We start from the raw sequence: 57176 nt of genomic DNA on the forward strand, positions 1-57176 counted from the left end.
GCATGGCCAGCGAAGCACCCGAGCTGCGCTTCGAGCGGCGCCTGGAAAACCCGGCGGAGTTCCCCGATGCGCAGGCCGAAGGCGGCTTGAAGGCGATGCTGTTCAGCCGCTCTTGAACCAGTCCCACACGCCCAGCGAAAACCCGGAAAACAGGTTGATACCCAGGGCCGACTTGAGCAGATAGAGAAACAGCAACCCCAGCGCCAGCGACACCAGCAGAAACACGCTGACGCCTATCGCCTTGGCGGTCAGCGACAGCTCCTGCTGGGCTCGACTGAGGTCGCGCTTGTTGCGCCCGGCCAGCAGCACGAAGTAATAGCGCCAGCGCCACAGCTTGACCGTACCGCGCAGATCCAGACTATGCCGGCCCCACTGACGCGCCCCGAAAGCGACCTGAAGCGCATCGAGCTGCTCGGCGCTGAAGGAGTCCCTGAGGTCGTCGGGCAGACGCTCCTTGAGGCCCTTGATGAAAGGATCCTGCTCACCCATGGTCGTTTCTCCAGATAGCCGAACCCTTCAGGGCAGACACCTTAACAGCCCTTGCAGAGAGTTTAAAAAGGTAAACGAGGCCGCCAGCGCAAAGCCGTGGCGCCGCCACGAAAACAGGTGAGCCGTAGCGCAGCGGGGTAACGGCCGAAAGCTGGTCCGCAGGGCGAAGGAGGCGAGCCGAAAGCGGCGTTTACGCGTCGTGAACGAGCATGTCGACAGGGGACAGCACACGGCTCTGTCTACCAGAAAGCGCAGATCGTTTTTCGATACCTGCCAAACGAAAACGGGCCCCGTCATCAGCGATGACGGGGCCCGTTCGATTCGCGCGTCGAGGTTTAGCGGGCGGCGAACGCCGCGCAGAAACCACTGACGTTGTCTGCACCACAGATGTTGTTGACCGAGGTCATCAGCATCTGGCTCGGCGTAGCCTGGAAGTCTACCGACATCATCACGCTCAGCGCGGTGATGGTGACGATCGAGAACACGAACAGCTTGCGTGCCCAGACCTTGTCATCGACTGCCTTGTAGCCCGACACCCCCATCCACAACCAGTAGGCACCGCTGACCACCGCTACCACGAAGTAGCTGTAACCGGCGTAACCACTGATGGTCAGCATCAGGGTGGCGACCAGGAACGCGGCGATGTACAGGACGATGCTGCGCTTGGCAGCAGGAATGCCCTTGATCACCGGCAACACCGGAATGTTGGCGGCCTGGTAGTCATTGAAACGAAAGATCGCGATCGCGTAGGAGTGAGGCATCTGCCAGAGGCTGAAGATCAGCAGCAGAATCGCCGCACCTACATCGAACTCGTTGCTTACAGCGCAATAGCCCACAACAGGGGGAGCGGCGCCCGACAGACTGCCAACCAGGGTTCCATAAACCGAATTCCGCTTGAGGTACAGGCTGTACAGCCCGACGTAGACGACGAAGCCCATCAGGACCAAGGCGACAGCAAGCAGGTTCGTGGCTTTATAGAGCAAGGCAACGCCTGCAATCCCGAGGATGCAGGCGTAAACGATGGCATGAGTCGGCGGAACCAGGCCTTTTACCAGCACCCTGTTCTTGGTCCGCTCCATCTTTTCATCGATGTCCCTATCGATGTAGTTGTTGAACACGCAACCGGAAGCAATGACCAGAGCGACGCCGAGCGCTGTTGCCAGGAACAGCATCAGGTCGATATCCCCCTTCGAAGCCAGGAAGAAGCCACCGGCAACGGAAATCATGTTTCCGAAGACGATGCCCGGCTTGGTCAGGAGCAGGTATTGCTTGAACATCAGGCTGCTCTCTTTTTAGTTGGCCATCATGTAGTAGTGCATGCTCCAGATGATCCAGATCGAGAGCGCTACGACGATGATGGTGATCAGGATGGTGAACGCGAACGCCACCGTATTCCAACGCTGCTCGGACGAGGTGTTCATGTGCAGGAAGTACACGAGGTGTACGTAGATCTGCACGACCGCGAAAGCGACGATGGTGAACAGCGTGGCCGCTTTCGACATGACGGGGTTCATCACGATCGCGAACGGGATCACGGTGAGGATTACCGACAGTACGAAACCGACTACGTAATCCTTGGTGCTGCCATGGCTCGCGCCGGCGGCAGAGTGGTGATCATGAGCCATTACAGAGCCCCCATCAGATAGACAACGGTAAACACGCAGATCCACACCACGTCGAGGAAGTGCCAGAACAGGCTCAGGCAGCTCAGGCGGGTCTGGGTAACCGGCGTCAGGCCGCGGCTGGCGACCTGATGCATCATCACCGCCATCCACACCAGACCGGCACTGACGTGCAGACCGTGGGTGCCGACCAGGGTGAAGAACGCGGACCAGTAAGCACTGACCTGCGGAGCGGCACCTTCGTGGATCAGGTGATGGAACTCGTACAGCTCGATCGAGATGAACACCACACCGAACAGGAAGGTGGCTGCCAGCCAGGACAGCACCTTGCCTTTATCGCCACGGTACATGGCCAGCATGGCCATGCCGTAGGTGATGCTCGAGAACAACAGGGCGAATGTTTCGACCAGAACGAGTTTCAGGTCGATCAGATCCTTCGGAGTAGGACCGCCGGCGTACGCGGTGCTGAGCACCGCGAAGCCTGCGAAGATACTCGCGAACAGGATGCAGTCGGTCATCAGGTAAATCCAGAACCCGAAGACCTTCATCTCACCCGCGTCGTGGTGATGTTCGTGCTCATGCTCATCGGCATGAGCAGCGTGGTTGCTGATCACTTCACTAGACATGGTTTAAGCCTGCTTAGCCTTTGCTTGAATGTGTGCCTTCTCGATGCGTTCGATTTCATCGGGCTGCACGTAGTAGTCGACGTCCGTGTTGTAGCTGTTGCGAATCAGGACGGCGAAGGTACCCACGAAGCTCAATGCAGCCAGCCACCAGATGTGCCAGATCAGCGCGAAACCGAAGGCCAGAGCACCTACGGACATGATCAGGCCAACGCCGGTGTTCTTCGGCATGTGGATCGGCGAGTACTTGGTGGGCGCAGCCGGCAGACCGTCACGCTTCATTTCGTGGAACTCGTCGATACGATCACCACGCGGGGTTACCGCGAAGTTGTAGAACGGCGGTGGCGACGAAGTCGACCATTCCAGGGTACGAGCGTCCCATGGGTCGCCAGTCACGTCGGCCAGTTCCTTGCGCTTGATGATCGACACAGCGAACTGGATCAGGGTGCAGAGGATACCGATACCGATCAGCACGGCGCCGACCACGGCGATGTGCAGCCACGGCTCCCATTCCGGGTTGGTGGTGCTGTTCAGACGACGGGTCATGCCCATGAAGCCGAGGATGTACAGCGGCATGAACGCCAGGTAGAAACCGACGATCCAGAACCAGAACGATGCCTTGCCCCAACCTTCGTGCAGCTTGAAGCCGAACGCTTTCGGGAACCAGAAGGTGATACCGGCCATGTAGCCGAATACCGCACCGCCGATGATCACGTTGTGGAAGTGGGCGATCAGGAACAGGCTGTTGTGCAGCAGGAAGTCAGCACCTGGAACGGCCAGCAGTACGCCGGTCATACCACCGATGGAGAAGGTGATGATGAAGCCCAGGGTCCACAGGATCGGCGAAGTGAACTCCAGACGACCGCGGTACATGGTGAACAGCCAGGTGAAGATCTTCACACCGGTCGGGATGGCGATGATCATCGTCGCGATACCGAAGAAGGCGTTGACGCTGGCGCCGGAGCCCATGGTGAAGAAGTGGTGCAGCCATACCACGAACGACAGTACGGTGATCGCCACGGTAGCCCAGACCATCGAGGCATAGCCGAACAGACGCTTGCGAGCGAACACCGAGGTTACTTCGGAGAACACGCCGAAGGCCGGCAGGATCAGGATGTACACCTCAGGGTGGCCCCAGGCCCACAGGAGGTTGACGTACATCATCGGGTTGCCACCAGCTTCGTTAGTGAAGAAGTGGAAATCCAGGTAGCGATCCAGAGTCAGCATGCCGAGTACGGCGGTCAGAATCGGGAACGCGCCGCAGATGATCACGCTGGTGCACAGGATGGTCCAGGTGAAGATCGGCATTTTCATCAGGGTCATGCCAGGGGCACGCATCTTGATGATGGTCACGAAGAAGTTGACACCGGTCAGCAGCGTACCGATACCGGATATCTGCAGCGCCCATATGTAGTAGTCGACCCCGACTCCCGGACTGTACTCGATGCCTGACAGCGGTGGATACGCGACCCAGCCGGTCATGGCGAACTCGCCCACGAACAGCGAAACGTTGGTCAGCAGTACACCCACCACGAAGAGCCAGAAGCTCAGCGAGTTGAGGAACGGGAAGGCAACGTCGCGCGCACCGATCTGCAGCGGCGTGACGATGTTCATCAGACCGACCACCAGTGGCATGGCCACGAAGAAGATCATGATCGTACCGTGAGCGGTGAAGATCTGATCGTAGTGGTGCGGTGGCAGATACCCTTCGGAGCCGCCAGTGGCGATCGCCAGCTGGGTACGCATCATGATCGCGTCGGCGAAGCCGCGCAGCAGCATGACCAGGGCGACGATGATGTACATCACGCCGATTTTCTTGTGGTCGACCGAAGTCAGCCATTCGTGCCACAGGTAGCCCCACTTCTTGAAGTAGGTCAGGGCGGCGAACAGCCCGAGACCACCCAGCACCACGGCAATCATCGTGACGACAAGGATGGGCTCGTGCAGGGGTATTGCATCTAGTGTCAGCTTTCCGAACATCGTTTATTCCTCCGCACCTGAATCGTGCGCGGCTTCGCTCACAGGGTTGCTCTTGTAATCGATGTACTGGCCAAGGATCTGACGGAACAGACCAGGCTGAGCGTTGAAGTACTCGACGGGGTTGTTCTCGCTTGCCTTGCTCAGCAGCTGGTAGCTACCGTTGAAGTCCAGCGTGTTCGGCGACTGTTTGACCTTGGCCACCCACTGCTCGAACTCTTCGTTGCTGGTCGCATGAGTCTTGAACTTCATGCCCGAGAAACCGTGACCGCTGTAGTTGCCCGATACGCCGAAGAACTCGCCCGGCTCGTTAGCAATCAGATGCAGCTGAGTGCGCATGCCGCCCATGGCATAGACCATGCCGCCCAGCTGCGGGATGAAGAAGGTATTCATCACGGTCTGAGAGGTGATCTGGAAGCTCAGCGGGGTGTTCGCAGGAACGTACAGTTCATTGACGGTAGCGATGCCCTGCTCCGGGTAGATGAACAGCCATTTCCAATCCAGCGAAACCACTTCGACGACCAGTGGTTTGACATCGGATTCGATCGGCTTGTACGGGTCCAGCTCGTGCGTGGTCTTCCAGGTGATGACCGCCAGTACGGCGATGATCACGCAAGGAACGCCCCAGACGATGGCCTCGATCTTGTGCGAATGAGCCCACTCGGGCGCGTAGGTCGCGTCCTTGTTCGAGGAGCGATAGCGCCAGGCGAACAGAATGGTCATGAAAATGACGGGTACCACCACGATCAGCATCAGCAGAGTGGCGGTAATGATGAGGTTGCGCTGCTCAATGCCGATCTGGCCTTTCGAATCGAAAAGAATCCAATCGCAGCCACTCAGGGAGACGGCCACGACAATCGTCAGAAGCGTGCGGAACAAGCGGTGGTACTTCTCTTCTCTCATTTCACGACCTTCAGCAAAGTGATATCCCACATAGCGTTCTGTTCAGCCTGATGCCCAATACGGCAGGGCATGCCAGGAAAACGGTGCACAGGCGCACCGAAATCGTTTCAGCATCGAAACTACTAAACGGAGGGGGCGACATTTTCGGTTACGCAGCCAAAAAAACCAACCGCATAACGACGATGGGCCTACAAATAGTCAGGGTGTATAGCTCGCCCCGCACTGCCCCAGCCCTACACCGCCGGCCGCAACCCTGCGCCCGGTGATATCTCGCTCAGCTCGCAAAGCCCCATGTGGCCGCACCTGTAGCGCGAGCCGAAACCGCGGCCCGCTGGCGGGCCGCGAATGGATGGATGAGTTGCGACTTATAATAGTGGCTCATATCGGCGCGATTGCGCGGCAATATGTCGCACAGCAATAACCCTGAAAAAAGCAGGGCATTGCCTCAAATCACGATCCTTCTACAGGCTTCCAATCACAGTAGCAGCCAACCGACATGGTATTGGCCGCGGAAACACTGCGGTTCGCCGAAAGCGCGTCGAGAATCGGTTCCACGAAACTGTTCGAGGAGTTGCACACCAACCCCTCGCTGTAGGGGCCAGCATAAGCCAGACGCCCCTGCTGATCCCAGATGGCGATGGCCGGGCTGGCCGGAATCGACTCCATGCCCTCCAGCGACTCAAGAGGCGTGAGCTTGCCGCGCAGGAACGGCAGCATTTCGCCCTCGCTTCCCGGCTTCTGCACACTGTAGAACTCGACGCCGGAAAAGCGGTAGAGGCTGATCAGATAATTGAGGTGGGCATCGGTTTCCTTGTGGCACGGGCACTGGGGGTCCCAGAAATGCACCACGCGGATCTTGCCCGGCCCGGCGAGCTCGGCGGGCAGTTTCAGCCCGCCGCCCTGAAAGAATACCGCCTGCTGTTCCTGATCGCCGAAGGGGCGCAGGTAGGCGACACCAAAACGGCCCCACACCCACGCCCCGATCGCCAGCACGATGGCCAGCAGCAGCAGGCACAGAATCAGCAGGAAGCGCTTGGACGGAGCGGTCTGATCCTTGCTCATCTACTCGGGCTCACGGCCGTACTTGATACGGAACTGCTTTTCCATTTCCTTGCAGCTATCGGTAGCGAACGAGCGCGAGGTCGGCTTGGCCGTCGGGTCATTCGCCTTGACCCAGCAGGCCTGAATGGCACCCAGCTCGTTGGCTTGAATGTCGGCGGTCTGCTCGCGGGTGATGGCGTAGATGATGATGCCGAACACCAGCACGATGAACCCCAGACCCAGCAGGGTCAGCCACAGACAGCCACCGCGCTTGCCAGTGTCTGGCTGCTCAGTGGATGGATTGCGTGCCTTGTCGTCGCTCATGATCTACCCCTGCCGAAGAGGGTGCGGAACATAGCATTTTTACTCTGGGCGGGGCAGGGGCCAAAAAGCACACATGAAAATCAGGGTTATCGCCCTCCCCTGCCCCGCCGGGGCGCAGAAGCGCGCCATCAGGGGGCTCTGCGGCAGGCGCCCGAGCCTCTCCGGCCGACAGCCGACATACGCCGTTACGACCCGTGTGCCGGCCCGGGGAACCCGCCGATCGTCCCGCCAACCGTAGCCTCTGGCGCCCTGCCTGGCTGGCCAAGCATGCCTCATCAGGGCGGCGGGCAAATTTCTGGTCAAACCTATTGCGGTGAACTTCACTCATACCTTGTGAGGGCTGAATTGTATTGCGGGTGCCGCACGATCCAGGCTGATCAGCTCTCGGATATCCCATGCCGGCAGGAATGCCGGAGCCAGAGGAGAAGAGTCATGATCAATCACATTTGGGGGCTACTGGCCAATCCGGGCCGCGAGTGGCGCAACATCGACCGGGAAAAGGAAAGCATCACGCGCCTTTACGCCCATCACGTACTACTGATGGCACTCATTCCCGTCGTCAGTGCCTTCATCGGCACCACCCAAATCGGTTGGCATCTGGGTGGCGAGGCCTACAAGGTGGCGATCCCCACGGCAGCAGCGCTGGGTATCGTGTTCTATATCCTGATGCTGGTCGGCGTCGCCATCATGGGTAACGTCATCCACTGGATGTCGGATTCGTTCGCCAGCCGCCCGAGCCGTCGCCGCTGCATCGTCTTCGCCGGCTACGTGGCCACGCCGCTGTTCATCGCCGGTATCGCGCTGCTGTACCCGAAAGCCTGGTTGCTGCTGATGGTCGGCATCATCGCCCTCGCCTACAGCGCTCGCCTTCTTTATGTAGGCATGCCGGCGTTTCTGCGCATTCCGGTCAACGAGGGCCTGACCATCTCGGGAGGTACCCTGGCGATCGGCGTGCTGGTACTGGAGCTGATTCTGGCACTGACCGTAGCGCTCTGGGGCCTGGGCTTCAACGACTACGCGGTAAGCTGGTCGCTGTTCCGCTAACCGCCAGCCCCACCCGCCAAGCCTGGAGCCGCAGGTTGCGAGCCTGCGAAGGCTCGTCACTTGCGGCTCCTGGTTTACAGGTCGGTCATAGAAACCAGCGGTACTCGCGGGCACTGATGCTGTCCATGAACGCCAGGTGATCCTGGCGTTTGTTCTCGCAATAGACCATCACGAACTCCTCGCCCAGCCCGGCATTCACCGCCGGGTGATGGCGCATGGCTGCGACCGCGGAAAGCATGTCCATGGGGAAATCGATACCGCTCTGGCGGTTCTCGTTCAACGGAGCGATGGGCTCGATGCGCTGCTCCAGACCATGCTCCATGGCCGCCAGAATCGCCGCCAGCACCAGATAGGGGTTGGCGTCGGCACCCGCCAGGCGGTGTTCGATGCGCAGGTTGCGGGCATCCGAATCGGGGATACGCACGCAGGCGTCACGATCTTCATGCCCCCAACTGGCGCGACTCGCCGCATTCACCCGCGAGCCGTAGCGTCGGTAGGCATTGTGATGGGCGGCGAAGATCGGCATGCAATGCGGCAGCCATGCCAGGCAGCCGGCCACGGCGTGACGTAACGGCCGCTGTTCATCGATGGCCAGCAAGTTGTTGCCCTGCGCGTCATAGAGGCTGACGTGCACGTGCATGCCGCTGCCGGGAGCATCGAGATAGGGTTTGCTCATGAAGCTGGCCCGATGGCCATTCTTGAGCGCCACGCCGCGGGTAAGCCGAGTGAAGAGCGCTGCCCAGTCCGCCGCCTGCAGGCCGTCGTCACAGTGACCGAAATTGATCTCGAACTGCCCCGGGCCAATTTCCGCAGTGATCACGTTGGCATCGATGCCCTGCTCCTCGGCCGCCTCGACGATCTCGTGCAGCACCGTGGAAAAACGCGACAGCCGGTCGATATGCAGGGTGGGCTGATCGTCCTCGTCGCCACACAGGCTGTCGCGCGGGTACTGGGGCAGCCCGTCCTTGAGGGCACGGTCGAACAGATAGAACTCCAGCTCGAAAGCCACTACCGGACGAATGCCCTTGGCCGCCAACCGCTGCAGAACCCGCGACAGCACCTCCCGTGGCTCGAACTCGATGGGCGATTCGGTGCCATCGGAGCTGATCAGCATCTGCCCCAGGGGCTGGCTTTCCCAGCGTACCGGCTTGAGCGTGCCGGGAATCAGCCGGCGCGTGGCATCCGGGTCGCCATCGTTGAAGCAGTAGTCGCCGATCACGTGCAGGCCGCCCTGTGCGCCGAGCAGCACGCAGTTCTGCGGCAGCTTGAGCTGGCTGCCGGCGGCGACCTTCTCCAGCATGTCGATGGGATAGCGTTTGCCATAGAAGTGCCCGGGAATGTCCAGACAGATCAGGTCCACGTAGCGGACGTCAGGGTGAGCGGCGCGAAAGGCGCGGACTTCGTCGAGCAGGTTGTCGGTGGTCATGGCGAGGATCCCGTGTCCGCTCAGCGGAACACCCAGAGTACCCGTGCGGGCTGATCGGTAAGGTTGGCGTAACGAAAGTGGCGATGGGGCGGCAACTGGAAGCTGTCGTCGGGGCCCAGAGTGATGGGATCGGGCTGATCGTCCAGCCAGATGCTCAACTGCCCTTCGAGCACGAAGCCGCCCTGCTCCGAACTGTCGTTCAGGTGCCCGTCACCACTGGTGGCGCCAGGCGCCAGGTGACTCTCCAGCATGGCAAAGCCAGCCGACATGCTCGGCGACACCAGCACATCGGTGATCCCTCCGGCGTAGTAAAGCGTGCGACGCTCCCCGGGCCGGGTGACCCAGGGCAACGCCCGGGGCTTGGCAAGGCTGTAGAAATAGGTGGTCGGCACCCCGAGGGTCTCGCTGATGGCGGTCAGATCCGCCACGGTCGGCCGTGACAGGCCACGTTCGACCTGGGACAGAAAACCCACCGAGCGACCGATACGGGCGGCCAGCTCACCCAACGTCAGGTTCTTGTGCTTGCGCAGGTCGCGAATCAGGATCGCGAGCCCCTCGATTTCTTCTTGCATGTCCATGCTGCTGTCCTTCATATGCTGTCGCGCAGCCGGTACCAGGCCTTGCCCGCCGCTTCGAGCGGCGCAGCCAGCCACGAGCCGCCGGGAAACCGCGGGTTGCCGATGCGTTGATAGAGTGCCAGCAACTGTTCATCGCCGAGAATCGAATCGCTCACCGCCCGCGCCGCGGCCAGGGTCGGCAGCACGCCGTGGCCGGAAAAACCCTGCAGCCAGTAACGCTGGTCCTGGCGGCCAACATCGGGTGTGCGCTTCAGGGTGACATCGATATGCCCGCCCCAGCCAAACTCGATATCCACACCGGCGAGCTGCGGAAACACACGTTCCAGATAGGGCCGAGTAGCCGCGGGCACGTCGCTGGGCAATCCACCCAGATAGGTACAACCACCGCCGAACAGCAGGCGGTTGTCCGGCGTGAGGCGGAAATAGTCGGGGACGAATTGGTTGTCGATCACGCAACTGTCATGGGGCAACAGCGATCGCGCCAGCTGTGGCTCGAGCACCGCCGTCGCCACCTGATAGGAACCCACCGGCAGAATGCGCCGGGACAGGGATCTGTCCAGATCGTCGAGGTAGGCATTACAGGCCAACACCAGCACATCGGCCCGTACTTCACCTTGGTCGGTACGCGCACGGTAGCCGCCAGCCGACGCTTCGTACGCGAGCACCTGGCTCTGTTCGAAGATCAGCCCCCCAGCCTGCTCGATGGCCGTCGCCAGGCCCTGGGCCAATTTCAGCGGATTGAGATGGGCGCCCCGGGCGTCATGCAGCGCAGCGATGTAGCGCGGGCTATCGACCCACTCACGCAGTTCCTCGCCCTCGATCAGGCGCAGATCCCCGTAGCCCCATTTGTGCAGCGCTTCGCTCTGCGCCTCGCGCAACTGACCGACACGCCGCTGCTGGACCGCAGTCCACAAGCTGCCGAGCCGGTAATCGACCTCGAAACCATGGCGCCCAGGCAACTCGCGCATTTCTTCGGCAGCCCAGCACATGCTGTCCCAGAGGCGCCGCGCGCCGTCGGGGCCAAGCGCCCTTTCCAGCGGCGGCATATCGCAGGACCAGCCCAGCAAGGCCTGCCCGCCGTTACGCCCGGACGCCGCCCAGGCGACCCGGCTGGCTTCCAGCAGCACCACGCGCTTGCCAGCCAGGGCCAGGCGCAGGCCGGTATGCAGCCCGCTGAAACCAGCGCCGATGATCAGCACGTCACAATCGAGACTGGCGTCCAGGCTGGGGCGAAGCGGAATCGAGCCGGGATAGCTGCCAGCGTAATAAGTGCCGATATGCTGGGAGGACTGCTTGAACATGAAATGAAATTATCGAAAGATATTTCATGAAAAAATACTACATTAATTTCATATCGCCAAGCAGGTTCCAACCGAAGGCACCTTTTCCCGGGATGAACGAACCGTTGGGCCGCGACCGGGTCGAAGCCCCCACAACAATCGAAGCACTGGCGACTGCATGACCGAAAGCGGCCATCGAGTACAGTTCGCCCTTGCCCAGGAGCCTAGAAATGATCCGACGTTCACACCTGACCACTCCCCTCTTGCTGGCCTGCGGCATTCTGCTGATCGCCGGTTGCGCCAGCCGGGAAGAAGACGCTGCCACGGCGCCCCCCCATCAGGATCCGGCCACGGTGGTGACGCCTGAACAACAGGCAGGTGACGACGACTTCCAACGCCTGAACAGCCTCGCGCAGCGCGGCGACCTGGACAGCCAGTTCAAGCTCGGCAGCTTCTACTTCGTCGGCAAACCGCAAAAGGATCTCAAGCAGGCCGAGTACTGGTGGAAACAGGCAGCCGATCGCGGCCATGCCGAAGCGGCCGTGAGCCTCGCCTACCTGTATACAGGACGCGACAACCCGGAATTCGGCAACCCGCAGGCCATGCTCAAGTACCTGAATCAGTCCGCCAGTAGCGGCAACCCCATGGCTCAGCACATTCTCGGCAACCTCTACATGCGCGGTATCCAGGGTGTCGAACGCGACCCCAACCAGGCCCGCCGCCTGTTCCAGAGCGCCTGCCGACAGAACTACGCAGCCAGCTGCAAGGCGCTGGACAGCAAGCCGGGCGCCTGATCAACACCTGCCCGCCGAGCGCGTGCCGTGTGGATTTTGCGTACCGATAGCCGTGGCGCGTCGTGCTTATCGCTTATCATCGCCGACCTGCCACCATCGGCGACAGCGGCGGCATCAGGGCATACAGAATGGAAACTCAAGACAGGCAGGGATGACATGAGCAACAGACAACTGGACGACATCAGTAAATTTCTCAGCTTCGTGCTCAGGCACGAGCCTCAGGCAATCGGGCTGCAGCTGGACAGCGAAGGCTGGGCCTCCATCGACAGGTTGATAGAAGGTGCAGCCCGAGAAGGCCGCGACCTGGATCTGCAACTGATCCGGGCCGTGGTCAGCGGCAGCGACAAGAAACGCTTCGGTATTTCCGAAGACGGATTGCGGATTCGCGCGGTACAAGGGCACTCCACTGCCGACGTGCAGCTTCAGCACACCGAGAAGCAGCCCCCCGAGTGGCTCTACCACGGTACTGCCACGCGTTTCCTGCCCGCCATCGAACGCGAGGGGCTGATCCCCGGGGCTCGCCACCACGTGCATCTATCTGCGGACAGATCGACGGCCATGGACGTGGGCAAACGCTACGGCACCCCGGTGCTCCTGAAAGTCGAAGCCCTGCGCATGCACCAGCAGGGCTTCAAGTTCTTCCAGGCGGATAACGGCGTGTGGCTGACGGACAAGGTGCCCGTCGAGTTCTTCGATTAGCCCAACGCCTGCAACGCCTCGTCCAGCGCCGAGACCAACAGGTCGGCATGCGGCTTCTCGAAGGCCAGCAGCGGGCGAATCTTCAGGATATTTTCCAGCGGCCCGGCCGCGCTGATTAGCACACCACGCTCTCGCATGCCGTTGACCACACGCCGCGTCTGCTCCGCTGCCGCGGCCTTGCTTGCCCGGTTGCTCACCAGCTCGACACCAATGAACATCCCGGCGCCGCGCACATCGCCGATCCACTCGTGACGCTCACCCAGCTTGCCGAGCTCGTCGAGCAGGTAACCGCCGACCTGCGCCGAACGTTGCAGCAGGCCTTCGTCGCGAATCACATCCAGCACGGCCTGGCCGGCGGCGCAGGACACCGGGTTGCCGCCGAAGGTATTGAAGTAGCGCATGCTGCGCCCGAACGGTTCGAGCACCTCGGGACGCACCACCACCCCGGCAATCGGCTGTCCATTGCCCATCGGCTTGCCCAGGCTGACCAGATCCGGTTGCACCGCGTGCCGCTGGAACCCCCACATGCAATCGCCGGTACGGGCAAAACCGCACTGCACTTCGTCGGCGATATACAGCAGCCCCTCGGCCTGAGCGATGGCAACCGCTTCGCTGATGCAGCCCTGGGGGCCGGGGAAGATACCGTCACTGGCGAAGATGCCGTCGATCAGCAGCGCTGCCGGCTTGATGCCATTGGCGCGCAGATCGGCGATGGCGGCACGCACGTCTTCGGCGAAGCGCTTGCCCGCCTGCTCGGCGCCCAGGCGATAGGCGTCCGGCGCACGCACGGTGCGTGCATGGGCGGGCAGCTGGATGCTGGCCCCCAGCGACGGTGACAGAGCGGAAATGTCGCCGGTAACGCCGTGGTAGGCGAACCGGGTGATGATCACCCCGGTGCCGCCGGTGTAGTGGCGGGCGATGCGCAGGGCCAGGTCGTTGGCTTCGCTGCCGGTGCAGGTGAACATCACCTGCTGCAGGGCAGCGGGAAAGGTCGCCAGCAGGTTCTCGGCGTAATCGAGAATGCCTTCCTGCAGATAGCGGGTGTGGGTATTCAGGCGTGCCGCCTGCTCGGCGATGGCCTGCACCACCCGCGGGTGGCAGTGGCCGATGGAGGCGACGTTATTGTAGGCATCCAGATAGGCACGCCCAGCTTCGTCGTACAGCCATACGCCCTCCCCGCGCACCGTGTGCAGCGGGCGCTCGTAGAACAGCCGATAGGCAGGGCCAAGCAGCCGCTCCCGGCGTTCGATCAGGCTTCGTTCTTTTTCGCTCAACCGCGCCGCATCGGCGGCGTTGAATCCGTTGATCATGCTCATGGCTGCAGCGCTCCCCGACAGGCCTGATGAATTCGCTCCCGCGCCGTATCGCTGGGGATGGCCGCCAAACCACGCAGACTGGCACTCGCCTGGCGCACGTTGCGCAGGATGTAGTCACGATTTTCCGGGTGCAGGCTGGCCCGCCAGGCGGTGATGCTGATGGTCATCACCAGCCGCGTGGCGATCAGTTCGGCAAGAATGTCCAGCTCGGCATCGCGCAACGGATTGAGGCGGTGGTAGGCCGCGATGAAGGTCAGCGCCGGCGCCAGCACGTCACCTTCGCGGCCCAGCTGATAGGCGGCTGCCACGCCCACTTCATTGATCAGCGGCGCGTGCACCATATCGCCGAAGTCGAGGATGTTGAGCAGTCGCTCCGGATGCCGGGGGTCGACGATGACGTTGTGCGGGTTCAGATCGTTATGGATGACCTGCGCACGCAGTTGCGGATAACGCGGCTGTGCATGGCGCTCGAAGGCATCCAGCGCCTGCGTCACCCGATCACGCAGTTCACCGTCATCTATATGCTGCAGCAATGGTCGCAACCGCGCCGCCTGCTGCATGTCCCACAGCAGCTCGTGGCTGGAGGCGGGGTGGTGAAAGTCGCCTAGCGCGCGGTCGAGCCGCGCCATCGCCTCGCCCAGGTTATGGCGAAGCGCGGAGCTGCGCTGCTCGACCTGATGCAGCGGCAAGCCATCGACGAAGGAGAACAGACGCACCAGCATCTGCTGCCCCTCTACCTCGACCCTGGCCAGATAACGCCCGTCGCGCGCGGCGTACACGCGCTGCACGGGGAGTTCTGGATCGGCCCGCTGGATATGCAGCAAGGCCTGATTCTGGAAGTCCACCACCTGAGGGTTCTCCAGGGGATGGGAAATTTTCAGCAGGTAGGATGAGCCGTCCGCACAGGACAGCTGGAAATTCAGGTCGCGCTCGCCGGCCAACGGCCGAACGGCGCCCGATACGCCAAAGCACTCGCTGGCGATGGCGCCGGCCCGTACCGGGCCGACCCGGGCCGGTTGCGCCTGCAACAAGGGGTCATGCACAACCAGGGTATTCAGCGACACATCCATACACTCCGCAATTGACTGGTTACTGGCGCTGCCCGGCTGCGTCTAGGCGGCCGGGCGGCGCGCGTTTACTTGCTGGCCCAGGCGTTGAAGCGCTGCTCCAGATCCTCGCCATGGTCGATCCAGAACTCGATATCCATGGCCCGTGCATTCTTCAGGTTCTGCGGTGCCGTCGGCAGGCTGCCCTGGATCGCCGGATCGATCAGCTCGATGGTATGGGTATTGGTCGGGCCGTAGGGAATCCCCTCGGCGTAGACCTTCTGCAGTTCCGGGGTGCTGGCCATGGCGATGAATGTCTCGGCCAGCGCCTTGTTCTTGCTGCCCTTGACGATCGCCCAGTGGTCCAGATCATAGAGGCTGCCGTTCCATTGCATGACGAAATCACGGCCTTCCCTCTGCGCCGTGGTGACCCGACCGTTGTACGCCGAGGTCATCACCACGTCCCCCGCGGCCAGCCATTGCAGCGGCTGTGCACCGGCTTCCCACCACTGGATGTTCGACTTGATCTGATCGAGCTTGCGGAACGCCCGCTCGACGCCTTCGTCGGTCCCCAGCACCTTGTAGAGATCCGCCTGCGCCACGCCGTCGGCGAGCAAGGCGAATTCGAGGGTGAACTTGGCGCCACGACGCAGGCCACGCTTGCCAGGGAATGTCTTCACGTCCCAGAAATCCGCCCAGCCGGCCGGCGTGCCCTTGAGCTTGCTGCTGTCGTAGGTCAGCACCGTCGACCAGATGAAGATACCGGCGCCGCATTCGCTTACCGCTTCCGGGATGAAGTCTTCACGCTTGCCGATGCTCGCCCAGTCCAGCGGCTCGAACAGCCCTTCACTGCAACCACGGATCAATTCCGGGGTCTCCACTTCTACGACATCCCAGGTGACCTGACCGGTATCGGCCATGACCTTGATCTTGGCCATCTCACCGTTGTACTCGGACGCCTCGATGCGCACGTTCTCGCGCGCTTCGAAAGGTTTGTAGAAGGCTTTTTCCTGTACCACCTTGTTGTCACCGCCGAAGGAAACCACGGCAAGCTTTTCAGCCGCTTGCACGGTCGCGGCGCTGCAGGTGATGGCGATCAGTAATGCGGTTTTCTTGAACATTGAGGGGTGCTCCTGGCAGGGCCTCACTTGGCACTGGTTAGGTAAGGGCAGCTTCAAGGAAGAAACACCGATGCTTTACCGACAAGAACCACTAGGGTCTGTTGCCGTTTCAGCACAAGCCGCGTTACCGCAATACTGCGTTTCTCGCCGGCTCATTTGGCCAGCCAAACTTCGCGGCTCGTGCCTTGCCTCGCGGCAAAACGGGCTCCGGCGCGGCAGTGCTGAAATGACAACAGACCCTAAGCACCCGGGATGGAGCGGGAGCCTAGCGCTGTAGGGCTGACAGGATTCATCAGGCCATCTGATTATTGTTGTTGGCTGGCACGGCAGAGCCATTAAAGCACCACAAAAAATATGATGCATCATATTTTTAATTGAGCCATGATCCATCCAGGCAGTAGTGCCTGAACACGCCTTCTATTCCGGGAGATACGCCATGAGCGATCAGAAAACGCTGCTGCTGACCGGCGCCAGCCGTGGCATCGGCCATGCCACGGTGAAGCATTTCAACGCGGCCGGTTGGCGAGTATTCACCGCCTCGCGGCATGACTGGGTGGCTGAATGCCCGTGGGCGGAAGGCAAGCTCAACCATATCCATCTGGATCTGGAAGACATCGAGCACCTTGAAGAAAGCCTGCCGCTGATCCGCGAAAAGCTCGGCGGGCGCCTGGATGCGCTGGTCAACAATGCCGGCGTATCGCCCAAGGGCGAAGAAGGCCAGCGCCTCGGTGTGCTGGCCAGCGACTACGCGACCTGGATCCAGGTGTTCAACGTCAACCTGTTCTCCACCGCCCTGCTCGCCCGCGGCCTGTTCGAAGAGCTGAAGGCAGCCAAGGGCAGCATCATCAACGTCACCTCCATCGCCGGTTCACGGGTGCACCCTTTCGCCGGGTCGGCCTACGCGGCCTCCAAAGCCGCCCTTTCCGCCCTGACCCGCGAGATGGCTCATGAATTCGGCTGCCACGGCGTGCGGGTCAATGCCATCGCGCCGGGGGAGATCGACACCTCGATTCTTTCCTCGGGTACCGAACTGATCGTCGAGCGCGACATTCCCATGCACCGCCTGGGCAAACCCGAAGAAGTGGCGTCGCTGGTACATTTTCTGTGCACCTCGGGCGCAGGTTACGTGAACGGTGCGGAGATTCACGTCAATGGCGGGCAGCACGTGTGAGGCGGCCGGAGTAGAATCCGCCTGCGACCCGCTGCACAAGAGAACGCCATGAAGTACCCCATCGAAGGCCTCAGCCACGCCTACCTCGGCAGTGGCGTTTATGCACTGCTGCGCGAGGCACTGATCACCGGCCGCTTCCGGCCTGATGACCGTCTGCGCATACGCGATCTGGCCGAACAGCTGGGGACCAGCGTCACCCCGGTGCGCGACGCCATTCTGCAACTGGCCAAGGAGAAGGCCCTGGTCCTCAGAACGCCGCGAGATATCCGCGTGCCGGTACTGAGCCAGGAACAGTACGCCGAGATCCGCAGTATCCGTCTGGCGCTGGAAGGCCTGGCGGCGGAAACCGCAGCCGGCAAGGTGACGGCCGAGCAGTTGCAGATGCTGGAAGGCAATGTTCGCGACAATCTGCAAGCCGTGCACAGCGGTGAACTGGTCGCCGCGCTGAAGCTCAATCAGGCTTTTCATTTTGCCTTGGCAGATATTGCCGGCATGCCGCTGCTGCGCGATGTGCTCGATAGCCTGTGGATGCGCACCGGCCCACTGATCGCCCTGGCCTATGGCGACTTCAACGAGCGCATGGCCATCGAGCATCATTGGGAAGTGCTGCGTGCATTGCAAAAAGGCGACGGCGCGGCGGCGCGTCAGGCGATCTGCACCGACATTCTCGATGGCAATCAGAAGATGATGGAGTTCATTGCCAGGCGTGAGACCACGCTGGTCTGAGCACAGCGTTACCAACTGTGGCGGCAATGGCCCCAGGGATACCTGCCCTTGGCCTAGACGGTGGGAGCGCACCATGCGCACGAAGGCCAGTTCCACAGGCGAAGCACTGACAAGATCGCCAGCGAGCGCCAAGAACCGGTGCGCTTGTGGCGCACCGGGTGACACTCAAGGGTAAGAACCGCGGTCAGGCTTGTGGCCCGGCGCGTATAAGCGAGGCCGCCGAGGCGACCCGCCTATTCGGTCAGAGCGCGGTGACCAGCTCACCACGCTCTATAAAGGCATCGAGATTATCGAACACCAGGTTCTCCATGGCCAGCCGGGTTTCCTCGGTGGCACTGCCGACGTGGGGTAACAGCACCACGTTGGGCATCTCGAACAAGGCTTCGGGCACCCGCGGCTCATCTTCGAACACGTCCAATCCTGCACCGCCCAAGGTCCCTGCCTGCAACGCAGAGACCAGCGCCTGCTCATCGATGACGCTGCCGCGGGCGATGTTCACGACGATACCTTGCGGGCCAAGCGCCTCGAGCACCGCGGCATCGATCAGGTGATGGGTCGACGCCCCACCCGGACAGGCCAGCACCAGAAAGTCCGCCCAACCTGCCAAGGCCTTGAGATCGGCCTCGTAGCCATAGTCGGTGGTCGGATCGGGACGGCGATTGTGGTAGCGGATGTCCATGTCGAAACCGGCAGCACGCTTGGCGATGTCCTTGCCGATCCGCCCGAAGCCGACGATACCCAGCTTCTTGCCACTGACCTTGCGGGTCAGCGGGTACTGGCCCTTGAGCCATTTGCCCTGACGCACATGCTGATCGGAAGCGGAAAACTGCCGTGCGGTGTCGATGAGCAGGCCGATGGCGGTGTCGGCGACGCATTCGTTGAGCACATCCGGCGTGGTGCTGATCGGAATGCCCCGCGCTTTCGCCTCATCGACGGCAATCGAATCGTACCCGACGCCGAAACTGCAGATGGCCCGCAGGTTGGGCATCTGCGCCAGTTGCTCGGCCGAGCAACCGTAACGGGCCGAAGTGACCACGATGTCGATATCGGCACCGTGCTCGGCGAGATAATCCTTGGGCTGTTCCCAGAGGCGGGTCAGCGAGTAGTCGCGCTGCAGGCGCTCGTTGAAACGATTCGGGAAGCGACCGACCTGAAGCACGTTGGGGCGACTCATGCAGCTCTCCTGTAATGGCGATCAAAGAACCGATGATACCTGCCACGACGCTCAGGGAAGCACCGAGGCAGGCATCTCTGTCCGGTAATCGGTCAGGTCACTGGAGCGGGGTTGAAGAGAACGAGGTCGTTGTGCAGGCGATGCTTCTCCGCCCAGGTCTGCTGCTTGCCGCTGGCGACATCCAGGTAGAGCTGGAAAATGTGCCAGCCCATTTCATCGAGGGTCATGCGCCCCGAAGTGATCTGCCCGGCATCGACGTCGATCAGATCCGGCCAGCGCTCCGCCAATTGCGTGCGTGTCGCCACCTTGATCACCGGCACCATCGACAGGCCGTAAGGCGTACCGCGCCCGGTGGTGAAGATGTGCAGGTTCATACCGGCCGCCAGTTGCAGCGTGCCGCAGATGAAATCACTGGCCGGGGTGGCACAGAAGTACAGGCCCTTGCCGCGAATTCGCTCACCCGGGGAGACGACCCCGGCAATCGGGCTGGTGCCGGACTTGGCAATGGAGCCCATGGCCTTTTCGACGATGTTGTTGAGGCCGCCCTTCTTGTTGCCTGGCGTGGTGTTGGCGCTGCGATCGGCCATGCCGCGTTCCAGATAACGGTCGTACCAGTCCATCTCATGAATCAGCGCATCGGCGATTTCGGTGGTCGCGGCCCGCGGGGTGAGCAGATGGATGCCGTCACGCACTTCGGTGTTTTCCGAAAACATCACGGTGGCGCCAGCGCGCACCAGCAGGTCCGAGGCCACACCAAGGGCCGGGTTGGCGGTGATGCCGGAGAACGCGTCACTGCCGCCGCACTGCATGCCGACCACCAGCTCGGAGGCCGGTACGGTTTCCCGGCGACGCTGATCGAGCACCTTCAGGCGCGTCTCGATCATCGCCATGATTTCTTCGACCATGCCGACGAAGCCGGTGCTGGAGTCCTGCAGACGGAACAGCCACTCCTCCTCTTGCATGCCGTTGGTGAGCTGGTCGCCATCCATCAACTGGTTGGCCTGCAGCTTTTCGCAGCCCAGGCTGATCACCAGCGCCTGGCCACCGAGGTTGGGATTGCGGCTGATGTTGTAGAGGGTGCGAATGGGCACCACGGCGTCCGGCGCGTTGATCGCCACGCCACAGCCATAGCTGTGCGACAGCGCCACCACATCGTCGACGTTGGGGTATTTGGGAAGGATTTCCTTGCGCACGCGGTCGACGCAATGGTCGAGCACGCCGACCACGCACTGCACGGTGGTGGTCACGCCGAGGATGTTGCGCGTGCCGACGGTGCCGTCCGGGTTGCGGAAGCCTTCGAATGTGTAGCCTTCCAGCGGCGCGGGCACCGGGGCCTTGATCGTCGCCTTGGGCAGGTTGTCCAGCACCGGCGGCTCGGGCATGCGCAGCACCGCCTCGGTCACCCAGGTGCCAGCGGCGATGGGGTTCAGGGCATAGCCGATCACCTCACCATAACGCACCACGTTGCCACCTTCGGGAATCGCCACCAGCGACACCTTGTGGCTCTGCGGAATGCCCTCCAGCGCCTCCAGGCCATCGGCGAAACGGCCACCGGCCGCCACCCCCTGTTCATTGACCACTACGCCGACGTTGTCGTCGGCGTGCAGGCGGATGTAACGCGGGGAGTCCAGATGTTGAATGAGATCCATGGGGCTAATCCTTTTCTTGTTGTAAGACACGTTCATGGCTTCGCCTGCCGGTGCCAGGCGAAGCCATGAGGGACTCAGGTCGCCGGAGCAGGCGAAGCCTGATCGTTGAGCGCCTGGCCGTTTTCATCCTTCAGCACGACACGCTTGATCGGGCCGACGATGAACAGGTAGCTGCAGACCGCGACCAGTGCGTTGGCGCCGACGTACACCAGTGCCCACTTGAACGAGCCGGTGGCGCTGATGATGTAGCCGATGACGATCGGGGTAGTGATCGAAGCGATGTTGCCGAAGGTGTTGAACAGGCCGCCGGACAGACCAGCGATCTGCTTGGGCGAAGTATCCGACACCACGGCCCAACCAAGGGCCCCGAGACCTTTACCAAAGAATGCGAGGGTCATGAACCCGACGACCATCCACTCGGCCGACACGTAGTTGCACAGCACCATGCTGGTCGACAGCATCAGGCCGCAGACGATCGGCAACTTGCGCGCCAGGGTCAGGCTGTGGCCGCGACGCAGCAGCCAGTCGGAAATCACCCCGCCCAGCACACCGCCGATGAAGCCCATGATCGCTGGCAAGGAGGCGATGATGCCGGCCTTGAGAATGGTCATGCCGCGCTCCTGCACCAGGTACACGGGGAACCAGGTGAGGAAGAAATAGGTGATGGCATTGATGCAGTACTGGCCCAGATAGACACCGACCATCATGCGGTTGGTGAGCAACTGGGTGATGTAGTTCCACTTCGGACCACCGCTGCCCTTCGCCTGATCCATATCGACCAGCCCACCGTTGTTGGCGATGTACTCGACCTCGGCAGCGCTGACGCTCGGGTGCTCCTTGGGGTTGTAGATGGTTTTCATCCACACGCCGGCGAAGATGATGCCCAGTACGCCCATGACCACGAACACGTGCTCCCAGCCGTAGGTGTAGACGATCCAGCCCATCAGCGGTGCGAACAGCGCGGTGGCGAAATACTGCGCCGAGTTGAAGATGGCCGATGCCGTGCCCCGCTCCGCCGTCGGGAACCAGGCGGCGACGATACGGGCGTTACCCGGGAACGAGGGCGCTTCGGCGAAGCCGACCATGAAGCGCAATACGAACAGGGTCACCACGGCCCAGGCGACCGGCATCATGCCGACGAAGCCCTGCAGCAGAGTGAACAGCGACCAGATGAAGATGCCAGCGGCATACACGCGCTTGGAACCGAAACGGTCGAGCAGCCAACCACCCGGGATCTGCCCGATCACGTAGGCCCAGCCGAAGGCCGAGAAGATGTAGCCAAGGGTGATCGCATCGATGCCGAGATCCTTCTGCATGCTGGAGCCAGCGATGGAGATGGTGGCGCGGTCGGCGTAGTTGATGGTGGTTACCAGAAACAGCATCAGCAGTATCAGGTAACGGACGTGGGTTTTCTTCGTGTCTCCCATGGAGATCTCACCTCAGTGTTATTTTTATTACTGAAAAGGTTCTTATCAGGCACGTGCGGGCGTACCAGCCGCCTTGGGGCGGGGATCATCAAGTTTTGAACGAGGTTGTACTTGGCGCGCTAGCTCGTGGCGGCAGCCGTCATGACACCCGGATCGGATCTCAGGACGTTGGGCGCAGACAAGGACGGTCGGACGCAGCCCGTTTTGGGGCTTGGGGAGGACGTGCGGATACTGTTTTTCACGGTTTTATTATCCTTATTGGCTGACGGCGCCTGGCACGGTGAAGGCAATCGATGATTGCGCAATCAATCCGGCAGTGAACATGGCACCACGCAGTTCGCTACACAGTCGACTTTACTATGATTGCGCAATCATTCAAGCAATTTCTTGTTACGTTGTCAGTTGTCTGATGAGAGGTCAGGTAGTAGAGCGGTCGACCAGCGTGAAACCGGTATCCACACGCACGGGAGCCTGCTCGCCAGCATCGCGAAAGCGCTGCAACAGTGCGTTGGCGACCTGCTTGCCCATACGCGCGCCGTCGACGTTCACCGTCGACAGCGCCGGATGCAGGTGCGCTGCGCTGGACAGATCACCAAAGCCCATCACCGCCAACTGCCCGGGAACCTCGATGCCGCGGCTCGCCGCCTCGGCCAGGATGCCCTGGGCCACGGTGTCCGAACTGCAGACGATCACCTGCGGCTGATGACCGTCGGCAAGCAACTGGCGCAACCCTTCCCGCCCGCTTTGCAGCGTGGCGGGCGCGCCAAGCACCGCCATGGGTACTTCATCGACCCCCAGCTCCTTGAGCTGCGCGATCACGCTGTTGCCACGCCTGAAGGCCCGGGAGTCGTCCACAGAGACGATGGCAAAGCGTCGATAGCCCTTGCCGTGCAGATGATTGGCGAGCGCCTGGCCGACCTTTTCGTGGGAGAAGCCCACCTGCATGTCGATGGGAGACGCACCCAGATCCCAGGCCTCGACCACGGGAATGCCCGCGGCCTGCAAACGCAGCCGACTCTCCTCGGTGTGCAACGTGCCGGTCAGCACGATGCCGTCGGGGCGCCGCCCCAGCACCGCGCCGAGCAGCCGCTCTTCCTGCTCGGCGGAATAGCCGGTGAGGCCGATCATGGTCTGGTAGCCGGCGGCAGTCAGGTGATCCATCAGCGACTGTACGGTCTCTGCGAAGATCGAGTGAGCGATGGTCGGCACGAAGATGGCGATCAACCGGCTCTTGTTCGATGCCAGACCACCGGCCAGCATGTTCGGCACGTAACCGGTCACCCGCACCGCTTCGAGTACCTTCTTGCGCGCATCCTCGCTGACCACCTCGGGCCGGTGCAGCGCGCGCGATACGGTGATCGGCGAAACGCCGGCGACCTTGGCCACATCGATCAGGGTAACGCTCGCGCCCTTGTTCGCCGGGGCAGGAGAAGATGAGGAGCGAGAGGATTTCTTTGCCATGACGGGCCGTGGGTTATGCAAGAGAAGCCGCATCTTAACCAGCGGACAGGGCAGTAACTAGGGTCTGTTGACGTTTAAACGCGAGCCGCGTTGCCGCGAGAAATCTCGCCAGGCCGGGCGGCGATCCGCTAGGCGGAGGACGCAGGGAATGGCTGTTCCCTTGCCAAGTCCTCCAACAACGCATGGCGAGATTTCTCGCGCAACCCACAGGGCCGGCGCGGCCGTGCGTAAAACGTCAACAGACCCTAGACACAGCTGTAATCGGGTGTTGCCCCCGAATGCAGAAAGCCCGGGCACGAGGCCCGGGCTTTCTGGGTGCCTGCGAAGGCGAGTCGCTTACTGAGCGCCCTGGGCGTCGATCAGCGCAGCCAGTTTCTCGTACTCGGCCGGCAACAGGTCGGTCAGCGGCGCACGGACCGGGCCGGCGTCGTAGCCGGCGATCTTGGCGCCAGCCTTGACGATGCTGACCCCGTAACCGGCTGTCAGGTTGCGGATATCCAGGTACGGCAGGAAGAAGTCATCGATGATCTTGCCAACGGTGGCGTGATCTTCACGGGCGATCGCGTGGTAGAACTCCATCGCAGTCTTCGGAATGAAGTTGAACACCGCCGACGAGTAAACCGGTACGCCCAGCGCCTTGTAAGCAGCGGCATAGACTTCAGCGGTCGGCAGACCGCCCAGGTAGGTGAGACGATCACCCAGGCGACGGCGGATCGAGACCATCAGTTCGATGTCGCCCAGGCCGTCCTTGTAACCGATCAGGTTCGGGCAACGCTCGGCCAGTTGCTCCAGCAACGGAGCGGTCAGGCGGCAGACGTTACGGTTGTAGACCACCACACCGATCTTCACCGATTTGCAGACCTGCTCGACGTGGGCAGCAACGCCTTCCTGCGACGCTTCGGTCAGGTAATGCGGCAGCAGCAGCAGGCCCTTGGCGCCCAGGCGCTCGGCTTCCTGTGCGTACTGAATGGCCTGGCGAGTGGAACCACCCACGCCAGCGAGGATTGGCACGCTACCGGAGCAAGTGTCGACGGCGGTCTTGATGACGGACGAGTATTCGTCGGCAGCCAGGGAGAAGAACTCACCGGTACCGCCTGCCGCGAACAGAGCGGTGGCGCCGTACGGGGCCAGCCACTCGAGGCGACGCACGTAGCCGGCCGGGTTGAATTCACCAGCGGCATCGAAGTCGGTCAGCGGGAAGGACAGCAGGCCGGAGGAGAGGACGGTTTTTAGTTCTTGTGGAGTCATTCTTCTTACACCCTTGGATGAGGACATGGAGGCCGTTACCGGCAACTGAAGTCATACGTTATCGTACAACTACATATATTCCAAGCCCTCGGAAGCTTTTTTCTACGAGTTGCACCGTTTGAGGGCAATGCATGGAAATTCAAAGAAATGGCTAAGTCCAGGAAATAAGCGAGGAAAATCAGCTATTAAATTGGGAATATCATGCCTTGGATGGGTAGAAAGCCGCTTTCTAGCAGAAAGAATTCCCACCAACCCGCCTCTTCAAGGAGAGTGAATGCCAGACAAGTCGTACGATGACATGGAGAAATAACAGATCAACTGGTGGGCTTTAGCGGATCGCCGCCCGCCCTCCTACGACTCCCACCCTCCTCGCAGGGTCGACTGCGCGGCCCCCTACTGCGCTATCGCAATAATGGAAAAAGAGCGCGTCTACCCCACCCTCGTAGGGTGGGGCTTCAGCCCACCATTGGCGCCTGACCGCCCCACAATGGATGACTGCCCCCTGTAACACCCGTCAGACCACCAATGGCCTAACTATCTGTGGAATACCGACCACAGCATGAATAATTGCCCCGAACGCAAAAGCCCAGGCACTAGGCCTGGGCTTTTGTTTTCGAGCCGGTTGCTTACTGAGCGCCTTGCGCCTTGATCAGTGCAGCCAGTTGCTCGTATTCGCCGGGCAGCAGATCGGTCAGCGGAGCGCGGACCGGGCCTGCGTCGTAACCGGAGATCTTGGCGCCAGCCTTGACGATGCTCACGGCGTAGCCGGACTTGCGATTGCGGATGTCCAGGTACGGCAGGAAGAAGTCGTCGATGATCTTGGCGACGGTGGCGTGATCGTCCTTGGCAATGGCGTGGTAGAAGTCCATCGCGGTTTTCGGGATGAAGTTGAACACCGCCGACGAATAGACCGGTACGCCCAGTGCCTTGTAGGCAGCGGCATAGACTTCAGCGGTCGGCAGACCGCCGAGGTAGCTGAAGCGATCGCCGAGACGACGGCGAATCGAGACCATCAGCTCGATGTCGCCCAGACCGTCCTTGTAGCCGATCAGGTTCGGGCAACGCTCGGCCAACTGCTCCAGCAGCGGAGCGGTCAGGCGGCAGACGTTACGGTTGTAGACCACCACACCGATCTTCACCGATTTGCAGACCTGCTCGACGTGGGCGGCAACGCCTTCCTGCGACGCTTCGGTCAGGTAGTGCGGCAGCAGCAGCAGGCCCTTGGCGCCAAGGCGCTCGGCTTCCTGGGCGTACTGGATGGCCTGGCGAGTGGAACCGCCCACGCCAGCGAGGATTGGCACGCTACCGGCGCAAGTGTCGACGGCGGTCTTGATGACGGACGAGTACTCGTCGGCAGCCAGGGAGAAGAATTCACCGGTACCGCCAGCCGCGAACAGAGCGGTGGCGCCGTACGGGGCCAGCCACTCGAGGCGGCGCACGTAACCTTCGGGATTGAATTCGCCTTGGGCATCGAAATCGGTCAGCGGGAAAGACAGCAGACCGGAGGAGAGGACGGATTTTAATTCTTGTGGGGTCATTCTTCGAACACCTGTAGCGCGTATGGAAATGGAGCAGCCTTGGCTGTTAGAGATACGTTATCGTACGACATTATTGAAAGCCATACTTTTCTCTTCACTTACCTACAGAGCCCTCTACATGGGGCGCTACGTGCAACGCTCAGGCGCTGCGACAGGCAGCGGAAGTATTTTTGGGGCGCCGTCATATGACAACCCTCTGCGCCCTCCTCCATCCATAAATGTCGCCAAACGTCCGATGCTGCCGCGGGGCGATGCCACCAGATATCGCTTCGCTCAAGCCAGGCGGCCGTCTCGCCACGCGTTTTTTCGCCGCCGCGCTGGCCCGCTCGGGATAACTGGCCGGCCACCAGGACGGCGTACCAATGATAACGTCATCAGACAACCTTAGACTTAAGCAGGGTGCCAGCGGTCGCCAAGCCCACTCCCACAACGTAGGAGAGCAAGCCGTCTATTCTGCCCATTACAGCCCTATCAAGTGCCACAATGAAGCAATATTCTTGTTAGGTGAGCGCGTTGACAAACGATTCGAGGGATGCCGATAATCCCGTAATGTCATACGACAACAGATGACAATCTCTAAATAACAACAAGCAGAGAACAGGCCTTCCGCCCATGACTACGACTTCCAACGCCCCAGTACCCTTCAATCGCCTGCTGCTCACCGGCGCAGCCGGCGGGCTGGGCAAGGTACTGCGCGAACGTCTGCAGCCCCTGACCAAGATCCTGCGTCTCTCGGACATCGTCGAAATGGCGCCGGCCGAAGGTGAGCACATCGAGATTCAGCTCTGCGATCTGGCTGACAAGCAGGCCGTTCATCAGCTCGTTGAAGGTGTCGATGCGATCCTGCATTTCGGTGGGGTGTCGGTGGAACGTCCGTTCGAGGAAATCCTCGGCCCGAACATCAGCGGCGTGTTCCACATCTACGAAGCCGCTCGCCGCCACGGCGTCAAACGCGTGATCTTCGCCAGCTCCAACCATGTCATCGGCTTCCATAAACAGACTGACACCATCGACGCCAGCGCTGCGCGCCGTCCTGATGGTTACTACGGTCTGTCGAAGTCCTACGGCGAAGACATGGCCAGCTTCTATTTCGACCGCTACGGTATCGAGACCGTGAGCATTCGCATCGGCTCCTCGTTCACCGAGCCGCTCAACCGCCGCATGATGAGCACCTGGCTGAGCTACGACGACCTGGTGCAACTGATCGAGCACGGCCTCACCACTCCGGATGTCGGCCACACCGTGGTCTACGGCGCTTCGGCGAACAAGACCGTGTGGTGGGACAACAGCAAGGCCGCTCACCTGGGCTTCCAGCCCAAGGACAGCTCCGAAGTATTCCGCGACAAGGTAGAGGCGCAGCCACCCGTGGCGGCAGACGACCCGAACGCCCTGTATCACGGCGGCGCCTTCACGGCAGCTGGGCCGTTCGGCGACGACTGACACCTCGCATCCTCGATAACAATAAAAAAGAGGTCGGACATGCCCAAGCAAGCCGAACTGATTCTCGATGCACGCAACAGCGTGGGTGAAAGCCCGGTGTGGAGCGTGCAGGATCAGGCCCTTTACTGGGCCGACATCCCCAACAAGCGCCTGTACCGCTGGAACCTGGCCGACGCCACCACGCAAAGCTGGGAAGCGGACGAGATGCTCGCCTGCATCGCCCGGCACGGCGACGGCAGTTGGATAGCCGGCATGGAAAGCGGCATCTTCCAACTGACTGCCGGTGACGATGGGCGGCTCAGCGGCGAACGCCTGATCGACGTCAACCATGCCCGCGAGGGGATGCGCTTCAACGACGGTCGCAGTGACCGCCAGGGCCGTTTCTGGGCAGGCAGCATGCTCCTGGACATGGCGGCAGGCGCCAACGTCGGCGCCCTGTATCGCTATGACGGCGCCGGGCAAAGCACCCTCCCAGTGCTGCTCGATGACCTGATCGTCCCCAATGGCCTGGGTTTCAGCCCGGACGGCCGCACCATGTATCTGTCCGACTCGCACCCGTCGGTGCAGCTCATCTGGGCGTTCGATTACGACACCGACAGCGGCACGCCGCACAACCGCCGCCTGTTCGTCGACATGAACGACTACCCCGGTCGCCCTGATGGCGCTGCCGTGGATGCCGATGGTTGCTACTGGATCTGCGGCAACGATGCCGGCCTGATTCACCGTTTCACCCCAGCCGGTCGCCTCGATCGCTCGCTGGAAGTACCGGTGAAGAAGCCGACCATGTGCGCCTTCGGCGGCGCCAACCTGGACACCCTGTACGTCACTTCGATTCGCCCGGGCGGCAACCTGGACGATCAACCTCTGGCCGGTGGCGTTTTCGCCCTGCAGCCAGGCGTCAGTGGCCTTGAAGAAACACCGTTTCAGTCCTGATTACCAACACCCCGGGAACCCGTGATCCGACGGGCCACCCTGGCGCTTCATAACGCTGCACACCAACAACAACAAAATGGAGTTTCACATGAACCTCAAGCGCAAGTTGCTCATCGCCGCACTCCCGCTGGCCATCGGCCTGTCGAGCCTGGCTCAGGCTGCGACCACCCTGAAGATGGCTGAGATCCATCCCGCCGGTTACCCGACCGTAGTGGCCATGGAAAACCTCGGCAAGAAACTCGAAGAAGCCACCAACGGCGAGATCAAGTACCGCATGTTCGCCGGCGGCGTACTGGGTTCGGAAAAAGAAGTCATCGAACAGACTCAGATCGGTGCCGTGCAGATCACCCGTGTGAGCCTTGGCTCGGTGGGCCCTGTGGTACCGGATACCAACGTGTTCAACATGCCGTTCGTGTTCCGCGACGTCGACCACATGCGCAAAGTCATCGACGGCGACGTCGGTCAGGAGATCCTCGACAAGATCACCGCTTCCGAATTCAACATGGTCGGTCTGGCGTGGATGGATGGCGGCAGCCGCAGCATCTACACCAAGAAGCCGGTTCGCAAGATCGAAGACCTCAAGGGCATGAAGATCCGCGTAATCGGCAACCCGCTGTTCATCGATACCCTCAACGCCATGGGTGCCAACGGCATCGCCATGGACACCGGTGAAATCTTCAGCGCCCTGCAGACCGGCGTGATCGACGGTGCCGAGAACAACCCGCCTACCCTGCTCGAGCACAACCACTTCCAGTCGGCCAAGTACTACACCCAGACCCATCACCTGATCCTGCCGGAGCCGTTGATGATGTCCAAGACTGCCTGGGAGAAACTGACCCCGGAACAGCAGGAACTGGTCAAGAAGTTCGCCAAGGAAGCACAACTCGAAGAGCGCAAGCTGTGGGACGAGAAGAGCGCAGCCAGCGTCGAGAAACTCAAAGCGGCCGGCGTTGAGTTCATCGAAATCGACACCAAGCCCTTCTATGACGCCACTGCTCCGGTTCGCGAGAAGTACGGCGCACCTTATGTCGAGCTGATCAAGCGCATCGAAGCCGTCAAGTAAACCGATCACTCCGACGAATGCTGTGGCGGCGCGTCCTGCGCCGCCACGCTGTGGTGAAGTCTCATGAAGAATACATTCTTACGCGCCTGTGATGCCCTGTACATGACCTGTATCTGGGTAGCGGGGCTGTCCATCACGGTGATGGCCCTGATCATTCCTTGGGGCATCTTTGCCCGCTACGTACTCGGTGCCGGCTCCAGCTGGCCAGAGCCTGTAGCCATTTTGCTGATGGCACTGTTCACGTTCGTCGGTGCCGCAGCCAGTTACCGCGCTGGGGCGCACATGGCCGTGACTTCCCTGACCGATCGCCTGCCGAAAGCTTGGCATGGCGCAATCACCCTACTGGTGGAACTGCTGATGGCAGCGGTATGCCTGTTCATGCTCATCTGGGGCATCAAACTGTGCATGGCTACCTGGAATCAGTTCCTCGCCTCGCTGACTTCGGTACGCGTGGGCATGGCCTACTCCCCTATTCCAATCGGTGGTTTCGTGACCCTGATCTTTATCCTCGAAAGACTGTTGTTCGGCGATCAGAGTGGTCGACGAGTGGGCAATTACGAGCATGTTGAAGAAGCCAAGGAGGCCGTGTAAATGGACGCGCTCATCCTGCTTGGTAGTTTCGTCGTACTGATTCTGCTGCGTATGCCGGTGGCCTATGCGCTGGGTCTGTCTGCGCTGATCGGCGCCTGGTGGATCGACATCCCGCTGCACGCGGTGATGATTTCCGTGACCGGCGGCATCAGCAAGTTCTCCCTGCTGGCCATTCCGTTCTTCGTACTCGCGGGTGCGATCATGGCGGAAGGCGGTATGTCCCGCCGTCTGGTCGCTTTCGCTGGCGTACTGGTAGGCTTCGTCCGTGGAGGCCTGTCGCTGGTCAACATCATGGCCTCGACCTTCTTCGGCGCCATCTCCGGCTCGGCCCTGGCGGATACCGCCTCGGTAGGGTCGGTGATGATTCCGGAAATGGAGCGCAACGGTTATCCGCGCGAATACGCCACCGCCGTAACGGTGAGTGGCTCGGTACAAGCGCTGCTGACCCCGCCGAGCCACAACTCGGTGATCTACTCGCTGGCCGCTGGTGGTACCGTCTCCATCGCCTCGCTGTTCATCGCCGGCATTGGCCCGGGCCTGCTGCTCAGCGCCGTGATGATGGGTCTGTGCATGTTCTTCGCCAAGAAGCGCAACTACCCGAAAGGCGAAGTCATCCCGCTGAAGCAGGCATTGAAGATCTGCATGGATGCCATCTGGGGCCTGTTCACCATGGTGATCATCCTCGGCGGCATCATCTCCGGCATCTTCACGGCCACCGAGTCGGCGGCCATCGCCGTGCTGTGGGCGTTCTTCGTCACCATGTTCATCTACCGTGACTACAAGTGGCGTGACCTGCCCAAGCTGATGCATCGCACGGTACGCACGATCTCGATCGTGATGATCCTGATCGCCTTCGCCGCCAGCTTCGGCTACATCATGACGCTGATGCAGATTCCGTCGAAGATCACCACCGCGTTCATGACCATCTCGGACAACCGCTACGTGATCCTGATGTGCATCAACTTCATGCTGCTGGCTCTGGGCACGGTGATGGACATGGCGCCGCTGATCCTGATCCTCACCCCGATCCTGTTGCCGGTGGTGCTGTCGATCGGTGTCGATCCGGTGCACTTCGGGATGATCATGCTGGTCAACCTGGGTATCGGGCTGATAACGCCACCAGTGGGTGCGGTGCTGTTCGTCGGCGCGGCGATCGGCAAGGTCACCATCGAAAACACCGTGAAAGCACTGCTGCCGTTCTACGCTGCACTGTTCATGGTGCTGATGGCGGTGACCTACATCCCGGCAATTTCGCTGTGGCTGCCTAGCGTCGTACTCTGATACTGCTACACCCGCGGCGGGTCGCGTGCATACGCGACCCGCCGTTTTTTTTAGCGCGGCGAGAACGGCCACCAAACCGTCAGGCGCTCAAGGCTAAACTCGATACGGAAATTGCTGCCATGACGTCCCCTGCCCTGTTTCCCCGCCACATCGCCGTGCTGTTGCTGGCCCTGCTGGCATGCTCCTTCGCCGGCAACCACATCGCTGCACGCATCGCTTTCGACAACGACACCGGCCTGCTGCTTGCGATCCTGTGTCGTTCCGGTGTCACCATGCTGGTGCTGCTGGGCATCGTGCTCTGGCAACGCCAGGCGCTGCAGATGCCACCGGGTGCCTGGCGCTGGCAACTGCTGCTGGGGCTGCTGATCGCCACGCAGAGCATCTGCCTGTACTCGGCCGTGGCGCGCATTCCGGTGGCGCTCGCGTTGCTGATCGGCAATACCTTCCCGATCCTGCTCGCGCTGCTCACCTGGGCGCTGGGCGGCTCGGCACCGACGCGCCGCACGGTGATGCTCATGGGCCTGATTCTGCTTGGCCTGGTGTTCGCCCTGGATCTTCCCGCACGCCTGAGCGCCAGCGAGCCGGCCGGCCCGGAATGGGTGGTCGGAGTCAGCGTGTCGTTCCTCGCCGCCTGCGTATTCGCCTGCGCGCTGTGGATCACCGACCACAAGCTGTCGAACCTGCGCGGCTCGGTGCGCAGCATGCTGACGTTGATGATCGTGTTCAGCAGCATGGCGCTGGCGGGCAGCGCCGACCTGATCCCTGGCGGCATGAAGCTGCCGGGCAACGAGACCGGCTGGATCGCGCTGGGCGCACTGGTGCTGCTCTACGGCATCGCCTTCTGCATGCTGTTCGTCACCGTGCCGCGCCTGAACATGGCCAAGAACGCGCCCGTGATGAACATGGAGCCCATCGCCACGCTACTGTTCGGCTGGCTGCTGCTGGATCAGGTATTGAGCGGTATACAGATGATCGGCGGCGCGATCGTGCTGGCGGGGATCGTTCTACTGACCTATCGCAAGGACGCCTGAGCATCTGCCTGCGATCGGCTGTGCATCGATTTTGCGGCGTTAGAAACAGGCTGGCTCTGCAGCCCGTTTCTGCCTTGCAGGGCTCAGGCCTGCTTGACGACCACTTCAGCGGCCTCGTGGGCCTGACGCAGCCGCTCGCGGCTGTTGGTCAGGTGCAGGCGCATGGCGGCGCGTGCGGCGTCGGAGTCCTGGCGGGCGATGGCTTCGAAGATCTGCTCATGCTCACGCTCGAGGCGCGCCATGTAATGGGCGTGATCGTCATGGGCGATGCGCGCCGAGTTGAGCCGGGTACGCGGAATGATACTGGTACCCAGATGGCTCATGATATCGGTGAAGTAGCGGTTGCCAGTGGCGTGAGCGATCTGCAGGTGAAACTGGAAATCGGACGACACCGCATCGCTCTCGTGGGCCGCGCCTTCATTCAGCGCATCCAGAGCCTGACGCATGGACGCCAGTTGTTCGGGCGTCCGTCGTTGCGCAGCCAGGCCAGCCGACTCGACTTCCAGGCTGATGCGCAGCTCGAGCACGGCGAGCACTTCACGCAGCGTGACGATGGTCGCGGGGTCGATGCGAAAGCCACCGGGATTGGGCGTATCCAGAACGAAGGTGCCGATGCCATGGCGGGTTTCCACCAGGCCGGAAGCCTGCAACCGCGACAAGGCTTCACGCACGACGGTGCGGCTGACGCCCTGCTCTTCCATGATCGCCGACTCGGTCGGCAACTTTTCGCCACGCTTGATCACCCCATCGCGAATGCGCTCGGACAGCTCCGCGACCAGTTCTTGAGCCAGGCTGCGGTGCTTGCGGCGCGCACGTGGCGGCGTGTTCTGATTTTCCATAGCAATCGATATCGTCTGGGATGGTCAAACTCCATCATATATCAGGCGGTTGTATGATGACACGTTCTTCGTTTATCTCCGGCAAATGACTCGTTAACTGCACAGGTACCGCACTATGCCGCTCGACACATTGCATCTGCAGGATCGCCTCACACACCTCACGCTGGCACCTCGAACCGGCGGCAGTATCGCCAACTGGACGGTCAAGGACGGCGGTCAAGCCTTGCTGCGCCATGCCGATGAAGGAACCCTGCAGGCCAGCACGCCTCGCCAGCTCGGTTGCTACCCGCTGGCGCCCTGGTCGAACCGCATCACCGAGGGCGGTTTCGACAACCCGCAAGGCTGGCTCGCGCTAGAGGCCAATGTCGACAACTCGGCACTGCCGATCCACGGCAGTGCCTGGCAACAACCCTGGGAGGTGATCGAGCACAGCGACGACTCGGCCCTGTTGCGCCTGGAAAGCCAGACGCCGTTCGCCTATGTCGCAGAGCAACGGATTCGTCTGCACGAAGGCCGCCTGGATATCCAGCTGCAGGTCACCCATATGGCCGAGGCGCCAATGTGGCATGGGCTGGGCCTGCACCCATATTTCCCGCGCACGCCGGCTACCCGCCTGCAAGCCCGCGCGGGGCAGGTATGGAATTGCGACGCGAACAGCCTGCCGACGCAACTGAGCGAACTGCCGGAACATTGGGACTTCAACGACGAGCGTGATCTGCCGACGCAGCATACCGACAACGCCTTCATCGACTGGAACGGCCAGGCGCGCATTCTGCAGCCCGACGCCGGCTACGCTCTGGAGATCAGCGCCACGGGCAGTGACCTGTACCTGCTGTTCTGCCCGGAACGAAAGCCGTTCTTCTGCTTCGAGCCGGTCAGCCACCCGGTCAATGCTCACCACCTGCCGGGCAGGCCAGGGCTGGTGTTGTTGCACGAGGGACAGAGCCACAGCCTGACGTTCAGCCTGCAGTACCGCACGCTGGCCTGACGCAACCCGGGTCACAACTCGCGGCGGCTTTGCTGGACTTTCGCCGCACGTTGACGATAATCAGCCGCTGCTTCCTGACGTCCAGCTGCGCTAGATGCCAATAGCCGGAACTTTAGTAGGGGCAAACGCTTCAAACAGATGTGGCGACCGTATCAGCAAGACCGCCCGGTCTTGCGTTGTCGCCCTTCTCCTATCAGAAACCATGGGTACTATCGTGACGAAAGACGAACTGCGCGCCGAACTCGAGCGCCAGGCGCAGCGTTACAAGGATGTATACGGCGGAGAGGTCATCACTTACGCCGCCCAACCGGATCCGGAACGCAAGCCTTGGCGCAAGCGAGCCAGCCTGCTCGATCAGGCATTCGATAAAGAAATCGAGAAGATCGAGAAGGACTTGTCCAGCAAGGAAGAAGCCAGAGCCGAAAGCGCCTGACCCGCTGACCGGTGCCGGCTGGCGCGCCCGAGCACGCCGCCGGCGGTGCAGTGTTCAGCGTCGCTTCGACGTGGACTTGCCACCCAGCAAAGACCCCAGCACACCGCGAACCAGTTGCCGACCGAGTTGATTGGCGACCTGACGCATGGCGCTTTTCATTGCCTGACCAGCCAACCCGCCGAGGAACTCGCCAGCCACGCTGACAGTGGACGGCGGTGCCTTGCCCGCTTGCACCTGCTCGCTCGCCTGGGTTGCACGGGCGGTCAGGATCTCGTAGGCCGACTCCCGGTCGAATGCCTTGTCGTAGCGCCCCGCCTGCGGTGATTGGCGAATCAGATCTGCACGCTCGCTTGCCTGCAATGGCCCGATACGCGATTGCGGCGGGGCGATGGCGACACGCTGCACCATCGCCGGCGTGCCTTTATCCTCCAGGGTCCCCACCAGCGCCTCACCGATCCCCAGCTCGGTCAGCACCGCAAGGCTGTCGAACGCCGGGTTGGGACGAAAGCCGTCGGCCACCGCGCGCAGCGCCTTCTGTTCCCGGGTGGTGAACGCCCGCAGGCCGTGCTGAATACGCAACCCCAGTTGCGCCAGCACATCGTCCGGCAGGTCTCCCGGCGACTGGGTGACGAAATACACACCGACGCCCTTGGAGCGAATCAGCCGCACGACCTGCTCCAGCCGCGTCTGCAAGGCCTTCGGGGTATCGGCGAAAAGCAGGTGAGCCTCGTCGAAGAACAGCGCCAGAACCGGTTTGTCCGCATCGCCGCGCTCGGGCAACTGCTCGAACAACTCGGCCAGCAGCCACAGCAGAAAGGTCGCGTAGACCTTGGGCGCTTCGTGAACCAGGCGGCTGGCATCGAGCAGATGAATGCGCCCGCGACCATCACGATCCGGCTGCAGGATGTCTTCGAGCTGCAGCGCCGGCTCACCGAAAAGCGCCTCGCCACCCTGCTGTTCCAGGCTCGCCAAACGCCGCAACAACGCCTGCGCGGAGGTATTGGTGAACAGCGCGCTGTCGGCGCCCAGCACCTGCGGCTGTTCCTTGAGATGAGTCAGCAGGGCTTTGAGGTCTTTCAGGTCGAGCAGCAGCAGGCCTTCACGATCGGCCACCTTGAACGCTGCATACAGCGCCGCCTGCTGGCTGTCGGTGAGTTCGAGCAGCGCGCCGAGCAGAAGCGGGCCCATTTCGCTCAGGGTGGTGCGCAGCGGATGACCGCTCTGCCCATGCACATCCCACAGGCTGACCGGATAGGCCCTCGGGCTGTGCGCCAGCCAGGGCATGCTGGCGATACGTTCGGCGACCTTTCCCTGAGGAGCCCCGGCGGCGCCGAGGCCACACAGATCGCCCTTCACATCCGCGGCGAAAACCGCGACGCCTGCGTCACTGAAGTTCTCGATCAGACGCTGCAGGGTCACGGTCTTGCCGGTTCCCGTTGCACCCGCGATCAGGCCATGACGGTTGGCCAGACGCAGCGACTGGCCCACTGCCTGGCCATCGCCGCCATCACCCAAAATGAACTGCTGATTCAAAGACATGATTCCGTCCTCTGGACTAAAGCTTTGCTACTTCGATGCCGACATAAACGCCGGGCTATGACCGATCAGCCTTCGCCGATTCTCCGCCCCGCTCCACTCGCCAGATGGCGACGCCCCCAAGACTGGTTCCAGTGACTTCCGGACGCAAGATGCCATGACGAGAAACCTGCAGTTCAGCCACAAGATTCTGCTGGCCGCCACCCTGGTGGTAACGGTCGCCTTCGCCCTGTTCAGCCTCTATAACGACAGCCGCCAGCGTAGCAGCATCCAGCAGGCACTCCAGAACAACCTGAGTCAGGCCAGCGACGCCGCGGCGGGCAATATCGAAAGCTGGTTGTCGGGGCGTATCCTGCTGATCGAGAGCCTCGCCCAGAACCTGGAGCTGGCCATCGCGAGCGGCAACCTGCAAGACGTCATTTCGCGCCCGGTCTACAAAGGCGCCTTCCTCTCCACCTACATCGGCCTGCAAGGCGATGGCCGCTTCCTGTCCAGCCCGCCGACCCAGATGGCCGCCGGCTACGACCCGCGCACTCGCCCCTGGTACAAGGACACCGCCCAGGCCAACCGTACCGTCCTCACCGCGCCCTACGTCGACCAGATCACCAATTCCCTGGTGATTTCGCCGATCGCCCCGGTGCGCGGCCCCGACGGCAAAGCGTTCGGCATGACCGGCGGTGACGTCAGCCTGGATACTCTGGTGAAGATCATCAATTCCATCGAGCTGGGCGACCTGGGCTATGCGTTCCTGGTCAGCAAGGACGGCACCGTACTGGTTCACCCCCAGGGCGACCTGGTGATGAAGAACCTGCGTGATCTCTATCCGAATACCAGCATCGGCCTCGACAGCAAGCTGACCGAAGTCGAACAGGATGGCCAGGACCGGCTGCTGACCTTCGCCCCGGTCCAGGGCCTGCCCGATGTGCAGTGGTATGTCGGCCTCTCCATCGACAAGAACCTGGCGTACGCCGAGCTGGATGAATTCCGCCTGTCCGCGGCCATCGCCACGCTGATCGCGGTCGCGTTGATCATTGCGCTGCTCGGCGTGCTGATCCGCGTACTGATGCAGCCGCTGACCACCATGGGCAAGGCCATGGAAGACATCGCCCGTGGCGAAGGCGACCTGACCAAGCGCCTGGCCATCCAGTCCAACGACGAATTCGGCGCACTGGCCAGCTCGTTCAACCGCTTCGTCGAACGTATCCACACGTCCATTCGCGAGGTGTCCTCGGCCACCGCCCAGGTCAACGAGGTCGCCAAGCTGGTGGTCAACGCGTCGAACTCGTCCATCGTCAATTCGGACGAGCAGGCCAGCCGCACCAACAGCGTGGCTGCGGCGATCAACGAGCTCGGCGCCGCCGCCCAGGAGATCGCCCGCAACGCCGCGGACGCGTCCAATCAGGCATCGGACGCCCGCCTGCAGGCTGAAGACGGCGGCAAGGTGGTGCAGCAGGCGATCAAATCCATGACCGAGCTGTCGACCAAGGTCATCGACGCCCGTGCCAAGATCGAGATGCTCAACGGCAAGACCGTGGACATCGGGCAGATTCTCGAAGTGATCAAAAGTATTTCCCAGCAGACCAACCTGCTCGCCCTCAACGCCGCCATCGAAGCGGCACGCGCCGGCGAGGCAGGTCGCGGTTTCGCGGTGGTCGCTGACGAGGTGCGCAACCTCGCCCATCGCACCCAGGAGTCGGCCCAGGAAATCGAGAAGATGATCGAAGAACTGCAGATCGGCTCCCGCGAATCGGTCACCACCATGACCGAGAGCCAGCGCTACAGCGAGGAAAGCGTGGCAGTCGCCAACCAGGCCGGCGAGCGGCTGGGCAGCGTGACCACGCGCATTGGCGAGATCGATGGCATGAACCAGTCGGTGGCGACCGCCACGGAAGAACAGACCTCGGTGATCGAGGCGCTGAACATGGACATCACCGAAATCAACACCCTCAATCAGGAAGGCGTGGAAAACCTCCAGGCCACCCTGCGCGCCTGCGCGGATCTGGAGCAGCAGGCCGCTCGCCTGACCCACCTGGTCGGCAGCTTCCGCATCTGATCGCAGAAAACCAACAAGGGCGCCAATGGCGCCCTTGTTCGTCGATGTCCGACCTACTTGTCCGGCGTAGCATCACGCTCACGCTGCAAGCGCTTCCACAACGCCTCGGCACCGTCGAACTCGGCGCCGTCCTCTTCGCTCAACGCCTCTGGATCGTAACGCCGCACACAACCTTCACCCAGGGTGGGCGGTGGCGTTGCGGTGCCGGGTTGGCGAGGCGTGTCATCGCTCATGAGAGATCAGCCGCGCCGGTGGCCCTGTTCATGCTGGGCGAACTCCTTGACCGCCAGCAGCACGTCGTGACGGCTGATCTGACCGACCAGCTTGCCACCTTCAATGACCGGAAAACGTCGGCGCCGTCCTTTCAGGAAGCGTTCGGCCACATCGATGATGTCGGCTTCCGGCGAGGTGGTTTCAACGTTGGTGGTCATGTAGGAAGCGATAGTGCCGCCAGTCGACTCGTAATAAGCCCCCTGAAGAATGCCCCGCAGGCAGTCGCCCTCCGACAACAGGCCAACCAGACGATCGTGATCGTCAACCACCGGCGCGCCGGAAATACGGTGTTCCAGCAATCGGTTGATGGCCGTGAACAGATCGGTGTCGGCATGGAAGGTGACCAAGTGACGGGTCATGTAATCACGCACTTTCACGGACTTGAGCATGAACGGACTCCCTTATTCGAGCATCGGGTCGAATGGATCAGTCGAACACAACGGTCTTGTTGTTGTGCACCAGTACCCGATCTTCCAAGTGATAGCGCAGACCACGGGAAAGCACCATCTTTTCCACGTCTTTGCCGAGGCGCACCATCTCTTCGATGCTCTCGCGATGGCTGACGCGCACCACGTCCTGTTCGATGATCGGGCCGGCATCCAGCTCTTCGGTCACGTAGTGGGAGGTCGCGCCAATCAGCTTGACGCCCCGCAGCGAGGCCTGGTGGTAAGGCTTGGCACCCACGAACGAAGGCAGGAAGCTGTGGTGAATGTTGATCACCCGCTGTGCATAGTCCTGACACAATTTGGGCGGCAGGATCTGCATGTAGCGAGCCAGCACGATGGCATCGGCGCGGTGCTCTTCCACCAGGCGTGCGACCTCATCGAAGGCCGGTTGCTTGTTCTGCGGGTCCACCGGCACGTGGATGAACGGAATGCCGTGCCACTCGACCATGCTGCGCAGGTCGTCATGGTTGGAGATCACGCAGGGAATATCGCAGTCGAGCTCGTTGCTGTGCCAGCGGTGCAGCAGGTCGGCCAGGCAGTGGGACTCGCGGCTGGCCATCAGTACCACACGCTTCTTCTGCGCCGAATCGGTGATCCGCCACTCCATGGAGAATTCCCGGGCGATCGGCGAGAACGCCTGATTGAAGCCATCGAGATCGAAGGGCAACGAATCGGCACGAATTTCATGACGCATGAAGAACCAGCCACTCTGCGTGTCGGAGTGGTGGCTCGCCTCGGTGATCCAGCCGTTGTAGGTCGCCAGAAAGTTACTGACCTTGGCGACGATGCCAGTACGGTCAGGGCAGGCGATGACCAGCCGAAAAGTGCGCATGAACAACTCCAGAGAAATAGCGAAGGCGCGCATTTTAGCCAGACTAACGAAAAACTGCAGTATCTCTACAGGCCTGACTGTGCGCGCAACGTCCGATCAGCGACCGACCGGCAGAAAAAGCCATGCAAAGCCACGTAACAAACGCGCTGGCCAATTGGCCGAGCGGATTAATTCCCGCATGTTTTCAAGTGTCAATAAAACAGTAAATCGCTGTCGCCAGCTGCAACTTATTTTCTACAAGAACGTCTCTACACTACAAAGCGGTTTACTTATAATTAAGCGATGTCTACTATAAGCAACACTTGGCCACCACTCCCTGCATTAAAGGTAAACACATGTCCTTGATCACCGAATACCGTACCCTCGAAGAAAACATCAAAGAACTGCAAGAGCGTCTTAAGAATCTGTCGCAAGACGACAAACTGAAGAAAGAGCTGGAGTTCGAAGGCAAGCTGCGCACCCTGATGGGTGAATACCAGAAGTCGCTGCGTGACATCATCGCGCTGCTGGATCCGGATGCCAAAGCTGGCAAGGCTCAGCGCAATGCCAAAGCTGCACCGACCGGCAGCAAGCGTGCTCGTAAAGTTAAGCAGTACAAGAACCCGAACACCGGCGAAGTCATCGAAACCAAAGGTGGCAACCACAAGACCCTGAAAGAGTGGAAAGCCAAGTGGGGCGCTGACGTGGTCGAAGGCTGGGCAACCCTGCTGGGCTGATACCAGATCGGGGCTGTGAGTCCATGAAGAACGCCAGCAATGCTGGCGTTTTTTATGGGCGCTATTATTGGTTCGAGAAACAAGGCATCACGAGTGCACTCGGTGCCAGCCCGGCTTGCTCTGCCGCAGAAGCTATTCCCCTGCGCCGTCTTTTATCTCGATAGTGGCCAATTGATTTACAGCGCATAACGCTGACGCAAATGCCGTGCATGAGCGCCCCACGCCTCCAATATCACTCGCTGCGCATCTGTCGCTCCGGTCAGGTATTGCGCCAAGTCCGTCTCGAAACTCGCCAAGGTATTGGGGGCTCCCCACTCTGCGCGAGTAAGGCGCTGACGACAAAAGTCCTCCCAGCGTTTTTGCTCCTCGCCATTCAAGGTGGCAGGAAAGTTTCGCGCCCGATAACGAAACAGTAATTCAGGTAACCGATGGTCATCGAAAGGCCAGCCCTGTGCGCCCAACTGTTGCGGATCGCAAGTGCGAACCTGCTCGCACAGTCGACGGTCACGATCACCGATAAAACCGTCATACAACTGTTGTTCCGGATCGCTCACAGCGGCAAAACTTTCCTCTTCGTATACCTGCGGCAATTTGTCCTGCCATTCGGGCTGTCTATCGATCAGGCGCTGCGCGCGAGCCTGGTAGTCGGCCTTGTCCAACTGCAGCCGCTGGCAATCTTCCGGACGCAGCACACTCAAGGGCGCGACTACCGGACAACGGTTTATATGGATGAGTTTGAGCGGCACCGGCAGTTCGCCCTCGGCCAGTTGCTCGCGCCGGGTATAAAGACGGCGACGCAACGTTTCGCCCTCTTCGTCGAGGAGCGGCGTGGTATCGAGGTGCAGGTCGCAGACGATCAGTGCATTGCGGTTACGCGGGTGCCAGGCCAGCGGCAGCACGATTCCCAGGTAGTGGCGTGCGCCGGCAAAGCGCCCGGATACATGCACCATCGGCTGCAACAGGCGCACTTGATCGAGCACCCGCTGCTTGCCGCGCAGCCCATAGAGATAATCGTAGAGTTTCGGCTGACGCTCGCGCACCAGCCTCGCGAGAGCGATGGTCGCACGCACGTCGGATAGCGCATCGTGCGCCTGGCCATGCTCGATGCCATTGGCGGCGGTCAGTTGCTCCAGCTTCAGGCTGACGCCCTTTTCACCCTGGGGCCATTCGATGCCTTCCGGGCGCAAGGCATAGGCGGTGCGCACCATGTCGATGAGATCCCAACGGCTGTTGCCACCCTGCCACTCCCGCGCATAGGGATCGAAGAAGTTGCGGTACAGGCTGTAGCGCGTTACCTCGTCATCGAAACGCAGGCTGTTGTAGCCCACGCCACAAGTGCCGGGACGCGCCAGTTCGGCATGCATGCGAGTCATGAACTCGGCTTCGCCGAGCCCTTCACTGGCCAGTCGCTCCGGGCCGATGCCGGTAATCATGCAGGCGGCCGGGTGCGGCAGGATATCGTCGCTGGGCTGGCAATAGAGGTTGAGGGGCGCCTCTATTTCATTGAGCTGTTCATCGGTGCGGATACCCGCGACCTGCAGCGGACGATCGCGGCGCGGGTCGATACCGGTGGTTTCGTAGTCATACCAGAACAGACTGGAAGGCACGGGGGGCTCCTTTGGCGAATGGACGCCGCAGTCTAGGTTCGTTACCGCCTCACCACAAACCGCAACGCATCCTCGAAAGCTTGATCGGCCGCACACCCTGAGCGAAACCACGCGACGTTTGCGCTTGTGGCCCCTCACTTCCACCATTAATATTACGAAACAATCTTACTCACACTCGCCAAGGATGAATCATGAGTGACGCGCTCTCCACGAACCCCTACGCCGTTCCCACCAGCCAACTGCAGGAAACGTCCAATAGCGACCAGGCGCCGAGCATCGAGCAGGCCCTGAGCCGTGGCTACGATTTCAGCATCGGCGCGCTGATCAGCGAAGCCTGGCAACTGACCAAGGGCACCAAAGGCATCATCATCGGTGGCTTCCTGATCTTCTACGTGGCGATATTCATCGCCTCGTTCGTGATCGGTGCGGTGCTGGGCATCTTCACCGCGTTCAGCGAAAACCTGGCACTGATCATCATCGGTCAGATCGTCACGACCATTCTCGCCTCCGCCGTGAGCTACCCCTTCATCGCCGGCCTGAGCATGATCGGCATCCGTCGCGCGGCAGGCCAGCCGTTCAGCTTCAACGAGATTTTCAACCACTTCGGTCGTACCGTGCCGCTGCTGATCGTTGCGGTCGTGATGATGCTGCTTATCTACCTCGGCATGCTTCTGCTGCTGATTCCGGGCATCTACCTGTCGGTCGCCTACATGCTGGCCATTCCGCTGGTCGTCGAGCGCGGCCTGTCGCCCTGGCAAGCCATGGAAGCTTCGCGCAAGGCCATCACTCAGCACTGGTTCAAGGTCTTCGGCCTGTTCCTGCTGCTGGGCCTGATCGTTGCCATCAGCGCAATCCCCGTGTTCATCGGTCTGATCTGGACCGTGCCACTGTTCGTCGTGGCCATGGGCGTGCTGTATCGCACCATCTTCGGCGTACTGCCGGTCGCACGCTAAGCACCTTCTCACCTGGCCGCGTTTCTCGCGGCCAGGTTGCTTCCTGCCTCGCTGCTGGCTAGCATCGGGCTTTGCTCATATGACGTGACGATGCCGCCCTCCTCCATTTCCCCTCTCACTCGACAACGGCACCCGGTGCTGGACACGCGCTATCAGGTGGAAACTCCGGAAGGCATCGACCTGGCATTGCGCCCGGCAGGCCTGGTACCACGGGCGCTGGCCTTTACCATCGACCTGCTGATCCGCGGCGTCATTCTCGCGGTCGTCTACCTGACGCTAGGCATGTTCGGCCAACTCGGCATGGGCATCGCGACCATCGCGCTGTTCCTGGTGACCTGGTGGTACATGGTGCTGTTCGAAGTGCTCAACCAGGGCCGCTCGCCAGGCAAGCAGTTACTCGGCCTGCGCGTGGTGCATGACGATGGCACACCCATCGGCTGGCCGGCCTCGCTGACCCGCAACCTGCTGCGCTTCGTCGACCTGCTGCCATTCGCCTATACGCTTGGCATCATCAGTTGCCTGAGCAATCGCGCCTTCAAGCGTCTCGGTGACATCGCCGCCGGTACGCTGGTCGTCTACCGCGATCAGCCCATCGAGCGCCCCAATCTGCCCGAGGCCGAAGCGTTGCGTGCACCCTTCCCCCTCGATTTCGCCGAGCAGCGCGCCATGCTCGCCTTCGCCGAACGCGGTGAAGGCCTGTCGACTGCCCGACGCGCCGAGCTGGCTGCCATTCTCGCCGAGCCCCTGCAGGTGGATGCCGAGCAGGCGGAAGGCAGGATCAACGGTATCGCCCGCAGCCTGTTGGGGCCGACATGAAGCAGAGTCTTTTCGAATCTCGGCACCAGCCACAGTGGCAGGCATTCAGCGAGCAACTGGCGCGACTGGAGAAAGGCAAGGCAGATGCGGAGAAAAGCCGCACCTTCGCCGCCGACTACCGGCGTCTGTGCCAGCATCTGGCCCTGGCCAGGGAACGCGGTTACAGCAACCACCTGATCGACGAGCTACAGCAACTGGCGCTACGCGGCCATCAGCAGTTCTACCGTCATCGCAGCGCCATAGGGCCGCAACTGATCGGCTTCGTGCTGGCCGGTTTCCCACGTCTGGTGCGTGAAGAGTGGCGTCTGGTGACGATCGCCAGCCTGCTGTTCTTCGGCAGCCTGGCCGTCATGGGCACCCTCGTCTACCTGTTTCCCGACCTCGTCTACAGCGTCATGGACCCCAGCCGCGTCAGCGAGATGGAAAGCATGTACGACCCCGATACCTCGCGCCTCGGACGCTTCGGTGAGCGCGACTCCGGTGATGACTGGATGATGTTCGGCTACTACATCATGAACAACATCGGCATCGCCTTTCAGACCTTCGCCAGCGGCCTGCTGTTCGGGGTCGGCAGCCTGTTCTTCCTGCTGTTCAACGGCCTGATGATCGGTGCCGTGGCCGGTTACCTGACGCAACTGGGCTACAGCGAAACCTTCTGGTCGTTCGTGATCGGCCACGGCGCCTTCGAATTGACCGCCATCGCCCTGGCCGGCGCCGCGGGCCTCAAGCTCGGCTGGGCATTGCTCGCCCCCGGGCGCCTGCCCCGCGGCGAAGCCCTGCGCCTGGCCGCAACGCGCGCGGTACGGCTGCTTGGCGGCGCGGCGCTGTTCCTGCTGATCGCCGCGTTCATCGAGGCCTACTGGTCCTCCATGACCTTCACCACGCCCCATATCAAATACTGGGTGGGCGCCGGACTCTGGGCATCGGTCCTGGCTTACCTGTGCCTGGCCGGCAGGGGGCAGCATGCGCCTGACTGACGCCAGCGTGGCGATCCGCCCGCGCACGCCCTGGGAAGCCATCGATCTCGGCGTCCTCATGGCAGGTCGTCATCGCAGCCTGCTAATGGCCAGCTGGGCAGCCGTCACCGTGCCGATTTTCGCCCTGCTCTGTGCCCTGCTGTGGCAGTACCCCACCTGGGCCATATTGGTTTTCTGGTGGCTGAAGCCGGCCTACGAACGGCTACCGCTGTACATTCTCTCCCGCGCGCTGTTTGGCGATACGCCGACCTTCAAGCAGGCGCTCAAGGCATTTCCCGGCCTGCTCAAACCGCAGCTGCTGGCCAGCCTGACCTGGCGACGCCTCAGCCCGTCGCGCAGCTTCGACCTGCCGGTGCTGCAGCTCGAAGGCCTGAAGGGCAAGGAGCGCACCCAGCGCCTGAACGTACTGGCGCAACGCGATGCCGGCGCAGCGACCTGGCTGACCGTGGTTGGCATACACCTCGAGACGGCCCTGTGGGTCGGGCTGGGCAGCCTGGTGTATTTGCTGATCCCCACCCAGGTATCCACCGAGTGGGACTGGCAGAGCCTGATCAATGGCGATACCAGCGACTGGTTCTGGCTGGAGCACCTCTCCAACCTGGCCTACGTGCTGTTGCTGATTCTCTGGGAACCGATCTACGTCGCCTGCGGCTTCAGCCTCTACCTGAACCGTCGCACGGCCCTGGAAGGCTGGGACATCGAACTGACCTTCCGCCGCCTGCGCCAGCGCCTCACCGGTGTCGCCTACGCACTATTGCTGGGCTGCGGCATGCTGTTGCTGAACGTGCCGACGCCAGCCCTGGCAGATACCTCGCACAGCTGCCCGCTGCCCAGCGAAGACCCGGACGGCCCACAGGCTCCGCGCATGCTCGCGCAGCCGCTGAGCACCGAGGCCTCGCGCGAATCGGTGCTGGCGATTCTCGACGAAACACCCTTCGAGAACCGCGAAGCGGTGACTCGCTGGCGCTTCGGCGACGAAGCCAAGCAGGAGGAACCCTCTGAAGACAGCCGCAAAGCGCTGGAAAGCCTGTTCGAGATGCTCGAAAGCTGGACGGCCTTGAAAGGCATTGCGCTGTTCTTCGAAGCCGTGCTGTGGGCGCTGCTGATCGGCATCGTCGCGCTGGTGCTCTGGCGCTACCGCGAGTGGCTGAGCACCTTCGCTGGCGGTACTCGGCTGCGCATGCCGCAAAGAAGCCAGTCACCTGACCAGCTGTTCGGCCTGGAAGTACTGCCACAGAGCCTGCCGGACGATGTCGCCAGCACTGCCGAACGTCTCTGGCAGGACGACCCGCGGGCAGCCCTGGGCCTGCTCTACCGCGCCCTGCTCAGCCGCCTGATCCACGACCACAAGTTGCCGCTCAAGGGTTCTCACACCGAAGCCGAGGTGCTGCCCCTGGTCGACGGCCTCGACGATCCGGAGCTCAGCAACTTCAGCCAGACCCTGACCCGTCACTGGCAGAACCTCGCCTACGGTCACCGCCTGCCGCCGACCGAGGCGCGCCCGGCGCTGTGCAATGACTGGCGACGCCTGATCGAACACGGTGGTCGGTCATGAACCGCACCGCGCGTTTCGTCATCGGCGCCCTGCTGGTACTGGGCCTTGGCCTGCTCGGCGCCTATCTGTTGAGGCATGCCGAGCCCTACGAAGACGTAGTGAGCCACGGGCCGTCACCGGAAGCACGCGCCAACCCCTATCTGGCCGCCGAGCACTTTCTGCGCAAACAGGGCCTCGACGTGACGCGCGCCGACAACCTCGCCGGCCTGGCCGAATTGCCCAGCCGCGGCCATACCCTGCTGCTGCTCGGTAACCGCAGCAACCTGACGCCCCGGCAGAACGAGCGCCTGCTGCAGTGGGCAGCCCAGGGGGGTCACCTGCTGTTCATCGCCGAACGCATGTGGGACGAAGAGAAAGGCAAGAGCGGCGACCTGCTGCTCGACGCCTTGAGCGTGCAGCAATACCCGGTCGAGAAACTCGACGAAGACGAGGAACAAGCGGACAGCGCTGCCGAAGAGGAAACCGCGGCCTCGGCCAACGATGAAAGCCAGCAAGAGCCGACGGATGCTTATCCGGAGCTGACCAAGCTGTATCTGGAGAACGAGCAGGCACCCGCCTATGTCGATTTCGATACCGACTTCCATCTCTACGACGCCAACAACCTTGCCCATGTCTGGGCCAACAGCGGCGAAGCCACTCACCTGCTGCAGATTTATCACGGCGAAGGGCTGATCAGCATCGTCACCGACGCCTGGATCTGGCAGAACGCCAACCTGGCCGATTACGACAACGCCTGGCTGCTCTGGTACCTCAGCCAGGACAGTGCGGTGACCCTGGTCTACAACGCCGACCGCGACAACCTGCTGACCCTCTTGCAGCGCCATTTCACTCCGGCTCTGCTGGCCCTCGGCCTGTTGCTGCTCCTGGGGCTGTGGCACGTCGGCCAGCGTCGTGGCCCGCTGTTGCAGCCGCAACCGGCGAGCCGCAGGCAACTGCAGGAACACCTGCGCGGCGCAGCCGACTTCCTGCTTCGTCACGGTGGCCAGCAGCGCCTGCTGAACAACCTGCAGCAGGACATCCTGCGCCGCGCCCGGCGCCGGCACCCCGGCTTCGAGCGGCTCGGCGTCGCCGATCAGTGGCAGATTCTCGGCCGCCTCAGCCGCCAGCCTTCCGCAGCCATCAGCCAGGCCATGCGCCCGCTGAGCAAGAAACGCCTTTCCGCCAGCGACTTCACCCGACAGGTCGCCCACCTGCAAACACTCAGGAATGCCCTATGAGCGAACATACGCCCGACCAGCCGAGCAGTCCGATCAGCGAGCCTGCCAGCACCACAGCCGCACCAGCCGCCAGCAATATCGCCCAGCAGCGTCAGCGTGCCAGCCAGTTGGCCCAGGCCTTGCGCCAGGAATTGCAGAAAGCGGTGATCGGCCAGACGGCGGTCATCGATGATGTGCTCACCGCGCTGATCGCTGGCGGTCACGTACTGCTCGAAGGCGTGCCGGGGCTCGGCAAGACCCTGCTGGTGCGGGCTCTGGCCCGCTGCTTCGGCGGTGAATTCGCACGCATCCAGTTCACCCCGGACCTGATGCCCAGCGACATCACCGGCCATGCCGTGTACGACCTGCAGAGCGAACAGTTCAAGCTGCGCAAGGGGCCGATCTTCACCAACCTGCTGCTCACCGACGAGATCAACCGTGCTCCGGCCAAGACCCAGGCCGCCCTGCTGGAGGTCATGCAGGAGCGTCAGGTGACCCTGGAAGGCCGTCCGCTGGCGGTGCCGCTGCCGTTCATGGTGCTGGCCACCCAGAACCCCATCGAACAGGAAGGCACCTACCCGCTGCCGGAAGCCGAACTCGACCGTTTCATGCTCAAGCTGCACATGGATTACCCCGAGCAGGACGAAGAGTTGAGCATGGTGCGTCAGGTATCGCGTTCGACCAAGGCCGACATGCTCGAAGTCACGCCCCTGCGCACGCTGCTGCAGGCCAAGGACGTGCTGATCATGCAGAAGATCGCCGGTGATCTGCCGCTGGACGAACAGGTACTCGACTACGCCGTGCGCCTGGCCCGCGCGACCCGCAGCTGGCCGGGCCTGGCCATCGGCGCCGGTCCGCGCGCGTCCATCGCCCTGGTACGCGGCGCCCGTGCGCGCGCCCTGCTGCGTGGCGGCGACTTCGTGTTGCCCGATGACATCAAGGGCTGCGCCCTGGCCGTATTGCGCCACCGCGTGCGCCTGTCGCCGGAGCTGGATATCGAAGGGCTGTCCATCGATCAGGTTCTGCTGCAACTGCTCGATCAGGTTCCCGCACCCCGTCTATGAACGCCTCGATCCTGGATAGCGCGGCATGAAGCCCTCCTCCCTCCTGCTCCGCCTGCTGGCCGGGCTGCTGGTGGTCGCCATCGTACTCGGCGCTCTGGATGCCCTGTCCATCGCGGTGCCGGAACGCCTCGTCGCGCTCTGGTGGGGAGCCTTGCTGGTCCTCGCCGGCGCCGCGTTGATCGACGCCCTGCGCCTGTACCGCCAGGCGTCGCCTCGTCTGCAGCGGCACCTGCCGGGCAACCTGCCACTGGGACGCTGGAGCGATGTACAGCTGACCGTCCATCACGCCTACCCGCGTGCCCTGCACATCCAGGTATTCGACCATGTCCCGCAGGACATGGCTGTCGAGCATCTGCCGCAACAGGTCGAACTGCGTCCGGGCGAACAGACCACCTTCAGCTACCGGGTGCGCCCGCTGCTGCGTGGTCATTTCGTCTTTCCACGCTGCGAAGTCAGCCTGCCCAGCCCGCTGCGTCTGTGGCAGTCGCGGCGCTATCTGGACGTGCGCGACGAAGCTCGCGTCTACCCGGATTTCGCCCGCCTGTACGGCGCTCAACTGATGGCCGTGGACGACTGGGTCGCCCAACTGGGCGTGCGCCAGCAGCAGCGTCGTGGCCTTGGGCAGGAATTCCATCAGCTACGCGAATTCCGCGATGGCGATACCCTGCGGCAGATCGACTGGAAGGCCACTGCCCGCAAGCGCACGCCCATCGCCCGTGAGTATCAGGACGAACGTGACCAGCAGATTCTGTTCCTGATCGACTGTGGCCGGCGCATGCGCAGCCAGGACGGCGAGCTGTCGCATTTCGACCACGCCCTCAACGCCAGTCTGCTGCTCAGCTACGTGGCCCTGCGCCAGGGAGACGCAGTGGGGCTGATGACCTTCGCTGGCGAGCAAAGCCGCTACCTGGCACCGGTCAAGGGCCAGGCTCAGGTCAATGTGCTGCTCAACGCCGTCTACGACCTGCAGAGCACCCAGCGTCCGGCTGACTACGCCGCTGCTGCGGATACCTTGCTCAGCCGCCAGAGCCGGCGCGCCCTGGTGGTGCTGATCACCAACCTGCGCGACGAAGACGACGAGGAGTTGCTGGGCGCGGTGAAACGCCTGGAGCGCCGGCACCGGGTGCTGATCGCCAGCCTGCGCGAGGAAGTGCTCGACAGCCTTCGACATACTCAGGTGCGCGACTACGAGTCGGCCTTGAACTACTGCGGTGCCGTGGATTACCTCAACGCACGCAACACCCTGCACGAGCGCCTGGCCGCTCACAACGTCCCGGTGCTGGACGCCCGCCCTGGCGAACTCGGCCCCGAACTGGTCAACCGCTACCTGGCCTGGAAAAAGGCCGGGATGCTCTAACCCCGATGCTGGCCGCGCGGATGGAGCCTGGCAGATCATGCCCCGGGTTTCGCTGGCTCAACCGCAGGCTGGGGGTAACAGTTGTTTGTTTCTGACTACTGCCCTGAAACGCGCCATTCCTTATACTGCGCCCCATCGATTTCGCCTGTGGAGCGCACGCCTGTGAACTTTTCCTCCTGGACACCCAAGGAGCGCCTGATTTCCGCGGCCTTCTTCGCCGTGGCCATCGGTTGCCTGCTGTATGGCTTCACATCGGGCGTACCGCCCATGAGCAGCGAGTTCTTCTCGATGTTCGCCGTGGTGTCGCTGGTGATTGGCCTGGCGCTGACACCCAGCTTCATGCTTCAACCGCTACGCGAAAGCCTGGGCAGCAATCTGTCCAAACCGATGCGCATCGCCCTGGGCTTCTTCTGTGCCTTCCAGCTGATCGCGGTCATTCGCGTGATTCTCGGCTGAGTCCCGCAGCCCGCCATTCGGCAGGGTGGCGTACTCAGTTCGCCGGTAACGGCATGACCGTGACCTGCACCTCGGGATCATGATCGCCCCCTCCGAGAATCACCCCGCGCAACGGGGAAACATCGGAAAAGTCGCGGCCCCAGGCCAGGGTAATGTGCTCCAGCGCCGGCAGGATGTTGTTGGTCGGGTCGAAATCCACCCAACCGTTGCGCGGGCAATACACCGACACCCAGGCATGCGAGGCATCGGCGCCGATCAGACGCGGCTGGCCGGGTGGCGGCTGGGTGAGCAGGTAGCCGCTGACGTAACGTGCCGCCAGGCCCCGTGAACGCAGGCAGGCGAGCATCAGGTGGGCGAAGTCCTGACAGACCCCGCGCCGCTCCTCGAGCACCTTGAGCAGCGGCGTCGCCACCTGCGTGGCTTCGGCATCGAAGGTGAACTCGTCGAAGATCTTCTGCATCAGCACGCGCACCGAGAGCAGCAGCGGCTGCTCGGGCAGGAAGCAATCGTCGGCGAACAGGCTGAAGGCGCGCTTCAGACGCACGTAGGGTGACTGGAAACGGTAGCGGGTAGCGTCCAGCAACTGCGCATCCCACGGCTGCCCCCGATACCCCAGGGCCTCACAGGCGGATTCCCAGGACGGCGAGTCCTGCAGATCGAGATACGCCCGCGGCAGCACTTCGACATTCAGTCTGGCGCAGACCTTAAGCGCGTCGTGGGGCCGCTCGAAGGCCAGGCGGGTCAACGGATTGCCGAATACATCGACGATATCGTGGCGCTGACAGGGCTGCGGGGTGATCTGCAGATGGCGCTCCTCGCAGCGCTGCCAGGCACAGTCACGCGGCCACAGATGGGCCAGCTGCTGGGCCAGGGACACTGGCGAGGCATAACGATAATGGGTGTCGTGCAACACCTGATAACGAGCACTCATGACGACCGGGTTCCCTGACTGGCGGCAACGTGCACGAAAAAGCGCAGGCCCAGTTCATCCGATGCCTGGCCGGATGCCTGGCCGATGGCCTCGAGCAGATCGGCCAGGCCATCGAGTACCGCGCGAACGCCACGGGCGCCGAACAGCGGATTTTCCAGGCTGCGCAGGTCGACGGCGCTCAATTGCCGCTCGAGCCGTGACAGTGCCGGCGCCTCGGGCAGATGGAAGCGTTCGGCCAGGCGCTCCAGGGAGCGCAACAGCGTGCGCACCTGGAACAGCACCGCGTGGGGGTTCTGCTCATCGAGCAGCAGCAGGTCGAGTACCGGAATCAGCTGTGCCGAGGCCATGTAGCGCGTGCGGTAGGTGATGCTGCTGTTACCCAGTTCCAGCAACCACTCGAGTGCCGACTGATCATCCGGCTTGCTGCTGCGCAGGAAGCCGCCGACGCTGTCACAGAGAAACTGCAGGCGTTCGATGCAGCGGCCGATCATCAGGAAACGCCAGCCATCGTCACGGGTCATGTCGTCCAGCGAAAAGCCGGAGAGCGCCGCCAGTGACATCAGCAGGCGATTGAGAAAATCCAGCAACTGGCCAAAATCGCCGCCACGGGCCTCCAGATTCTGCGCATCGCGCTGCAGCTCCACCAGCGCCTGCCAGTTGGCCTGGGAAAGCTTGCCGCGCACGCTGCCGGCGGTCCATTGCAGGCGTTGCAGATTGATGCGCAGGCTGGCTGGCCATTCGGCACCGAGCACCGCCTCCAGCAGCCGGGCATCCAGAGCGCCGTGCTCCTCATCGGGCAACAGGCCGAGGCTTTCGCCAAGATCCAGCGCCGCCTCCAGAGCCTGCGGGTCATCATCGTCATCGACGTAACGACCGAGCATGATGCGCAGCAGCCGCGCGCTGTCCTCACAGCGCTCGCTGTAGCGACCGAACCAGAACAGGTTTTCCACCACCCGTGACGGCAGATAGGGGTCGCTGCGCACCAGATCGGCTGCGCCCAGCGGGCGCATACCCTGCCACGGTTCACCGGGGCCGTGGCGCTCGCCGAGCACCCAGGTGTCCTTGCTGGCACCGCCACGCTGCATCGACACCACCTCGGCGTCGGCTTCCGCGGCCACGCGGGTCAAACCGCCCGCCATCACCCGGTAGCCGTCGGCACTGGCCACAGCGAACACGCGCATGCCGATGGCACGGGATTGCAGCTTGCCCTCCCCCTGCCAGACCGGCGCCTGGGACAGTTGCGCCAGCGCCTGAGCGACATAGGCATAAGGGCGCAGCCGCAGCCTTGCAGTCAGCTCGGCACGCTGCGCGGCATCCAGATCACGGCCGAATACCGGGGTGAAACTCTGCGATGGGAAGCTCGGCCGGATAAGCAGCTCGGGGAGTTTTTCCAGGGCTTGCTCCAATACCGGTGGCTCGCCGCACCACCAACTGGCGATGCTCGGCAGCAGCAGCGGCTCACCCAGCAGCTTCTCGCTGATCGCCGGCAGAAAGCCTGGCAGCCCGGGCGCTTCCAGCACACCGCTACCGAGGGCGTTGGCGACCAGCACGCGGCCCTGACGCACCGCCTCCAGCAGGCCGGGCACGCCCAGTGCGGAGTCGGTACGCAGTTCGAGGGGGTCGCAGAAATCGTCGTCGAGACGGCGCAGCACCGCATGTACGCGGCGCAACCCCGCCAGGGTCTTGAGGTACAGGGTGGCGTCGCGCACGGTCAGGTCGCTGCCTTCGACCAGCGGATAACCGAGCTGACGGGCCAGGTACAGGTGTTCGAAATAGCTCTCGTTGAATCGCCCGGGTGTCAGCACCACCACCAGCGGCGTCTCGCCATCGGCGGGCGCCTGACGCGCCAGGGTGTCCTGCAGGGTGCGGAAGAACCCCGCCAGGTACTGTACGCCCAGGTCCCGGTACAGCTCGGGGAAGGCGCGGGAAACGATTTGCCGGTTTTCCAGGGCGTAGCCCGCCCCGGAGGGCGCCTGGGTACGATCGGCCGTGACCCACCAGCGGCCATCGGGTGCCCGCGCCAGATCCACGGCATACACATGCAGGAAGGTACCGCCTGGCGGCTGCAAGCCCTGGCAGGGCCAGAGAAAGTTCTCGTGGCCGAAGACCAGCTCCGGCGGCAGCAGGCCGTCGGCCAGTAGCTGTTGAGGGCCGTAAAGGTCGGCCAGTACCTTGTCGAGCAACGCCGCACGCTGGGCCACGCCGGCAGCGATGGTCTGCCACTCGGCCGCGGGAATCAGATTGGGCAGCAGGTCCAGTTCCCAGGGGCGATCCGCACCATCGGGATCGGCGTACACGTTGTAGGTAACGCCATTCTCCTGAATCTGTCGGGTCAGCATGGCCTGACGCTGCTGCAGCTGTGCCGGGCGGCTGCGCTGCAGTTGGGTCAGCAGCCTGCGCCAATGCGGGCGAACCTGCCCGCTGGCATCGAGCAGTTCATCGTAGGCCCCATCGTTGGACGGGTAATCGGCGAGCAGGTCAGGCATCAATGTCTCGGTGATTCTTGGTGACGTCTTGTCGTAGGCTTAGCGTAGGCGTTGCACGGTGAAAGCATAACCTGCGCCAGTAGAACCCACTCAACATCGCGCGAGCTAGAGCACGGCAAGGGCTTGGCGCCCCCAAAAACAGGCCAGGAAGCGGAGTGTACTGGTGTACATGCGCACTCCTGAGCTGTTTTTAACGCCGCAGCGTCGGCGCGCAGCCGACGTTGCGCAGGTTCTCAGATGCGGCGCAGATCCAGGGTCGTTGGCAACTCCTGATTACTGCTTGGCGTCAGCGCAGCCCGTTTACCCGGGCTATGCCCAAGGCGGAAGAAGCGCGCCAGGCGCCGGCTTTCCGCCTCATAGGCGTTCACCGGCAGGCTGTCATAGTTTCGCCCACCGGGATGGGCGACATGATACTGGCATCCGCCGATGGAGCGGTTCATCCAGGTATCCACCAGGTCGAAAATCAGCGGCGCATGCACGCCGATGGTCGGCTGCAGACAGGCCGCGGGCTGCCAGGCACGGAAGCGCACCCCGGCGACGAACTCACCGACCTTGCCGGTCGCTCGCAGCGGGACCGGCACGCCATTGCAGGTCAGCACGTAACGATCCGGGGTCAGGCCATTGACCTTGACCTGCATCCGCTCGAGGGACGAGTCGACATAACGCACCGTACCGCCCACCGCGCCCTCTTCGCCCAGCACATGCCAAGGCTCCAGCGCCTGACGCAGCTCCAGATCGATGCCCTTGACGTTGAAGTCGCCGGCCTTGGGGAAGCGAAACTCGAAATGCGGTGCGAACCAGTCGGCGCGCAGGCGGTAACCGAAGGTGGTCAGTTCCTGCAGCACATCGGCAAAATCCTGCTCGACGAAGTGCGACAGCAGGAAGCGGTCATGCAGTTCGGTACCCCAGCGCACCAGGCGTGCGGGCCGGTAAGGCTCCTTCCAGAACCGCGCGATCAGCGCCCGCAGCAACAACTGCTGGGCCAGGCTCATCTGCGCGTGCGGCGGCATTTCGAAGGCACGCAGCTCGAGCAGACCAAGACGCCCGGAGGCCGAATCCGGGGAATACAACTTGTCGATGCAGAACTCGGCACGGTGGGTATTGCCGGAGACATCGACCAGCAGATTGCGCAGCAGGCGGTCGACCAGCCACGGCGGGCACTCGCGACCGGGCTCGGGCATCTGTGCGAAGGCGATTTCCAGCTCGTAGAGGGCATCGTTGCGCGCCTCGTCGACCCGGGGCGCCTGGGAGGTCGGACCGATGAACAACCCGGAGAACAGATAGGACAACGACGGGTGATTGTGCCAGTAGCTGATCAGGCTGCGCAGCAGATCGGGGCGGCGCAGGAAGGGCGAATCCACAGGTGTGGCGCCACCGAGAACGAAGTGGTTGCCGCCGCCGGTACCGGTGTGGCGGCCATCGATCATGAACTTCTCGCTGCTCAGGCGGCACTGACGCGCCTGTTCATAGAGGAACTCGGTGCGTTCGACCAGCTCGTCCCAACTGGCCGCCGGGTGGATATTCACCTCGATCACGCCAGGGTCCGGGGTCACCCGGAAGAACTGCAGTCGCGGGTCGTTAGGCGGCTCGTACCCCTCGAGGAGCACCGGGCAATCCAGTTCGGCAGCGGTGTCCTCGATGGCGGCGGCCAGCTCCAGGTAATCCTCGAGGTCACTCAGCGGCGGCATGAACAGGTACAGCCGGCCATCGCGAGGCTCGGCGCACAATGCCGTGCGCACCACGTCGGCTGCCGACTGACCGCGTTTGGGTTTGGCTGGCGCATTGCCTCGGCTGCCATTCCAGACGCCGCGCGCCTGGTACTGCAACTCGGCGGAGGCTGGCAGCGGCGCGAATACCTGAGACGGGTCCGCTGGCGTCACGTAGGGGAATTCCTCGGCTTTGACCCAGGGCAGGGAATCCAGCGGCAGGCGATAGCCCAGGGCCGAATCGCCGGGTACCAGACGGCAATACTCATCGCGCAGGTACCAGGAGCCACTGCGCCAGCCAGCACGGCGGGTATCGCGGGCCAGCGGCAGGACATGCCCGATCACCCGATCGAGGCCCTGCTCGAATACCCGGCGCAGGCGCTCGCGCTCCAGTGGGTCGGCCAGGCGGGCGTCTTCAGGAGAAACGTTGTCGGGCAAACGCCCCTCACGCCACAGGTAATAGAGACCGTCTTCGAAAGCCGGAAAGCGGTGAGCCGCATCGACGCCCAGGCGCTCGGCCAGGTTGGCGAGAAAGCGCGCGGCCGTGTCGGCATCGGCGCCATAGTCGCGCCCTTCATCGGCCAGCAGCTCGGCGTTACGCCAGACCGGCTGACCATCGCGGCGCCAGAAGGCATTCAGCGACCAGCGCGGCAGCTGCTCGCCCGGGTACCACTTGCCCTGGCCGAAATGCACCAGGGCAGTTGGCGCGTAGTGCTCACGCAGGCGCAGGAACAGATCCGTGGCCAAACGGCGCTTGTTCGGCCCCAGAGCCGCGGTGTTCCATTCAGCGTCATCCGGGTAATCGAGGGCGACGAAGGTTGGCTCGCCGCCCATGGTCAGGCGTACGTCGGCGGCCTGCAGGTCGTCGTCGACACGGCGGCCCAGGTCGACGATGTCGCGCCATTGGTTGTCGGTGTAGGGTTTGGTGACCCGCGGCGCT

53 protein-coding genes (2 of these 53 only partly in view) are annotated in these 57176 nt (G+C 62.4%); 24 read left to right on the top strand and 29 right to left on the bottom strand.

Features of this window, described 5'->3' with window-relative positions; genetic code table 11:
- Nucleotides 1-116, top strand: partial view of a class I SAM-dependent methyltransferase gene (locus QRN22_RS15380; protein ID WP_042555395.1) — the end only. The gene continues 823 nt to the left of window position 1, outside the view; the window shows 116 of its 939 coding nt (coding positions 824-939); its start codon lies off the left edge, out of view; its stop codon occupies nucleotides 114-116.
- On the opposite strand, the gene QRN22_RS15385 is transcribed toward QRN22_RS15380, so the two are convergent.
- The 8 genes from QRN22_RS15385 to QRN22_RS15420 form a co-directional block, all read right to left on the bottom strand.
- Nucleotides 103-489 carry a hypothetical protein gene (locus QRN22_RS15385; RefSeq protein WP_042555394.1) on the bottom strand — a complete coding sequence of 129 codons (387 nt, stop codon included), beginning with the start codon at nucleotides 487-489 and terminating at the stop codon, nucleotides 103-105. The genes QRN22_RS15380 and QRN22_RS15385 overlap by 14 nt on opposite strands.
- 335 nt (nucleotides 490-824) lie before the next feature.
- The gene (gene cyoE, locus QRN22_RS15390) at nucleotides 825-1769 is read right to left on the bottom strand and encodes a heme o synthase (protein ID WP_218878656.1); all 945 of its coding nucleotides are present in this window, start codon (nucleotides 1767-1769) and stop codon (nucleotides 825-827) included.
- A 12-nt stretch (nucleotides 1770-1781) separates the two neighbouring features.
- Nucleotides 1782-2114 (bottom strand): cytochrome o ubiquinol oxidase subunit IV, encoded by a 333-nt coding sequence (locus QRN22_RS15395; protein ID WP_042555392.1) that lies wholly within the window; start codon nucleotides 2112-2114, stop codon nucleotides 1782-1784.
- On the bottom strand, nucleotides 2114-2737 hold the full coding sequence (gene cyoC / locus QRN22_RS15400; RefSeq protein WP_042555391.1) for a cytochrome o ubiquinol oxidase subunit III: 624 nt from the start codon (nucleotides 2735-2737) through the stop codon (nucleotides 2114-2116). Before cyoC ends, QRN22_RS15395 begins: the two co-directional genes overlap by 1 nt.
- Nucleotides 2738-2740: 3 nt before the next feature.
- Nucleotides 2741-4714 carry a cytochrome o ubiquinol oxidase subunit I gene (gene cyoB, locus QRN22_RS15405; protein WP_042555390.1) on the bottom strand — a complete coding sequence of 658 codons (1974 nt, stop codon included), beginning with the start codon at nucleotides 4712-4714 and terminating at the stop codon, nucleotides 2741-2743.
- 3 nt (nucleotides 4715-4717) lie between these two features.
- Nucleotides 4718-5614 (bottom strand): ubiquinol oxidase subunit II, encoded by an 897-nt coding sequence (gene cyoA / locus QRN22_RS15410; RefSeq protein WP_042555389.1) that lies wholly within the window; start codon nucleotides 5612-5614, stop codon nucleotides 4718-4720.
- A gap of 450 nt (nucleotides 5615-6064) precedes the next feature.
- Nucleotides 6065-6676: a DUF6436 domain-containing protein gene (locus QRN22_RS15415; RefSeq protein WP_042555388.1), complete on the bottom strand. Its 612-nt coding sequence runs from the start codon at nucleotides 6674-6676 to the stop codon at nucleotides 6065-6067.
- On the bottom strand, nucleotides 6677-6979 hold the full coding sequence (locus QRN22_RS15420) for a hypothetical protein (protein WP_042555387.1): 303 nt from the start codon (nucleotides 6977-6979) through the stop codon (nucleotides 6677-6679).
- A gap of 432 nt (nucleotides 6980-7411) precedes the next feature.
- Here QRN22_RS15420 and QRN22_RS15425 point away from each other — a divergent pair, with 432 nt between their 5' ends.
- Nucleotides 7412-8023 (top strand): Yip1 family protein, encoded by a 612-nt coding sequence (locus QRN22_RS15425; RefSeq protein WP_156152762.1) that lies wholly within the window; start codon nucleotides 7412-7414, stop codon nucleotides 8021-8023.
- Between the two features lie 85 nt (nucleotides 8024-8108).
- Here the strand turns inward: QRN22_RS15425 and QRN22_RS15430 are convergent, their stop codons facing one another.
- From QRN22_RS15430 to QRN22_RS15440, 3 genes are read right to left on the bottom strand one after another with little or no spacing between them, the layout of a single operon-like run.
- On the bottom strand, nucleotides 8109-9449 hold the full coding sequence (locus QRN22_RS15430) for a glutamine synthetase family protein (RefSeq protein ID WP_042555386.1): 1341 nt from the start codon (nucleotides 9447-9449) through the stop codon (nucleotides 8109-8111).
- Nucleotides 9450-9469: 20 nt separating this feature from the next.
- On the bottom strand, nucleotides 9470-10027 hold the full coding sequence (locus QRN22_RS15435) for a helix-turn-helix domain-containing protein (RefSeq protein ID WP_082045850.1): 558 nt from the start codon (nucleotides 10025-10027) through the stop codon (nucleotides 9470-9472).
- Between the two features lie 11 nt (nucleotides 10028-10038).
- The gene (locus QRN22_RS15440; RefSeq protein ID WP_042555385.1) at nucleotides 10039-11328 is read right to left on the bottom strand and encodes an NAD(P)/FAD-dependent oxidoreductase; all 1290 of its coding nucleotides are present in this window, start codon (nucleotides 11326-11328) and stop codon (nucleotides 10039-10041) included.
- Between the two features lie 209 nt (nucleotides 11329-11537).
- Between QRN22_RS15440 and QRN22_RS15445 the strand changes: the two genes are divergently transcribed.
- Both QRN22_RS15445 and QRN22_RS15450 read left to right on the top strand, forming a co-directional pair.
- Nucleotides 11538-12101, top strand: coding sequence for a tetratricopeptide repeat protein (locus tag QRN22_RS15445; RefSeq protein ID WP_042555384.1), 564 nt, complete (start codon nucleotides 11538-11540; stop codon nucleotides 12099-12101).
- 156 nt (nucleotides 12102-12257) lie between these two features.
- Nucleotides 12258-12800, top strand: coding sequence for an RNA 2'-phosphotransferase (locus QRN22_RS15450; protein ID WP_042555383.1), 543 nt, complete (start codon nucleotides 12258-12260; stop codon nucleotides 12798-12800).
- On the opposite strand, the gene QRN22_RS15455 is transcribed toward QRN22_RS15450, so the two are convergent.
- The 3 genes from QRN22_RS15455 to QRN22_RS15465 form a co-directional block, all read right to left on the bottom strand.
- Nucleotides 12797-14116: an aspartate aminotransferase family protein gene (locus tag QRN22_RS15455; RefSeq protein ID WP_042555382.1), complete on the bottom strand. Its 1320-nt coding sequence runs from the start codon at nucleotides 14114-14116 to the stop codon at nucleotides 12797-12799. The genes QRN22_RS15450 and QRN22_RS15455 overlap by 4 nt on opposite strands.
- Complete coding sequence (locus QRN22_RS15460) at nucleotides 14113-15180, bottom strand: phosphotransferase (RefSeq protein WP_082045852.1); 1068 nt, start codon at nucleotides 15178-15180, stop codon at nucleotides 14113-14115. The genes QRN22_RS15455 and QRN22_RS15460 overlap by 4 nt, the downstream gene beginning before the upstream one ends.
- Nucleotides 15181-15251: 71 nt before the next feature.
- Nucleotides 15252-16283, bottom strand: coding sequence for an ABC transporter substrate-binding protein (locus QRN22_RS15465; protein WP_042555380.1), 1032 nt, complete (start codon nucleotides 16281-16283; stop codon nucleotides 15252-15254).
- 436 nt (nucleotides 16284-16719) lie between these two features.
- On the opposite strand from QRN22_RS15465, the gene QRN22_RS15470 reads away from it, so the two are divergent.
- Complete coding sequence (locus QRN22_RS15470; protein ID WP_042555379.1) at nucleotides 16720-17454, top strand: SDR family NAD(P)-dependent oxidoreductase; 735 nt, start codon at nucleotides 16720-16722, stop codon at nucleotides 17452-17454.
- 48 nt (nucleotides 17455-17502) lie between these two features.
- Nucleotides 17503-18180: a GntR family transcriptional regulator gene (locus tag QRN22_RS15475; protein ID WP_042555378.1), complete on the top strand. Its 678-nt coding sequence runs from the start codon at nucleotides 17503-17505 to the stop codon at nucleotides 18178-18180.
- 241 nt (nucleotides 18181-18421) lie between these two features.
- Here the strand turns inward: QRN22_RS15475 and QRN22_RS15480 are convergent, their stop codons facing one another.
- The 6 genes from QRN22_RS15480 to kdgD (QRN22_RS15505) all read right to left on the bottom strand — a co-directional run bounded on the left by QRN22_RS15480 (nucleotide 18422) and on the right by kdgD (QRN22_RS15505) (nucleotide 26677).
- Nucleotides 18422-19354, bottom strand: coding sequence for a 2-hydroxyacid dehydrogenase (locus tag QRN22_RS15480; protein WP_042555377.1), 933 nt, complete (start codon nucleotides 19352-19354; stop codon nucleotides 18422-18424).
- Between the two features lie 92 nt (nucleotides 19355-19446).
- Nucleotides 19447-21003 (bottom strand): galactarate dehydratase, encoded by a 1557-nt coding sequence (gene garD, locus QRN22_RS15485; protein WP_042555376.1) that lies wholly within the window; start codon nucleotides 21001-21003, stop codon nucleotides 19447-19449.
- Between the two features lie 74 nt (nucleotides 21004-21077).
- Nucleotides 21078-22430, bottom strand: coding sequence for an MFS transporter (locus QRN22_RS15490; protein WP_042555375.1), 1353 nt, complete (start codon nucleotides 22428-22430; stop codon nucleotides 21078-21080).
- A gap of 417 nt (nucleotides 22431-22847) precedes the next feature.
- Nucleotides 22848-23891: a LacI family DNA-binding transcriptional regulator gene (locus QRN22_RS15495; protein WP_042555374.1), complete on the bottom strand. Its 1044-nt coding sequence runs from the start codon at nucleotides 23889-23891 to the stop codon at nucleotides 22848-22850.
- A 336-nt stretch (nucleotides 23892-24227) separates the two neighbouring features.
- Complete coding sequence (gene kdgD, locus QRN22_RS15500) at nucleotides 24228-25139, bottom strand: 5-dehydro-4-deoxyglucarate dehydratase (RefSeq protein WP_042555373.1); 912 nt, start codon at nucleotides 25137-25139, stop codon at nucleotides 24228-24230.
- 626 nt (nucleotides 25140-25765) lie between these two features.
- Entirely contained in the window at nucleotides 25766-26677 is a 912-nt protein-coding gene (kdgD, locus tag QRN22_RS15505) for a 5-dehydro-4-deoxyglucarate dehydratase (RefSeq protein WP_042555372.1), read from the bottom strand.
- A gap of 612 nt (nucleotides 26678-27289) precedes the next feature.
- Here kdgD (QRN22_RS15505) and QRN22_RS15510 point away from each other — a divergent pair.
- From QRN22_RS15510 to QRN22_RS15535, 6 genes are all read left to right on the top strand, one after another.
- Nucleotides 27290-28117: an NAD-dependent epimerase/dehydratase family protein gene (locus tag QRN22_RS15510; RefSeq protein ID WP_042555371.1), complete on the top strand. Its 828-nt coding sequence runs from the start codon at nucleotides 27290-27292 to the stop codon at nucleotides 28115-28117.
- Between the two features lie 39 nt (nucleotides 28118-28156).
- Nucleotides 28157-29050: an SMP-30/gluconolactonase/LRE family protein gene (locus QRN22_RS15515; RefSeq protein WP_042555370.1), complete on the top strand. Its 894-nt coding sequence runs from the start codon at nucleotides 28157-28159 to the stop codon at nucleotides 29048-29050.
- An 88-nt stretch (nucleotides 29051-29138) separates the two neighbouring features.
- Nucleotides 29139-30113: a TRAP transporter substrate-binding protein gene (locus tag QRN22_RS15520; protein WP_042555369.1), complete on the top strand. Its 975-nt coding sequence runs from the start codon at nucleotides 29139-29141 to the stop codon at nucleotides 30111-30113.
- Between the two features lie 63 nt (nucleotides 30114-30176).
- Nucleotides 30177-30704 carry a TRAP transporter small permease gene (locus QRN22_RS15525; protein ID WP_042555368.1) on the top strand — a complete coding sequence of 176 codons (528 nt, stop codon included), beginning with the start codon at nucleotides 30177-30179 and terminating at the stop codon, nucleotides 30702-30704.
- Nucleotides 30705-31985: a TRAP transporter large permease gene (locus tag QRN22_RS15530; protein ID WP_042555367.1), complete on the top strand. Its 1281-nt coding sequence runs from the start codon at nucleotides 30705-30707 to the stop codon at nucleotides 31983-31985.
- A 119-nt stretch (nucleotides 31986-32104) separates the two neighbouring features.
- Entirely contained in the window at nucleotides 32105-33016 is a 912-nt protein-coding gene (locus QRN22_RS15535; protein ID WP_042556273.1) for an EamA family transporter, read from the top strand.
- 83 nt (nucleotides 33017-33099) lie between these two features.
- Here QRN22_RS15535 and QRN22_RS15540 read toward each other — a convergent pair whose 3' ends face one another.
- Complete coding sequence (locus QRN22_RS15540; RefSeq protein WP_042556272.1) at nucleotides 33100-33855, bottom strand: FadR/GntR family transcriptional regulator; 756 nt, start codon at nucleotides 33853-33855, stop codon at nucleotides 33100-33102.
- A gap of 115 nt (nucleotides 33856-33970) precedes the next feature.
- Between QRN22_RS15540 and QRN22_RS15545 the strand changes: the two genes are divergently transcribed.
- Entirely contained in the window at nucleotides 33971-34843 is an 873-nt protein-coding gene (locus tag QRN22_RS15545) for an aldose 1-epimerase (protein ID WP_042556271.1), read from the top strand.
- 214 nt (nucleotides 34844-35057) lie between these two features.
- Nucleotides 35058-35276, top strand: coding sequence for a hypothetical protein (locus QRN22_RS15550; protein WP_042556287.1), 219 nt, complete (start codon nucleotides 35058-35060; stop codon nucleotides 35274-35276).
- Between the two features lie 54 nt (nucleotides 35277-35330).
- On the opposite strand, the gene QRN22_RS15555 is transcribed toward QRN22_RS15550, so the two are convergent.
- The gene (locus tag QRN22_RS15555; RefSeq protein WP_042556270.1) at nucleotides 35331-36815 is read right to left on the bottom strand and encodes a helicase HerA-like domain-containing protein; all 1485 of its coding nucleotides are present in this window, start codon (nucleotides 36813-36815) and stop codon (nucleotides 35331-35333) included.
- Between the two features lie 154 nt (nucleotides 36816-36969).
- Between QRN22_RS15555 and QRN22_RS15560 the strand changes: the two genes are divergently transcribed.
- Nucleotides 36970-38865 (top strand): methyl-accepting chemotaxis protein, encoded by a 1896-nt coding sequence (locus tag QRN22_RS15560; RefSeq protein WP_042556269.1) that lies wholly within the window; start codon nucleotides 36970-36972, stop codon nucleotides 38863-38865.
- 53 nt (nucleotides 38866-38918) lie between these two features.
- Here the strand turns inward: QRN22_RS15560 and QRN22_RS15565 are convergent, their stop codons facing one another.
- From QRN22_RS15565 to purU, 3 genes are read right to left on the bottom strand one after another with little or no spacing between them, the layout of a single operon-like run.
- Nucleotides 38919-39098: a hypothetical protein gene (locus QRN22_RS15565; protein WP_042556268.1), complete on the bottom strand. Its 180-nt coding sequence runs from the start codon at nucleotides 39096-39098 to the stop codon at nucleotides 38919-38921.
- 6 nt (nucleotides 39099-39104) lie between these two features.
- Nucleotides 39105-39527, bottom strand: a complete 423-nt coding sequence (locus QRN22_RS15570; protein ID WP_042556267.1) for a CBS domain-containing protein — start codon at nucleotides 39525-39527, stop codon at nucleotides 39105-39107.
- Between the two features lie 37 nt (nucleotides 39528-39564).
- A complete protein-coding gene (gene purU / locus QRN22_RS15575) occupies nucleotides 39565-40416 on the bottom strand; it encodes a formyltetrahydrofolate deformylase (protein ID WP_042556266.1) in 852 nt (283 codons plus the stop codon).
- Between the two features lie 335 nt (nucleotides 40417-40751).
- Here purU and mvaT point away from each other — a divergent pair, with 335 nt between their 5' ends.
- Nucleotides 40752-41132 (top strand): histone-like nucleoid-structuring protein MvaT, encoded by a 381-nt coding sequence (gene mvaT, locus QRN22_RS15580; protein ID WP_042556265.1) that lies wholly within the window; start codon nucleotides 40752-40754, stop codon nucleotides 41130-41132.
- Nucleotides 41133-41308: 176 nt separating this feature from the next.
- Here mvaT and sbcB read toward each other — a convergent pair whose 3' ends face one another.
- Nucleotides 41309-42739: an exodeoxyribonuclease I gene (gene sbcB, locus QRN22_RS15585; RefSeq protein ID WP_042556264.1), complete on the bottom strand. Its 1431-nt coding sequence runs from the start codon at nucleotides 42737-42739 to the stop codon at nucleotides 41309-41311.
- Nucleotides 42740-42930: 191 nt separating this feature from the next.
- On the opposite strand from sbcB, the gene QRN22_RS15590 reads away from it, so the two are divergent.
- The 8 genes from QRN22_RS15590 (at nucleotide 42931) to QRN22_RS15625 (ending at nucleotide 51113) form a co-directional block, all read left to right on the top strand.
- Nucleotides 42931-43692: a hypothetical protein gene (locus tag QRN22_RS15590; protein ID WP_042556263.1), complete on the top strand. Its 762-nt coding sequence runs from the start codon at nucleotides 42931-42933 to the stop codon at nucleotides 43690-43692.
- Between the two features lie 90 nt (nucleotides 43693-43782).
- Nucleotides 43783-44508 (top strand): RDD family protein, encoded by a 726-nt coding sequence (locus tag QRN22_RS15595; RefSeq protein ID WP_042556262.1) that lies wholly within the window; start codon nucleotides 43783-43785, stop codon nucleotides 44506-44508.
- Entirely contained in the window at nucleotides 44505-45485 is a 981-nt protein-coding gene (locus tag QRN22_RS15600; protein WP_042556261.1) for a stage II sporulation protein M, read from the top strand. The genes QRN22_RS15595 and QRN22_RS15600 overlap by 4 nt, the downstream gene beginning before the upstream one ends.
- A complete protein-coding gene (locus QRN22_RS15605; RefSeq protein ID WP_042556260.1) occupies nucleotides 45472-47040 on the top strand; it encodes a DUF4129 domain-containing protein in 1569 nt (522 codons plus the stop codon). The genes QRN22_RS15600 and QRN22_RS15605 overlap by 14 nt, the downstream gene beginning before the upstream one ends.
- Entirely contained in the window at nucleotides 47037-48257 is a 1221-nt protein-coding gene (locus tag QRN22_RS15610; RefSeq protein ID WP_042556259.1) for a DUF4350 domain-containing protein, read from the top strand. Before QRN22_RS15605 ends, QRN22_RS15610 begins: the two co-directional genes overlap by 4 nt.
- The gene (locus tag QRN22_RS15615) at nucleotides 48254-49300 is read left to right on the top strand and encodes an AAA family ATPase (protein WP_042556258.1); all 1047 of its coding nucleotides are present in this window, start codon (nucleotides 48254-48256) and stop codon (nucleotides 49298-49300) included. The genes QRN22_RS15610 and QRN22_RS15615 overlap by 4 nt, the downstream gene beginning before the upstream one ends.
- A gap of 25 nt (nucleotides 49301-49325) precedes the next feature.
- On the top strand, nucleotides 49326-50657 hold the full coding sequence (locus QRN22_RS15620; RefSeq protein WP_042556257.1) for a DUF58 domain-containing protein: 1332 nt from the start codon (nucleotides 49326-49328) through the stop codon (nucleotides 50655-50657).
- A 162-nt stretch (nucleotides 50658-50819) separates the two neighbouring features.
- Entirely contained in the window at nucleotides 50820-51113 is a 294-nt protein-coding gene (locus tag QRN22_RS15625; protein ID WP_042556256.1) for a hypothetical protein, read from the top strand.
- A gap of 34 nt (nucleotides 51114-51147) precedes the next feature.
- Here the strand turns inward: QRN22_RS15625 and QRN22_RS15630 are convergent, their stop codons facing one another.
- The 3 genes from QRN22_RS15630 to QRN22_RS15640 form a co-directional block, all read right to left on the bottom strand.
- Complete coding sequence (locus QRN22_RS15630; protein WP_042556255.1) at nucleotides 51148-52044, bottom strand: transglutaminase family protein; 897 nt, start codon at nucleotides 52042-52044, stop codon at nucleotides 51148-51150.
- Nucleotides 52041-54530 carry a circularly permuted type 2 ATP-grasp protein gene (locus QRN22_RS15635; RefSeq protein ID WP_042556254.1) on the bottom strand — a complete coding sequence of 830 codons (2490 nt, stop codon included), beginning with the start codon at nucleotides 54528-54530 and terminating at the stop codon, nucleotides 52041-52043. Before QRN22_RS15635 ends, QRN22_RS15630 begins: the two co-directional genes overlap by 4 nt.
- A gap of 233 nt (nucleotides 54531-54763) precedes the next feature.
- Nucleotides 54764-57176, bottom strand: the 3' portion of a protein-coding gene (locus QRN22_RS15640; protein WP_042556253.1) for a transglutaminase family protein. It continues 878 nt past the right edge of the window; only the last 2413 of its 3291 coding nucleotides appear in the window; its start codon lies off the right edge, out of view; the stop codon is at nucleotides 54764-54766.

The sequence above is a fragment of the Pseudomonas sp. MEJ086 genome (assembly GCF_030209025.1).
Lineage (GTDB): Bacteria > Pseudomonadota > Gammaproteobacteria > Pseudomonadales > Pseudomonadaceae > Aquipseudomonas > Aquipseudomonas fulva_A.

Bases quoted from the DNA above. Each gene is read 5' to 3' on its own strand.
- QRN22_RS15445 (WP_042555384.1), top strand. From the start codon at position 11,538: ATGATCCGACGTTCACACCTGACCACTCCCCTCTTGCTGGCCTGCGGC.
- QRN22_RS15440 (WP_042555385.1), bottom strand. From the start codon at position 11,328: ATGTTCAAGCAGTCCTCCCAGCATATCGGCACTTATTACGCTGGCAGC.
- QRN22_RS15540 (WP_042556272.1), bottom strand. From the start codon at position 33,855: ATGGAAAATCAGAACACGCCGCCACGTGCGCGCCGCAAGCACCGCAGC.
- QRN22_RS15510 (WP_042555371.1), top strand. From the start codon at position 27,290: ATGACTACGACTTCCAACGCCCCAGTACCCTTCAATCGCCTGCTGCTC.
- QRN22_RS15545 (WP_042556271.1), top strand. From the start codon at position 33,971: ATGCCGCTCGACACATTGCATCTGCAGGATCGCCTCACACACCTCACG.
- kdgD (WP_042555372.1), bottom strand. From the start codon at position 26,677: ATGACCCCACAAGAATTAAAATCCGTCCTCTCCTCCGGTCTGCTGTCT.
- QRN22_RS15620 (WP_042556257.1), top strand. From the start codon at position 49,326: ATGAAGCCCTCCTCCCTCCTGCTCCGCCTGCTGGCCGGGCTGCTGGTG.
- QRN22_RS15425 (WP_156152762.1), top strand. From the start codon at position 7,412: ATGATCAATCACATTTGGGGGCTACTGGCCAATCCGGGCCGCGAGTGG.
- QRN22_RS15495 (WP_042555374.1), bottom strand. From the start codon at position 23,891: ATGGCAAAGAAATCCTCTCGCTCCTCATCTTCTCCTGCCCCGGCGAAC.
- QRN22_RS15595 (WP_042556262.1), top strand. From the start codon at position 43,783: ATGCCGCCCTCCTCCATTTCCCCTCTCACTCGACAACGGCACCCGGTG.
- QRN22_RS15565 (WP_042556268.1), bottom strand. From the start codon at position 39,098: ATGAGCGATGACACGCCTCGCCAACCCGGCACCGCAACGCCACCGCCC.
- purU (WP_042556266.1), bottom strand. From the start codon at position 40,416: ATGCGCACTTTTCGGCTGGTCATCGCCTGCCCTGACCGTACTGGCATC.
- QRN22_RS15420 (WP_042555387.1), bottom strand. From the start codon at position 6,979: ATGAGCGACGACAAGGCACGCAATCCATCCACTGAGCAGCCAGACACT.
- QRN22_RS15530 (WP_042555367.1), top strand. From the start codon at position 30,705: ATGGACGCGCTCATCCTGCTTGGTAGTTTCGTCGTACTGATTCTGCTG.
- QRN22_RS15385 (WP_042555394.1), bottom strand. From the start codon at position 489: ATGGGTGAGCAGGATCCTTTCATCAAGGGCCTCAAGGAGCGTCTGCCC.
- QRN22_RS15600 (WP_042556261.1), top strand. From the start codon at position 44,505: ATGAAGCAGAGTCTTTTCGAATCTCGGCACCAGCCACAGTGGCAGGCA.
- QRN22_RS15475 (WP_042555378.1), top strand. From the start codon at position 17,503: ATGAAGTACCCCATCGAAGGCCTCAGCCACGCCTACCTCGGCAGTGGC.
- QRN22_RS15570 (WP_042556267.1), bottom strand. From the start codon at position 39,527: ATGCTCAAGTCCGTGAAAGTGCGTGATTACATGACCCGTCACTTGGTC.
- QRN22_RS15490 (WP_042555375.1), bottom strand. From the start codon at position 22,430: ATGGGAGACACGAAGAAAACCCACGTCCGTTACCTGATACTGCTGATG.
- cyoB (WP_042555390.1), bottom strand. From the start codon at position 4,714: ATGTTCGGAAAGCTGACACTAGATGCAATACCCCTGCACGAGCCCATC.
- QRN22_RS15630 (WP_042556255.1), bottom strand. From the start codon at position 52,044: ATGAGTGCTCGTTATCAGGTGTTGCACGACACCCATTATCGTTATGCC.
- QRN22_RS15635 (WP_042556254.1), bottom strand. From the start codon at position 54,530: ATGCCTGACCTGCTCGCCGATTACCCGTCCAACGATGGGGCCTACGAT.
- cyoC (WP_042555391.1), bottom strand. From the start codon at position 2,737: ATGTCTAGTGAAGTGATCAGCAACCACGCTGCTCATGCCGATGAGCAT.
- QRN22_RS15525 (WP_042555368.1), top strand. From the start codon at position 30,177: ATGAAGAATACATTCTTACGCGCCTGTGATGCCCTGTACATGACCTGT.
- QRN22_RS15555 (WP_042556270.1), bottom strand. From the start codon at position 36,815: ATGTCTTTGAATCAGCAGTTCATTTTGGGTGATGGCGGCGATGGCCAG.
- cyoA (WP_042555389.1), bottom strand. From the start codon at position 5,614: ATGAGAGAAGAGAAGTACCACCGCTTGTTCCGCACGCTTCTGACGATT.
- QRN22_RS15480 (WP_042555377.1), bottom strand. From the start codon at position 19,354: ATGAGTCGCCCCAACGTGCTTCAGGTCGGTCGCTTCCCGAATCGTTTC.
- garD (WP_042555376.1), bottom strand. From the start codon at position 21,003: ATGGATCTCATTCAACATCTGGACTCCCCGCGTTACATCCGCCTGCAC.
- QRN22_RS15610 (WP_042556259.1), top strand. From the start codon at position 47,037: ATGAACCGCACCGCGCGTTTCGTCATCGGCGCCCTGCTGGTACTGGGC.
- QRN22_RS15395 (WP_042555392.1), bottom strand. From the start codon at position 2,114: ATGGCTCATGATCACCACTCTGCCGCCGGCGCGAGCCATGGCAGCACC.
- QRN22_RS15590 (WP_042556263.1), top strand. From the start codon at position 42,931: ATGAGTGACGCGCTCTCCACGAACCCCTACGCCGTTCCCACCAGCCAA.
- QRN22_RS15415 (WP_042555388.1), bottom strand. From the start codon at position 6,676: ATGAGCAAGGATCAGACCGCTCCGTCCAAGCGCTTCCTGCTGATTCTG.
- QRN22_RS15520 (WP_042555369.1), top strand. From the start codon at position 29,139: ATGAACCTCAAGCGCAAGTTGCTCATCGCCGCACTCCCGCTGGCCATC.
- QRN22_RS15615 (WP_042556258.1), top strand. From the start codon at position 48,254: ATGAGCGAACATACGCCCGACCAGCCGAGCAGTCCGATCAGCGAGCCT.
- QRN22_RS15455 (WP_042555382.1), bottom strand. From the start codon at position 14,116: ATGAGCATGATCAACGGATTCAACGCCGCCGATGCGGCGCGGTTGAGC.
- mvaT (WP_042556265.1), top strand. From the start codon at position 40,752: ATGTCCTTGATCACCGAATACCGTACCCTCGAAGAAAACATCAAAGAA.
- QRN22_RS15465 (WP_042555380.1), bottom strand. From the start codon at position 16,283: ATGTTCAAGAAAACCGCATTACTGATCGCCATCACCTGCAGCGCCGCG.
- QRN22_RS15450 (WP_042555383.1), top strand. From the start codon at position 12,258: ATGAGCAACAGACAACTGGACGACATCAGTAAATTTCTCAGCTTCGTG.
- kdgD (WP_042555373.1), bottom strand. From the start codon at position 25,139: ATGACTCCACAAGAACTAAAAACCGTCCTCTCCTCCGGCCTGCTGTCC.
- QRN22_RS15430 (WP_042555386.1), bottom strand. From the start codon at position 9,449: ATGACCACCGACAACCTGCTCGACGAAGTCCGCGCCTTTCGCGCCGCT.
- QRN22_RS15470 (WP_042555379.1), top strand. From the start codon at position 16,720: ATGAGCGATCAGAAAACGCTGCTGCTGACCGGCGCCAGCCGTGGCATC.
- QRN22_RS15560 (WP_042556269.1), top strand. From the start codon at position 36,970: ATGACGAGAAACCTGCAGTTCAGCCACAAGATTCTGCTGGCCGCCACC.
- QRN22_RS15535 (WP_042556273.1), top strand. From the start codon at position 32,105: ATGACGTCCCCTGCCCTGTTTCCCCGCCACATCGCCGTGCTGTTGCTG.
- QRN22_RS15605 (WP_042556260.1), top strand. From the start codon at position 45,472: ATGCGCCTGACTGACGCCAGCGTGGCGATCCGCCCGCGCACGCCCTGG.
- QRN22_RS15435 (WP_082045850.1), bottom strand. From the start codon at position 10,027: ATGGACATGCAAGAAGAAATCGAGGGGCTCGCGATCCTGATTCGCGAC.
- QRN22_RS15515 (WP_042555370.1), top strand. From the start codon at position 28,157: ATGCCCAAGCAAGCCGAACTGATTCTCGATGCACGCAACAGCGTGGGT.